Raw genomic sequence first — 57,671 nt, 5'->3', positions numbered from 1 at the left:
CTATTACCCACCAATTGATGCGATAGAACTGAATCGCCAAACCACCTTGCAGCTTGAAGGTATTGGTGTATCGATTCGTCCAGAACGTGGTAATGAAGATTACACCAAGATTGAAACCATTGTAGAAGGTGGTCCTGCAAGTAAGTCTGGCCAAGTGAAATCAGGAGATCGAATCGTTGGTGTCGCCCAAGAAGGCGAGAAAATGATTGATGTGGTTGGTTGGACAAGTTCTGAAATTGTTGGACTCATTCGTGGTAAACGCGGAACCAAAGTTACGTTAAAACTTCTTGGTGCTGGCGCATCAATGAGTCAAGCACGTAATGTGACCTTAGTGCGTGATGTGATTCAAGAAGAAGATGCTGGTGTTCGTTCGCGTACAGTTGAAGTTAACCGCGATGGTAAAAAGCATCTGTTAGGCGTGATTGAAATTCCATCATTCTATTTTGACTATCGTTCACGTCGTGCGGGTCAACAATACCGTTCAGTTTCTGAAGATACTGCCAATGCCTTTGAAGCGTTAAAAGCGAAGAAAGTAGAAGGGATTATTATCGACTTGCGTAATGACCCAGGTGGTTCATTAGAAGAAGTTGCACGTATGCTGGGTCAAGTGATTAAGTCTGGTCCAGTGGTTCAAATTCGTGATGGTAATGGCAACGTAAGTGTTTTTGAAGATAACGATGGTGGTCAGCAAGTTTACACTGGTCCGCTTGCTGTAATGGTGAACTTGGCATCTGCATCTGCGAGTGAAATTTACTCTGCTGCAATTCAAGACTATGAGCGCGGTATTATTATTGGTAGCACAACGACTGGTAAGGGTACAGCTCAGGTACAACTTGATACTCTGGCATACGGTCAAGCGACTCTAACTCAGCGTAAGTTCTACCGTATTACGGGTGGTAGTACACAAAATAAAGGTGTAGTGCCAGACATTAAACTCGTCGATATCTATAACGAAGAGTTTGGTGAGCGTAAATCGAAGAATGCGTTGAAGTGGGACACAATTCCTACAGCACCATTTAAACGTGAAGGTTCTGTGCAGCCGTATGTCACAAAGTTGTCTCAGTTCTCTGAACAACGTGTTGCTAATGATGCTCAGTTTAAATATCTAAATAAACGTACTGCGATTGCCAAGGTTACGAGTGATCAAAAACAAGTGGTACTTGATATTGATAAACGCCGTGCTGAATTACTTGGTTTAGAGAAACAAACTTTAGATGCAGAAAATGAACGCCGTGCAGCAAGTGGTCAAAAGCCCTTTGCAAATTGGGAAAGCTATCAAGCTTCATTAGATGCTCTAGCTGAATCTCGCGCTAAAATGAAAGCATCACAACGTCCTGCATTGCCAGAAGAAGAAACTTTTGTGACTGAAGCTGCAAATGTACTTATGGACTATGCAAAATTGCAAAATCGATAAGTATTACTAGGTCTTAAGAAAAAAGCATGCTGTCATCAGTGTGCTTTTTTTATTTTTCATGTCAGTAAACTGTCATGCATTTATCATCAAAATGTCAAAAAAACTGCTTAATCTTTAAGCATGAAAATAAATACATTGATGGATGGCGCTATGCAAAGCTCATACGCGACAGCACTATTAAAACAACAGCAACTTCCTGAAAGCTTCCAATTCTTTTTTAAACAAAAGCAGCAGCTATCAAATGCGCATTCATTGCATGATTTGGTACGCCCACGTTTAAAGATTGCGATTGTTACCGAAACTTGGCCACCCGAAATCAATGGTGTGGCACTTTCATTATTACAACTATGCCAAGGTTTGCAAAAACTGGGACATAAGATTTTACTGATTCGCCCAGAACAAAAAGCAAAATGCCATGACTTTACGCCAGAGCAAGAATGTCTGGTGATGTCGCAAGCTATTCCGAAATATCCGACTTTGCAGTTTGGTTGGCCACAATATTTAAAAGTATCGAAAGCTTTTGAAAAGTTTGTGCCAGATGTAGTTCACATTGTGACTGAAGGGCCATTAGGTTTAACTGCAATGCAAGCTGCCAAGGCAAAAGCTATTCCAGTTTCTAGCGGCTTTCATTCACCGTTTCAAGACCTTAGCCGATTTTTTGATTTGGCTTTTTTAGTCAAACCGATTCAAAAATACCTGTGCTGGTTTCATAACAATACTCAAGTGACCTGTGTGCCAAGTAAAGATACACAAGAAGCATTACGCGGTTTCGGTATTACTTGCCCGTTGGTTGTGGTTGGGCGCGGCGTAGACACAACAAGATTTTCACCAAAGCACCGCTCTGAAAATTTACGCAAGCAATGGGATGCTGATGAGAATACTCGCGTTATGCTCTATGTAGGGCGTTTGTCGCCAGAAAAAGAAGTGCAAGTGCTCATTGAAAGTTATGCCAACTTACAAACTGTTCAGCCACATAAAACTAAATTGGTTATTGTGGGAGATGGCCCAGATTTTGCTCGGTTAAAATCATTGCCTGAAGCGAAGGGTGTTATTTTTACTGGAAGTTTTAGAGGTCAAGATTTGGCAGCTGCCTATGCGAGTGCCGATGTATTCGTATTTGCGAGTCAAGTTGAAACGTTTGGTAACGTAGTTTTAGAGGCGATGGCAAGCGGTTTGCCAGTTATCGCGTATGATTATGCATGTGCACATCAATATTTAACCCATGGTGTGAATGGCTGGTTAAGCCCACTCGGACAAAAAAGCCACTTTATACAACAAATGTATCAGCTTCCTTCATTACAACAACTTAGAGAAATGGGCGTACAAGCCTGTCATAAAGTACAGCAAAGCGGTTGGCAACTTCCGGTTCAGCAATTGGAGCAGGCATTTTATCAGGTAGTGAAGGAGCCCTCGGTGGACTTCACCTAAGTATCCTAAAATAGGAGAATGACCATGAAATTTAAGAATGCAAAAATAAAAATACTCGATTTAGATTTAAGAGGCTGTTTATATCTTAACAATTTCTCCCACTCACAGCGTGTTGCCCTTTTTTTCAAAATCATTAGTCGTGTGGGTGACGGTCCATTTTGGTATCTAATGCTGGCAATCGTGTGGGGGATGCAAGGCATCACCTATAGCCTGCAAATCATCTACTTGTTATTAGGTGGTTCTATTGGCACGGCAATCTATAAATTCTTAAAACATAAAACAACACGACCTCGTCCTTATCAAGTGCATCAGGTGATTGTGCTCGGTGAAAGACCACTCGATCATTTCAGCTTTCCATCGGGTCACACGCTTCATGCCGTGATGGTGACAATTGTTTTAGGTTATATCCAGCCCGCTTTGCTTGCGGCGATGTTTCCTTTCATGGTGCTTGTAGCATTGTCTCGTATGGTACTTGGTCTTCACTACCCAAGTGATGTGATTGTCGGTGCGCTTATTGGTGCGGCGGTCGCGAGTATGATTATTTTTATGGCTCCGCTCTTGAACATCGCTTTATAAGTATCGGTAATTTTTATCAGCTTAAGCTATCGATTAGGTTTGTGGATTTGCTAAAGTACACAGTTCGTGATTTAGCAGATTAAACAGATAGGAGCCGCTATGGGCTTACGTTGGACAGATACGATTGATATTGCCATTGAATTGTCAGAAGCACATCCAGAAGTTGATCCGCAATGGATTCGTTTTACCGATTTACATGCATGGGTATGTGCTTTGCCAGACTTCAGTGATGACCCAAATAAATCGACAGAAGGATTGCTAGAAGGGATTCAAATGGCCTGGATAGACGAAGTTCGCTAAAAACAGTAGAAAAAATCGCAACTTTTACACATTCAAAGCTGATTATTGCCTATGACATCGGTATAATGCGGCAAATTTTTTAATGTTTAAATCTTAAAATAAAGGAGCCACTCATGGCTATTGAACGTACTTTGTCTATCGTAAAACCTGATGCAGTGTCTAAAAACCACATCGGTGATATTTTTGCTCGTTTTGAAAAAGCGGGTTTAAAAATTGTTGCGACTAAAATGAAACACCTTTCTCAAGCTGATGCTGAAGGTTTCTATGCTGAGCATAAAGAACGTGGTTTCTTTGGTGACTTAGTTGCATTCATGACTTCTGGTCCAGTTGTAGTATCTGTTCTTGAAGGCGAAAATGCAGTTCTTGCACACCGTGAAATCTTAGGCGCTACAAACCCTAAAGAAGCTGCTCCTGGCACTATCCGTGCTGACTTTGCTGTAAGCATCGACGAAAATGCTGCTCACGGTTCTGACTCAGTTGCTTCTGCAGAGCGTGAAATTGCTTACTTCTTTGCTGACAACGAGATCTGCCCACGCACTCGTTAATCGAAAGCATTCAAACCAGATAAGTGGTATACTACTTATCTGGTTTTTTTATTCTCTCAAGAGAATATTGTTTGATTCTTGAACAATATCTTCAGTTTTTTGACATGGTTTAGGTAAATACACATGAGTTCTGCAGAGGTCGTTTCATCTGAAAATCTTGATGGACAGCAGCAATCTTCGTCCACGCTGGTAATCCCTGCTGCCGAAAATAAAGTGAATTTACTCGGCATGTCTCGTACTGAATTAGAAAAATTCTTTGAAGATATTGGCGAGAAGAAGTTTCGTGCCGGACAGGTCATGAAATGGATACATCAATACTTCATTACTGATTTTGCTGAAATGACCAATATTTCAGGTAAATTGCGTGCGAAGCTTGAACAGATTTGTGAAGTTAAGGCTCCTGAAGTGGTTCACCGTCATTATTCAAAAGATGGTACACGTAAGTGGGTTTTTCGTGTTGGCGATGGTGCAGGTTCTTTGGTTGAAACTGTATTAATTCCTGCTGAAGATAAAACAGGCTTGCGCAAAACTTTGTGTATTTCGTCACAAGTAGGTTGTGCATTGGACTGTTCATTTTGTTCAACAGGCAAACAAGGTTTCCAACGTGATTTAACTCCAGATGAAATCATTGGACAACTTTGGATGGCAAACTATTCTTATATGGAAGAAGTGCCAGTTGCTGAGCGTGAGCGTTCAGTGACCAATGTCGTGATGATGGGTATGGGTGAACCATTGCTCAACTATGATGCCGTATTAAGCTCAATGCAGATCATGCTTGATGACTTTGCTTATGGCATGTCTAAGCGCCGTGTGACTCTATCAACGTCAGGTGTTGTACCTAAAATTGATCAACTTGCAAAAGACATTGATGTTGCTTTAGCAATTTCTTTACATGCGCCAAATGATGAATTACGTAACGAATTAGTGCCAATTAATAAGAAATATCCATTGGCTCAGTTGATTGCAGCATGTCAGCGTTATATTGCTAAAGATGGTAATGAAAGTTCGCGTAAACATGTGACTATTGAATATGTAATGTTAGAGGGCGTAAATGATCAGCCTGAACATGCACAGCAAATGATTAAATTATTAAAAAACTTACCAAGTAAAATTAATTTAATTCCATTTAACCCGTTCCCGCATGCACCATATGGTCGCTCAAGCCGAAATCGAATTATCTCGTTCCAAAAAACTTTGTCTGATGCTGGATTTGTGTGTACGATTCGTCAAACACGTGGCGATGATATTGATGCTGCATGTGGACAGTTAGTCGGTCAAGTGGCCGATAGAACTCGTCGTGCTGAACAGTGGCAGAAGAAAGTCACACAGCGTCAAGAGATTTTGCGTACACAAGGATAAATTGAGGGCAGGCTTTGAGTACTCCAAAGTTGAAAACGGTATTATGTATGGGGGTTGCAGCTGCACTTCTGGTAAGTGGTTGCCAGACAACGCATATGCAAAAAAAAGACCCAGAAAAAGCGGTAAAGGTACGTACACAACTTGCTGCTGAACATATCCGTTCTGGTGACTTGGATTCGGCAAAGCGAGCTCTTGATCAAGCTTTAAGTGTAGATAGCCGTGATGCAACGGCAAATATGATGATGGGTATTTTACTACAGCAAGAGGGTAGTAAACCTAACTTAGAAAAAGCAGAACATTATTTTAAACGGGCAATTTCATCTGAACCAGATAATGCTCAAGCACATAATAATTATGGTACTTATTTATACCAAATGGAACGCTATAATGATGCGGTCGAGCAATTTCGCATTGCTGGCACAACATTAGGTTATGACCAACGCTATCAGGCATTAGAGAATCTGGGGCGTATTTATTTAAAATTGGGTGATGTTGCGAATGCTGAAAAAACATTCAAACAATCACTCCTTGCTAACCGCGACTCTTGTATTTCAATGTTAGAGTTAGCGGAAATTTTTTATTTGCAGCAGCAGATTCCGGCTGCTACACAAATGTATGAGCAATATGTTCATACAGTGGGGCAGAAAAATCAGGGTGCAAGAGCACTTTGGATTGGTGTAAGAGTGGCTCGAGCCAATGCGGATAAAATGGGAATGCAAGTCTTAGTAAACCAGTTACGTGCTTTGTTCCCGGAAAGTCCAGAATATCAACGTTATTTGCAATTACAGTATAGTATTGAGGCCGTATGGAAATAAATCCTAATTCACAGCAGCCAACTGGCTCAAGCTTACCGACTTCTGCTTTAGGAAATATTCAACGTCCTGGTGAGTATTTACGTCAAATTCGAGTGGCTCAGAATAAAGAGTTAGGGCAAGTTTCTTCAGATTTAAACATGCCAGTCAAAACTCTAACAGCTTTAGAGCAAGATGATTATAAGTCATTGCCAGAAGCGACTTTTATCAAGGGTTATTACCGTTCATATGCAAAATATCTAAAAACAGATGCGACGGCAATTATTCAGCGCTTCGATGAGATTTATGCAAATGATACTGGGCTTTTACCAAACCACGCCTTAAATAACTCACCGATTAAAATCATGGGTAAACTCCCTGGTTCTAATAGTGATCGTAATAAGAAATGGTTGAAGCGCGCACTTCTTGCAATTGTTGTTATTGCTGTTGTGTCATTGATTGTCATGGGTATTCAAAAATGGACTTCAAAGAAAGAAGATGCTGATTTACCTAAAGTAAATCAATCTAATGTTGAAGTTTTACCTATGAAAGGAAATGCCACCTCAACAGTGGGTGATCAATTGGTGTTAAGCTTTAACCGTCCAACGTCTGTTCATATTGTTGATGCAACAGGTAAAGTTTTGGCGACAGGTCGTCAGTCATCAACTTTAAACCTAAATGGTGAGTCTCCATTCCAGATTCGTCTTGATGATGCAACTGCTGTGTCATTAAGTTTAAACCAAGAACAGATTTCATTGTCTCCATATACGGTAAACGGTAAGGCTGAATTCCGTTTATCCCGCTAATACCATGAGTTGAGCGATACAATGATAGAGAACCCAATTAAACGTCGACCAACACGCAAAATTCGTGTTGGGTCGGTGTATGTCGGTGGCGATGCACCTATTAGTGTGCAAAGTATGACAAACACTGAAACTTGCGATGTTGATGCAACTGTTGCTCAGATTGAGCGTTGCGTTGATGCAGGTGCTGATATTATGCGTGTTTCGGTCCCATCTATGGAAGCTGCTGAGGCATTTGGCGCCATTCGTAAGCGCGTTTCAGTACCATTAGTTGCCGATATTCATTTTGACCATAGAATTGCCTTGGCAGTTGCAGATTATGGTGCAGACTGTTTACGTATTAATCCGGGGAATATCGGGTCAGACCAGAAAGTTCGTGAAGTGGTTGCTGCGGCACGTCATCACGGTATTTCAATGCGTATTGGTGTGAATGCGGGTTCTCTAGAAAAAGATTTACAGAAAAAATATGGTGAGCCTACTGGGCAAGCACTTCTTGAATCAGCTTTACGTCACATTGATATTTTAGACCGCCTTGATTTCCATGAATTTAAAGTCAGTGTAAAAGCATCTAATGTGTTTTTAACGATGGATGCTTATCGTTTACTTTCAAAACAAATCGATAATCCATTGCATCTTGGTGTAACTGAAGCGGGTATTTACCGTACTGGTACTGTGAAATCAGCGATCGCCCTTGGCGGATTATTGATGGAAGGTATTGGCGATACAATGCGTATTTCGCTTGCGGCCGAACCAGAAGATGAAATCAAGATTGGTTTTGATATCTTAAAATCGCTTGGTCTGCGTTCTAACGGGATTAACTTTATTGCTTGTCCGAGTTGTTCGCGCCAAGAATTTAACGTTATTCAAGTGATGCAAGCTTTGGAAGAACGTTTAGAAGATATTCGTACTCCAATGGATGTGTCAGTGATTGGTTGTAAGGTAAATGGCCCGGGTGAAGCGAAAGAAGCTGATATCGGGGTTGTAGGGGCCGCGCCTCGCTCATTGGTTTATCGGAATGGTGAGAAAAGCCATTTAATCGATACCGATCAATTGGTTGATGAAATCGAAACAATGGTTCGTCAACGTGTCCAAGAGCTTGAAGAAGCTAAATCTAAAGAAATTATTCGTAGTTCATCATGAGTTCAATTGTCGCAATCAAAGGTTTTAATGACGTCTTGCCAACGCAAACAGTAGCGTGGAGACGTCTTGAGCAACATTTAGCATCTTTAATGGATGCTTATGGGTATCAACAAATTCGTTTACCGATCGTTGAGCAAACGGGCTTGTTTAAACGTGCTATTGGTGATGCTACCGATATTGTTGAAAAAGAAATGTATACCTTTTTTGACAAAGGAAACCCACCAGAGTCATTAACCTTACGTCCAGAAGGTACAGCAGGTTGTGTTCGCGCCTTGGTTGAACATAACTTGTTACGCGGTGCTACACCGCGTGTGTGGTATATGGGACCTATGTTCCGTTATGAAAAACCACAAAAAGGACGTTACCGTCAATTCCATCAGTTTGGTGTGGAAACTTTCGGCGTTGCGACTCCTGACATCGATGCTGAATTGATTATGTTGACAGCTCGCTTATGGAAACGTATGGGCGTTGCTGATAAGGTTCAGCTCGAGTTGAATACTTTAGGCGAAACTGATGAGCGTACAGAGTATCGCAATGCATTAGTTGCTTTCTTAAATGAGCATAAAGATGCGTTGGATGAAGATTCTCAGCGTCGCTTAACAACAAACCCATTACGTATTTTAGATTCTAAAATTGAATCTACCCAGAAAATTCTGGAAAATGCACCGAAATTGCATGATTTCTTAAAAGAAGATAGTTTGGATCATTTTAAGCAGTTACAAGACTATTTGACTGCTGCGGGTATCCAGTTTGTAATTAACCAGAAGTTGGTACGTGGCCTGGACTATTACAACAAGACTGTTTTTGAATGGACAACTACGGCACTTGGTTCACAAGGTACAGTCTGTGCTGGTGGACGTTATGATGGTTTAGTTGGCCAGTTAAAAGGTAAGCCAGATCAATCAGTACCAGCTGTTGGTTTTGCGATGGGTATGGAGCGTTTATTGCTTCTGCTCGAGCAAGTTGAACAGGCCGAAGTTATTCGTGATTGTGAAGTCTTTTTGGTTGCAGAACCTGCTTATCAAACGAATGCTTTGATTTTAGCGGAACAACTACGTGACCAGTTAGAAGCTGCTAATAGTAGTATTCGAATCAAAACAGGTTCGCAAGGCAGCATGAAAAGCCAGATGAAGAAAGCTGATCAGGCTGGAGCAATCTTTGCTTTGATTTTAGGGGAACGAGAGTGGGATGCACAGCAGCTTGCCTTAAAAGAGCTGGCAACAGCTGAACAGTCACAAGTCGCAATTGCTGACCTCGTACCATTTTTAATCCAAAAATTTACAAAATAAACTGAAACATCTGGAAAAGGACAATCACATGAGCGTAAGTGATGAAGAACAATTCGACAGCTTAAAGTCGTTCGCCAAAAAATATGGTTCTGCCATGATTAGCGGAATTCTCATTGCGTTGATTGCCTTTTTTGGGTGGACATACTGGCAAAAAAAGAATTTGGCAACTAGCCAAGTCGAAACTGCAAAAGTACAGCAATTAATGGATGAGGCAAATGCGAGTGCCGATAATCCTAATGCCTTAAGTTCAGTAACTGCATCGGCAGATAAAATTGTAAAAGATGATATTGATTCTGTTCAGGCCATACAGACTCAGTTTGTATTAGCAAAATTAGCCTATGAAAAACAGGATTATGCTGCTGCTGAAAAAGCATTAAAAAAAGTTGAAAATTCAAAAGTAAAAGATGAAGGCTTGATTCAGGTTGTAAAATTGCGTTTAGCAGATGCACAATTGGCACAAAACAAATATGATGAAGCACTAAAAACTCTGTCTGGTAATGTCGATCCTGCATTTAAAGCAACGGTAGAAGAGTTGCGTGGAGATATCTTTGTTGCTAAGAAAGATGTTGATTCTGCTAAAAAAGCGTATCAGGCAGCTTGGAATTCGTTACTAGAACGTAAACAAGAGCGACAAATTTTACAAATTAAACTCGAAAGTGTTGGCGTTTTAGTTGAAGATCCACAGATTGAGCGCCCAATTTTGGAAACACAGGTGGAAGAGTCTTAATGAATCAGAAATTCAAACTGCCTTTGGCAATTGCAATCGCATCGGCTGTACTGGTGGGATGTTCGAGTAATAAAGTAAAAGAAGTTAAACCTAATCCGCTACCGAAATTGACCGAGTCGAAAAAGACCTTAACGCCAGTATTTTCGCGTAGTGTTTCTTCTACTGATAAGGCTGATCCATTACGTTTACAACTTGATGCAACCGACGGTGTGGTTTTCACTCTCGATCCAAAAGGTGAAGTCGCTGCATATCGTGGTAAACAACGCATTTGGGAAAAGAAAGTCAGCAAATTAGGCTTGAGCTCTGGTGTTGAAGCTGCTGAAGGAATTGTTGTTGTTGGTAACAGTAAAGGTCAACTCTTTGCACTAGATCAGGCAACAGGCGAACAGAAGTGGACTGCACAGTTATCGGGCGCATTGTTAAGCCCGTCATTGGTTCAATCTGGACGCGTTATTACCATTGCGAATGATGGTACTGTATTTGCGCATGATGCTACTTCGGGCCAACAAGTTTGGGCTTATAAATTACCAAATGTCCAATTTAGTTTGCGTGGTCAGGCATCACCGGTGAGTCTTGATCCTCGTACTGTATTAATTGCATCTGCGAATGCGTATGTTTATGCAATTGATACGATTAGTGGTATTCCACGTTTCCAACGTCGTGTTGCGGTAAGTGAAGGTCGTTCAGATATTCAACGTTTAATTGATATCGATGGTGATCCTACTGTAGCTGGACAGTTTATGGTAACGACCAGTTTTCAAGGTCAAGTGACTGTGACCGATCTTGCTTCTCAACGTGTAGTTTGGAGTGAAGATTCGAGCAGTACTAAACGCCCGGAAGTTTATGACAACAAAGTATTTGTCTCTTCAACAGATGGGAAGTTAACAGCTTACGATTTAGCATCTGGTGAAAAAATCTGGGAAAATGATAGTCTGTTAAATCGTCATTTAAGTAACCCAGTTGTGCTAGGACAAGATCTTGTTGTAGGTGATTTAGATGGCGTATTACATCTTGTTGAACCAGCAACAGGTAAGTTAATCGGTCGTTCAAAAACAAGTGGTGAAGTTAATACATTACGTGTTATCGAGAATCAACTTTATGTTTCGACCAGAAAAGGCGATTTAAGTATTTGGCAGAATCGTTAATTTCGTTCGCTTGTGCTAAAATAAGCGCTTAACAAATTATGCTGTTAAAATATCGGGGTGTTTGAATTAAATCAGTTCAAAGCCCCGTCTTTTATTATGGTCATCTCTGACCTTAAAATATATCTCCTGTACTGTTTTTAATGCTCATGCCATGAGATATGGCAGGTCTTGAATTAAGGTTATTGTATGAAACCCGTTATTGCGCTCATTGGTCGTCCGAATGTCGGAAAATCAACGTTATTTAACCAGATTACCAAGAGTCGTGATGCACTTGTAGCCGACTTCGCGGGCCTGACTCGTGACCGTAAATATGGTGATGCAACTTATCAGAATAAGTCTTTCATTGTTGTTGATACTGGCGGTATTGGTGAAAATGAAGGCGGTATTGATAACTACATGGCCGAGCAGTCAAAAACGGCGATCAATGAAGCAGATATCATTATTTTTGTAGTTGATGCGCGTGCTGGCTTATTGGCTTCAGACGAACAAATTGCACGTGAACTGCGTACTTTGGGTAAAAAAGTTTACTTGGTTGCCAATAAAGTTGATGGTGTTCATGCAGAAGCTGCGTTGGTTGAGTTCTACAAACTTGGTATGGGTGAACCCTTACAAGTTGCTGCCAGCCATGGTCGTGGTGTACAGCAAATGCTTGAGGATGTTCTTGAGAATGTTCCTGAAGATGAAAACCCAGAAGAACATGACAAAGCAACAGGCTTACGTTTAGCGATTATTGGTCGTCCAAATGTGGGCAAATCGACTTTAGTCAATCGTCTACTGGGCGAAGACCGTGTGGTTGCATTTGACCAACCAGGAACAACGCGTGACTCGATTTACATCCCATTTGAACGTGATGGTCGTCAATACACATTAATTGATACAGCGGGTGTGCGTCGTAAAGGTAAAGTTGATGAAATGATTGAGAAATTCTCAATCGTGAAAACTTTACAAGCAATTAAAGATGCACATGTGATTGTGGTAGTGTTGGATGCTCGTGAAGGTGTAGTTGAACAAGATTTACATTTGATTGGTTATGCACTTGAAGCTGGTCGTGCCATGGTGATCGCCATTAACAAATGGGACAACATGACTGAATACGATCGTAAACAGTGTAAGTTGGATGTTGATCGTCGTTTTGACTTTATTCCTTGGGCAAAAGTCCATTTAATCTCGGCATTGCATGGCACTGGCGTAGGGGATATGTATCCAACTATTCATCGTGCTTATGATTCATCACATTTAAAAGTTTCACCTGCGAAATTAACTCAAATTTTGAATGATGCTACAGATGCACATCAGCCGCCAATGGTGGGTGGTAAACGTATTAAAATGCGTTATGCGCATATGGGTGGACAAAATCCACCAACGATCGTAATTCATGGTAATAAGGTCGACAAAACCCCAGCGGATTATCGTCGTTACCTTGAGAATGTGTTCCGTAAAGTTTACAAACTGGAAGGAACGCCAGTGCGTGTTGATTTTAAAACATCGGAAAATCCATTTGAAGGACGTAAGTCGCAAGTGGATGAACGCGTTGCAGCACGTAAACGTCGTTATGTACAGAAATTCAAAAAAGCTGAGAAAAAGTTTAAACGTTAAGCTTTTTAAAGTTCAAAAACCCAAAGTTTTCTTTGGGTTTTTTATTGCAAATAAATGAGCATGTGCCAAGAGTTATGAAAAAATGTGAGTGATAAACGTAATTTTTTGTAAATTTTATAACGAATGCTATAATCAGCATCTTTATAAAATAATTTATATTCCGACAGAATAACGCTGCTTAGGGTTCACTTTTAGCATGGTAACATTACATCTTGCTCAGCTTACATTTGCACATGCTCAGCCCTCATATACAGCCCTTGACTGTATTCCAGCTATGCAGCGTAGACGGTTATCGCCATTAGCTAAACTTGCTTTGAACAGTGCGCTTGGTGCATTAAATGGTAGTAAAGCCGATTATATTATTTGGGTGTCGCGATATGGTGACGAGTTTAAAACGTTGAATATATTGAAAGACGTTTTAAGTGAGCAAACACCATCACCCACACAATTTTCAACGTCTGTCCATAATGCAATTTCTGGGCTTTATTCTATTTTATGTCAGGATGATACCCCATCTACCAGCTTAAGCTGTTCATGGTCTGAAAGTTTGATTGAAGCTTATGCTCTTTTAAAGTCAATGAAAGATATCCAGCGGGTATTGGTCGTTGCTTATGATGAACCTTTACCCCCAATTTATGCTGAGGCAGTCGATTTCCCTGCTTATGCTATGGCTGCTGTCGTTACTCTAGAGCAACCTAATTTACAAATTACTGCGTGGACGCATACAGATGAAGCAGATGTTCCTACTTTTGCTCATTTTTGGCAGGATGCTGACCAGTTAATATCTGCATTTGGGTGGAACAAATGCTAAATCTTAAAAATCTGAAACAAAAAGGTAATTATTGCTGGCGTGTAGCTGCAACTGGTTTTAGTTTTGCCAGTTTCGGTTTGGGTGGTATGGCAATTGCCACCGTCATTGCACCAGTACTGAATGCCACCACCTCTGACTCTGAAAAGCGTCAGCAGCGTGCACAGAATGTGATTAAGTATAGCTTTAAAGGCTTTACTGAAATGATGGTCAAACTTGGCATCATGACTTATTCGGTAGAAGGCTTGGAAAAGCTACAGAATAGTCGTCAAGAGCTAGTCATCGCCAATCATCCGAGTTTGATTGATGTTGTAGTACTAATTGGTATGATGCAGCAGGCTAATTGTGTAGTGAAGCAGTCTCTTTGGTCGAACCCTTTTACCAAAGGACCTGTACAAAGTGCGGGTTATATTTTGAATGCAGGCTCTCAGCAATTTGTTGAAGACTGTGTGACGCGTCTGAAAGAAAATAATTCGGCTTCTCTTTTAATTTTTCCGGAAGGAACGCGCACTGAAAAAGGGATGACCCTAAACGAATTTCAGCGTGGTGCAGCCAACATTGCCATTCGTGCAAATGTACCAATTCGCCCAGTAATTATTACCTGTACACCATCGACATTAACCAAGAATGAAAAATGGTACCACGTGCCATCTCAACCTTTTCATATCGAAGTGAAAGTACTGGATGCTGTACAGGTATCAGATTTGTTAGATGATTTAACAGTAGGACCTAAACAAGTTCGTCAGTTAAGTCGTAGTTTTTATAAAATTTTTGATGAAGAGTTATCTTGAAATGAGCAATCTTGCTGATGAACTAAAGCAAATGATTATTGATGTTTTGGCACTAGAAGATATCACTATTGCGGATATTGATACAGAAGCTCCATTATTTGGAGAAGGCTTAGGATTAGACTCGATTGATGCACTTGAGTTGGGACTGGCTTTAAAAAAGCGTTACAACATTCATTTAAATGCAGAGTCGGATGAAACCAAACAGCATTTTAAATCAATCCAGAGTTTGGTTGCTTTAGTTGAAGCACAACAGAAGTCATAAGGAGCGTGATGATGTTATCTCAAGAGCAAGTATTAACTAAACTCCGTGAATGGATGGAAGATTTGTTTGAAATTGAACCAGAGTCTGTTCAACTCGATTCGAACCTTTATTCAGACCTTGATGTCGACAGTATTGATGCAGTTGATTTAGTTGTAAAAATTAAAGAGTTAACGGGCAAACAAGTAAAGCCTGAAGACTTTAAAAATGTGAGAACCGTACTGGATGTTGTAACGGTAATCCAGAACATGACTGCTGAATGAAATTTATTCTTAAAGGGATAGTTGCAGCACTTTTTGTGCTGTATCCCTTTATTGTGGGTTGGAGTCTGACACACGGACAATTCATTTGGGTGAGCTTATTACTCATCGGGTTGGGTATCGTCAGACTTTTTGGTAAAGGCAACTCGTTATTATGGCCTTTAACTGGTTTTGCCATTGTTTGTGGCAGTCTAAGTTTATTGTCACATAATCATGCGTGGTTAAAGTTATATCCAGTCGGTATGAGTTTAGGTGCATTAATTATTTTTTCACTGACACTCATCAAACCACCCTCTATGATTGAGCGCTTTGCCCGAATCGTTGAGCCCGATTTACCTGCTTCTGGCGTGCAGTGGACCAGACAGGTGACTAAAGTATGGTGTGTTTTCTTTTTGTGTAATGCATTAATTGCTTTGACCACTGTTCTTTTTACTTCAATGCAGGTTTGGGTCATTTATAATGGCTTTATTTCTTATGTGCTGATGGGCATTTTGTTCCTTGGTGAATTTATTTTGCGTAAGCGACATCAGCGTTTATATTCTTCAAATCATTAATTAAAAACTATGTATTGCCATTTTCAGAAATTCATCGATTCAGCTCAGCCACTTTGTATAGACGGTGCTCTGCACTCGACCAGTTTTACTCAATTTTGGCAGGACGTGGCCATACAAGCTGCTGCAATTGCTCAAATGGAAAATTTAACTTGGGCTTTATGGGAAGCAGATAGCTATGAATTTCTGGTTTTATTCTTTGCTGCGTTGCTCGCGAAAAAGCAAATACTTTTACCACCCAATCGAGTGCGTGAACTAGAGCAGCAATTTGCAGCACAGCAAATTTATTTTTTAAAACGTCAAGAAATTGGAGAGGTTGTTCCTTTATCTCTAATGTTAGACGATGCTTTTTTAGAGCAGGCGCAACTCTATTTTTATACATCAGGTTCAACAGGGGAACCTAAAAAAATTCCAAGAACACTCAAGCAATTGCTCAACGAAGTCCAAGGGTTAAGTCAAAGCTTTAGTTTCGATGAACATGCAATTGCGATTGCAACGGTCAGTCATCAACATATTTATGGATTATTGTTTAAGTTACTGCTACCACTTGCGACAGGTCGAAGTTTTTATGTGCCTCAAATGGCATTTCCTGAAGATGTTGTGCAAGCTCAAAGACAACTACAGACACTAGATTTAAGCAATTATTTGATCTCAAGTCCTGCATTATTAAAACGTTGGACAACCGATGTCGTTTTACAACACTGTCAAATGGTCTTTAGTTCTGGTGGCAAGCTAGAAAGTGGTGTTCGCCCTTTCTTAAATCGTCCGATTATTGAAGTTTTAGGAAGTTCTGAAACTGGTGGTATTGCCCATCGCGCTAAAGATGAAGACGCTTGGACTGCGTTTAGTAATGTGGCTATTCGGATTGAAGACCAACAGCTTATGGTCAAGAGTAATCATGCCTATGAGGATGACTGGATTAGCACAGGTGATGGCGCAGTATGGGCAGATGAAACGTGGCAGACCTTTAAGCTGATGGGGCGTACAGATCGAATTGTAAAACTTGAAGAAAAGCGCTTGAGTCTAGACGCGATTGAGCAAAGTATTCGAGCTTTGGATGTGGTCCAACAATGTCATGTATTGATACTTGAACATGAGCAACGTCAAATATTGGGTTGTATTGTTGTTCTGACAGAACAAGCTCGTGAGCAGTTACAACAGCAAGGTAAGTCCACTTTTGTCAGCCATTTAAAACAACAACTAAAAGACAGCTTGGAAACGATCGCGATTCCTCGTCAATGGCGTTTCCTCAGCCAGTTACCACAAAATACTCAGTCCAAACTCAATAAAAACTATTTGAAAACTCTATTTAAGCCTATGTTACAACCCGTGGTGCTGTCACAGTCTCAAAATTCAGATGATCACATTTGGGAGTTAGAATTTCCACTTGAGTTGGCTTGTTTTAAAGGGCATTTTCCGACACAACCGATTTATCCTGGGGTTGGGCAAATAGGTTTTTTACAACATTTTGCTAAATCAATTTGGTCTGATTTGAGCTGGTGTCAGGGGTATGAGCAGTTAAAATTTCAAAACCTGATTCGTCCGTATGCCGTGGTACAACTCAAGTTTGCTCGAAAAGAGCACAAAGTGAGTTTTGAGCTACGCGATTCAGAGCAGATTCTGGCTTCAGGGCGACTATTATTTGCTTTGCAAACGGAAGTAGAGGATTAAAAATGCAGTCCAATTACGGCTTTGTTGTTCCGGTTTATAATCATCCACATTATTTAGCAGATTTGATTTCTTATCTGGACAGTTTTCATCTACCGATTGTGTTGGTTAATGATGGCAGTGATGATGCTTGTAGCCAAATTTTAAAAGCATTGGCAGAGCAATATTCCCAAACTCATTTAATTGAACATGAGGTGAATAAGGGTAAGGGGCAAGCGGTAATAACGGGTTTACGTGCGGCTCACCAGCTTGGTTTAAGTCATGCATTACAACTCGATTCAGATGGTCAACACTGCTGGGATGATATTCCAAAATTTATTGAGCAGTCTCGACAATATTCAGATGCAATGGTGATTGGTCAGCCGTACTTCGATGCCTCTATTCCCAAAAAGCGCTTATATGGCCGTTACATTACTCATTTTTGGGTCTGGTTAAACAGTTTGTCTTTTGAAATTAAAGACAGTATGTGTGGGTTTCGCGTGTATCCGCTCGAGAGCACGATAAAGGTGTTAAATAGTGCTAAATTTCAGCCGCGTATGGGCTTTGATAGTGAAATTTTAGTGCGTTTAAAATGGGAAAATACCCCTTTTATTAATGTCCCGACACCTGTGGTTTATCCAGAGCAGGGTATCTCCCATTTTCATGCTTGGCGAGATAATTTAGGCCTGAGTAAAGCACATGCAACTTTGTTTATGGGCATGCTGATTCGCCTACCGAAGCTGTTAAAGCAAAAGCTACAAGGTTAATTATGATAGATTCAACTTCACCAAAATGGAACGACATTAAAGAGCGAGGCGGTATGTTGCCTCTTATGCTCGTGTTGTGGTTTTACCGTTTTGGTGGACGTTGGTTATGCAAGTTGGTGATGTATTTTGTCATTATGTGGTATTGGTTATTTGCAGCCACAGCAAGACAGGCTTCCTTGCTTTATTTACAAAAACTGCATCATTTTGCTGGATCACAGTCGCCGTTTAATCACCAACCAAATTGGACAAATAGCTACGCGCATTTCATGCAATTTGGCGAATGTATTTTAGATAAGATTGAGGGCTGGTTAGGTAATATTCCTGAGCAGGAATTACAAGTTTTTGGACATGAAAACTTCTCTCAGCATTATCAAAAAGGTGCTCTGATTATTGTCTCTCACTTTGGCAATATTGAGTTGCTTCGAGCCATTAAGTCAGAGCATCCGCAGAAAATTAATGTGCTGGTTTACCAAAAGCACGCGACAAAATTTAATGAGTTTTTGAAAAAAATAAATGATAAGGCAGATGTTTGTCTTTTATCAGTTGATGAGCTGGGTATTGAAACCGTGATGTTGTTGCAAGACAAAATGCAGCAAGGTGAATGGGTCATTGTGGCGGCAGATCGAGTGCCAGTGCAGTCAGATCGTGTACAGCATATTGATTTTTTAGGAGAGTCAGCAGCTTTCCCGCAAGGTGCATGGATTTTAGCAAATTTACTCAAAGTGCCTGTTATTGCGGTGTTTTGCTATCGGGTGCAACAGCAGTTTCAAGTGCATATTCATTCAATTGCTGAGCAGGTGAGTTTACCCCGTGCTAACCGTATTGAAAGTATGCAAACCATCACTAAAACATACGTTGCCGTATTAGAACAGCATTGTCTACGTGCTCCTTATCAATGGTTTAATTTTTATAATTTTTGGACGAAATAACATGCGTGTGTTAACCGTAGGTGAACAACCACTGAGTATTGAAGATGTCGTTTCTGTAGCAAGAGGCGAATGTCAGGTTGCTTTACCAGAAACGTCTGAGTGGCGTGAACTGATTCAAAAAGGTGCTGATTTTCTCGATCAACTCCTTGAAGAAGAAGGGGTTATCTACGGTGTGACCACAGGTTATGGTGATTCATGTTTGGTTGAAGTGCCATTACATCAGGTTAATGAACTACCGCTACATCTTTCACGCTTTCATGGTTGTGGTTTAGGTGAAAATTTAGATGTCATCACTGCACGTGCAGTAGTTGTGACACGTTTATGTTCATTGGCTCGCGGTTATTCAGGCGTGTCGATAGCACTACTTGAGCGCTTGGTTTGGTTGCTGAATGAAAATGTAATTCCAGTCATTCCATCTGAAGGTTCAGTCGGGGCAAGTGGTGACTTAACACCGTTGTCTTATATTGCGGGAACTTTAGTTGGTGAGCGTGATGTCTATGTTAATGGACAAACTGTTCCAGTTGCTCAAGTCTATGCTGGAAAGAATATGCAACCTTTAACGCTTAGACCTAAAGAAGGTTTAGCGCTCATGAACGGCACAGCAGTAATGACGGCGATTGCTTGTTTAAATTATAAAAAAGCAGAGCAAATTGCACTTGCAAGTACTCTAATTACTGCTCTAAATGTGTTGGCCTTAGAAGGTAATCCTAGTCATTTTGATGAAGTGCTGTTTGCACAAAAACCTCATCCAGGGCAGCAACGGATTGCTAAGCAATTACGTGACTGGCTGAACAGTGAAGTACAAACGGCACATCAAAGTCCACGTTTGCAAGACCGTTATTCGCTTCGCTGTGCACCACACATTATTGGTGTGTTTGAAGACTCAAAAGTATGGTTACGTCAGTTTATTGAAAATGAACTGAATTCAAGTAACGACAATCCACTAATTGATCCTGTAGGAATGCGTGTATTACATGGCGGTCATTTTTACGGTGGACACATTGCACAAGCAATGGATAGCTTAAAAATTATGATTGCCAATATTGCTGATCTGATGGACAGACAGATTGCACAGCTAGTCGACCATAAAATGAATCATGGTTTACCACGTAATTTAACTGGTGCAACGGCTGAACGTTTGCCGTTGAATCATGGTTTTAAAGCGGTACAGATTGGGGTATCAGCGTGGACGGCTGAAGCCTTGAAAAACACTTTGGCAGCTTCAATTTTTTCACGTTCAACCGAATGTCATAACCAAGACAAAGTCAGCATGGGTACCATTGCTGCACGTGATGCGAGCCGTGTAATTACCTTAACGCAGCAAGTCATTGCAGCGCTGTGCTGTGCAAGTGTGCAGGCAATTCATCTGAAAGGTCTAACCACACAGTTAAGTCCAACATTGCAGGCATTTATGCAATGGACCTTACAAAGCTTTGCATTTGTCGAAGAAGACCGACCATTACAAACCGAATTACAACAGATTGTTGATCGTTTAGACCAACTTGAATTGTTTAATCAACCAGAATTTATGGGATAAGGTGAGCCAATGCATGCAGATGTAATCATTGAAATTCCATTTCATGATGTCGATACCATGAATGTGGTTTGGCATGGACACTATTTAAAATATTTTGAGATTGCGCGCTGCAAATTGCTCGATCAATTTCATTACAACTATATGCAGATGAAAGAATCAGGCTATGCATGGCCTGTGATTGAAAGCCATGTTCGCTATGCATACGGTATTGAGTTTGAACAAAAGATTCGGGTTCGGGCCATTTTAAAAGAATGGGAAAACCGTTTGAAAATTGATTATTTGATTTTTGATGCTGAGTCAGGAAAACGTTTAACCAAGGGTTATACCACACAGGTTGCGGTGAATATTGAAGCCCGTGAAATGTGTTTTCAATCGCCACAGGTTTTGTTTGATCGCTTGAATGCATGGTCTGAGTTTCAACCGAAGAGGAATGTATGATGTCTCAATTCATCAAAACTTTAGGTTTAGGTGCTGCTGTTTGGATGAGCAGTTTAAGTGCGGTCTATGCAGCGCCAACACAGATCACTCAAATTTTTCAGCAACTATCACAGTCTCCTACGGTTCGTGCTGATTTCGAACAGCAAAAAAAATTGCCATCGTTGAATAAAACTTTTGTATCGAACGGCTCTTTGTTGTTCTCAAAATCTTATGGTGTAGCGTGGCAAATCAAACGACCTGTGCAAGCAGATTTGATTGTTACCCCAACCAAATTGGTACAGAAAACTCAGCGTACATTTAGCCAAATACAAGTTGATCAATCGCCATATAGTTCGGTCGCGACTTTATTCTTACAACTCATGTCTGGTAATGAACAGGCTTTGGCAAAGAATTTTAATGTAGTAAGTGCGAATTATAGTCCAGCGGGTTGGAGCATGAGCTTAACTCCGAAAAGTAGCTTGTTTAAAAAGTTATTTGTGCGTGTTGATGCTCAAGGTCAACAGTACGTCAACCAAATCGTGATTACCGAGAAAGCGAATAATTTAACGACCATTCGCTTTAGTCACCAGACTTCTCAACCGACGACTCTAACGGCTGCTGAGCATGCGATTTTCCAACTGGCAAAATAAGTTCACCGCGCTTTGGTTAATTGCTCTGCTATTGGTTGCTGTGGGGCTTGGCGTGACGTGGTTGAATAAAGATATTCATATTCAAACTAATATTTTTGCGTTATTGCCTAAAGTTCAGCAGGACCCAGAACTTGCACGTACTCAGCAGTACATGAATGAGCAACTCAACAATAAAGTATTTGTGGTGGTCGATGCCAAAGATGAAGCTGCGATACAACAAGCGACTCATTTCTTAACAGCACAGGCCAAGCAAAGCCAGTTGTGGCAACCGCTGAAGCCACAACTTGATTTTGATCAATTTGCAAAACAGTTGTATCAACATCGAGCAGGTTTGTTGAGTGCTCAAGATCAAACCTTATTGCAAAAAAAGGATTATGCTGCGCTGACTGAACAAAGTCTGATGCAGATGATGAGTCCAGGCATGCCTGTCACTGCTGAGTCACTGAAGCAAGACCCGCTATTATTGTTCCCTCGTTATGCTATGCAGTTGGCAACCCCGTCGCAACAAGATATTGAAATGGAGCAGGGCTTTGCCACTATTCATCATGAGGAAGGTATCTCTCGGCTTTTCGTATTACAGTTGACGCAAAGCCCATACAATATTGATTACCAAGAACAGACCTCTACTTGGATTGAGCAAACTAAGCAAAAGTTAGCTGCAATGGGATTAAAATCTCATTGGACTGGAACTATTTTATTTTCAAATTTTGGGACGCAATCGGCCAAACAGGAAATATCAACCATTGGTGTTGGCTCGACATTGGGCTTAATTTTTCTGGTTTGGTTCGGCTTTCGCTCACTACGACCTTTGGCGACCGAGTTTATTGCAGTTTCGACTGGAAGCTTTGTAGCATTTGCGGTCACACATTGGGTATTTGGTGAAATTCACCTGATGACGTTGGTGTTCGGTGCGAGTCTGATTGGTGTCTGTGTCGACTTTTCATTTTATTTTATGGCGATGCAATCGCAGCATAGAAAGCTTGGTGGTTTTCAAATTTTAAAACCGCTATTACCAAGTTTGTTTATGGGCTTAATGACCACATTAGTTGCTTACATCTTTTTGAGTTTTACTCCGTTTCCTGGGTTCAAGCAGATTGCAGTCTTTTCAATTGTAGGATTAACTGCTGCGTGGATCAGTAGTGTACTGCTATTACCAAGATTACCTGCACTCAATGCCCAGCCAGCTATACGAGCATTATCTTGGATTGGACAAGCACGGTTATGGTTTCAGCAACGAACCAAAGTCCGTTATGGCTTGATTGCAACCATTTTAGCAGTAGGTACGGCGAGTCTTTTCTATCTTAAAAGTAACGATGATATTCGTAATTTACAAGGTATGGATGCGAGCTTAAAACAGCAGGATCAAGCGGTTCGTGAGCAATTTGGCCAGCAACAAAGCAGTGATTATTTTGTGGTGCGTGCAACCTCTGCAAATGAAATGCAGCAACAAGAGCAGCAACTGATTGGACACTTGCAACAGTTACAGTCACAAGGGAAAATCAGTGCATTTCAAGCTTTGGGACAATGGATTCCACCATTGGCAGAGCAGCAACACAATGTACAACTTTTAAAAAATATTCCAAAAGAGACTTTGCAGCGATATGCCCAAAGCATGGGACTAAATGTTAATGATGTTTTACAGTGGCAACAGCAACTGGCAACACAACCGTTATTAGATTTTTCTGTATTTAAAGATCACCCTTTAGCTTTTTTACAGCCTCAAGCCAATGAACGATTAGTGATGGTGACAGGAGTGAAACAACCTGACGTGTTAAAGCAGCTTCAGAATGATCATATACATTTCCAACAACCGATTAGCGAAATGTCGCAAATGTTTGCTGAACATCGAGTGCAGGCTCAACATCTTCTGATTTATGCTTTAATTGGTCTGGCGGTTGGCTTAGCGCTTATTTATGGACTAAGTTCGATTGTGCCATTGGTTCTGCCAGTCAGTTTGGCTTTACTGAGCACTTTTGCTGTTCAGGCATGGTTAGGCGTTGAAATAAATTTGTTTAGTATTATGGCCACTTTTCTGATTATTGGGATTGGTGTCGACTATGCCATTTTCTACAGACATGGACATGATCATCCACAAGTGGTTGGAATGGCGTTGTTTTTATGTATGATGTCGACCTTACTCGGCTTTGGATTACTTTCATTTAGCCATACTTATGCAATTCATTGTTTTGGCTTAACTGTTTTATTTGGGGTTATCTTCTCATTTATCTATGCGACTTTGTTAACCCCCGCAGATGAAAAACATATTGTAAATTTACAAGACCATTCATAATTTGAATAAATTAAAAAGGAAATTGTGCTATGAGCACTATAGAAAAAATTGACGTCGTGATTATTGGGGCTGGGCCATCAGGTAGTTCCGCTGCTGCACTTCTTCGAAAAAAAGGCTATACCGTTACAGTCATTGAAAAACAGCATTTTCCTCGTTTTTCGATTGGTGAATCATTGCTACCACAGTCTATGGCGTTTTTAGAAGAAGCTGGTTTATTAGAAACAGTCCGTGAGCATGTCGATCAATATGCTTTTCAATTTAAAAATGGTGCGGCTTTTCTACGGGGCAAACAGCGTAGCTTTTATGACTTTACAGAAAAATTTACTGATGGTCCGGGAACAACTTGGCAAGTTCGCCGTGCCGATTTTGACAATTTATTAGCAAAACAGGCTCAAGTGTATGGCGCAGACATACGCTTTGGACATGAGGTTTTAGATGTTGATGTTGCATCTGAACAGCCTGTACTTACAGTAATTGATGAAGAACAACAACGTTATCAGATTCAAACTAAATTCTTGTTAGATGCGAGTGGCTTTGGGCGAATTTTGCCAAAGTTATTAGATTTAGAGAGTCCATCAAATTTTCCAGTACGACGTGCGCTATTTACTCATATTGAAGATGGAATTACAGATGATCCAGAGTTTGATCGCAATAAAATTTTAATTACGGTGCATGAAAAAGATCACCGTGCATGGTATTGGTTAATTCCATTTGCTGATGGGCGTGCTTCTTTCGGTATCGTTGCAGAACAAGACTTTTTTGATAAATACACAGTTGAAAATGCTGAAGATAATGAGCCTGAGGCAATGTTCAAACGCATTTTAGCCGATGAGCCAAGTTTGTCACATGTATTGCGCCGTGCAAAGTTTGATACACCAGTGCGGACCTTGGTGGGCTACTCAGCGAATGTAAAACATTTGGCAAACCGCAACTATGCGCTATTAGGTAATGCGGGTGAGTTTCTTGATCCAGTCTTTTCATCAGGTGTGACGATTGCTCTTAAATCTTCAAGTTTGGCGGTTCCTTTAGTTGAACGAGTTTTACAAGGTGAGCAAGTCGACTGGTTAGAAGAATATGAAAAACCATTACGCCGCGGCATTCAGGTGTTTCGTGCCTATGTTGAGTCATGGTACGAAGGTGAGTTCCAAGATGTGGTGTTCTCGCAAAATCAGAATGAAGGCATTCGCCGTATGATTTCTTCATTATTGGCTGGTTATGCGTGGGATGAAAAAAATCCAATCCATAAAAATGCCAAACGTAGACTCAGCACCTTGGCAGAATATTGTCGTGAAGGCTTGGCGCAAGAACAGGTACTTGAGGGATAACCATGCAACGCAAATGGGCAACGATATTACTCAGTAGCTTTATATTTTTAAATGGTTGTCAGGTTATGCCACATGCTAAAGGGCTGCAAAGTCCTCTATGGCAGGCTCACACTTATCAAAGGCAAGATCAAGTTGAAGTTCAGTGGAAGCAGCAAAGTTTTAGCTTCTTGTTATATCAACAGCAAAAGGGTGCTGTCCTAGATATGGTCGCTTTAAGCCTGACAGGCCAGCAATTATTTAAGTTACAGTTTGATGGGCATCGGGTTCATGTTGAACAGCGTATTGATCAAATGCGTTTATTGCCTTTTGAGTTTGTAGTGCGTGACCTTTTGTTTGCGACATACCCTCAGTTTTCGCATTTAGGGCAGCAAGCTGTAGAGATGAAACAACAAGCAGATAAGCAAATTGTTTATATTGAAAAGCAACCTGTATTGCAGCTTAAACAGGGACAAGGAAGCATTGAATTGATTAATGAACAAGTCCCTTATACCATGACGCTGAGTTCGATTGAGAACACCTTGCAGACAGAAGAAAGTTCTACGCCATGAAACATTTACCTTCAGCAAATGCAGCTCCAATGGCAGTAGGCATACAATTTAGTGTTGGTTTATCTGCATTAGGCTGCGAGCTTAATCAAATTAAACAGGCATTACAACAGCCGCAGCAAACCTTGAGTTTGCGTGATGATTTAATCGCTGATCGTGATGTTTGGGTCGGACAATATACGTATCCATTATGTTCGAGCGTACCTGATGCTTTACAGTCTGTAGATTCACGTAATCTACGTTTTGCATTAACCGCATTATCTGAAATTGAAACAGAGTTAAAAGCCTATACGGCATCCTTTGAGAATAAACGTTTGGCGATTGTGGTGGGCACATCGACTTCTGGTATTGCAGATAATGAATTATTGCTTAAGCAATATTTTCAAGGGCAAACCGATCTATCGATATCACACTATCCCCAAGAAATGAGCTGTTTAGCGAAAGCTTTGCAGCAGTACTTAGGATGGGAAGGGCCAGCCTATACGATTTCAACAGCTTGTTCTTCAAGCGCTAAAGCATTAGCCGCAGGGCAGAGATTACTTCACACAGATTTAGCCGATGTTGTGCTGGTGGGTGGCGTCGATACCTTGTGTAAGTTGACTCTAAATGGATTTAATAGCCTAGAAAGTTTATCAGAACATATTTGCCAACCCTGCGGTCTAAACCGTGATGGTATTAATATTGGTGAAGCTGCTGCGTTTTTTGTACTAAGTAAAGAACAAGCACCTGTCATGTTAATGGGAGCGGGTGAATCTATGGATGCATGGCACATTTCAGCCCCGCACCCTGAAGGTAAAGGTGCCGCTTTAGCTATGCAACGTGCATTAGATATGGCACGTATTTCAGCTCAAGAGGTGGGTTATATCAATTTGCATGGAACAGCAACTCCACAAAATGATGCAATGGAAATTAAGGCTGTAAGACAAATTTTTGGTGATTACCCAGTGGCTTTAAGTAGTACAAAACATAAAACTGGACATTGTCTCGGTGCTGCTGGTGCCATAGAAGCTTTTATTTGTGAGCAAGTTTTAAAAGATCAAAATTGGTTGCCTTTACATCAAAGTGTTGAGGTTGATCCAGATTTGGCTGACCAAAACTATGTGAAAGAAGCGGAACTAAAACAGCCCATCCGCTATGTCATGAGTAATTCTTTCGCTTTTGGTGGAAGTAATATTAGTCTTGTTTTTGGAGTGAAGCCCTAGTGAAACTAGATGCAATTCAATATATTCCTCATGAGCAACCGATGGTATTTATTGACCATTTAACCGAGGTTGCAGAAGGGCGGGCGCAAGCAGAACTCACGATTACGCCAGAGCTGATGTTTTGTGAAGCAGAAGGTTTGCCGACATGGGCAAGCATTGAAATTATGGCACAAACGATTAGTGCTTATTCTGGCTGGCAAGGTCAGCAGTCAAAACAAGCGCCAAAAGTCGGTTTTTTATTGGGAACACGTAAGTTAAATTTACCGATCCCTTATTTCGCCTTGGGTTCTCGATTGATCATTCAAATAGAACAACAATATTTTCATGAAGGACTTGGGCAATTTTCCTGTGAAATTCAATATGCTGAGCACTGCATTCAGGCAACGTTAAGTGTATTTGAGCCAACAGAATCACCATTTGGATAACCACAAAGAATTAGGAATACATTGTGACAAGACGAATTTTAGTAACGGGTTCAAGTCGAGGAATTGGGAAAGCGATTGCATTACAACTTGCAAAGGCTGGTTTTGATGTGACTGTGCATGCACGTTCGCGTCAGGCAAAGGCTGAGCAAGTCGTACAAGAGATACAGGCTCTAGGTCAAAATAGCCATTATCTAATGTTTGATGTAAATGAACGCCAAACCGTTCAACAGATTTTAGAACAAGATGTAGAACAGCATGGCGGATTCTATGGCGTTGTATTGAATGCAGGTCTTACTCATGATGGTGCTTTTCCAGCACTCACCGATCAAGATTGGGATGAAGTTATTTCGACTTCCCTAGATGGTTTTTATAACGTATTAAAACCATTAGTTATGCCAATGATTCATTTGCGTAAAGGTGGTCGTATTGTCACCTTATCTTCGGTTTCGGGAATTATGGGTAACCGGGGGCAGGTTAACTATAGTGCTGCAAAAGCAGGATTAATTGGTGCAACCAAGGCTTTGGCACTCGAATTGGCGAAGCGAAAAATTACCGTGAACTGTGTAGCACCTGGACTGATTGAAACTGAAATGGTGACAGATGAAGTCAAAGAACATGCGCTTAAAATGATCCCGTTGCAGCGCATGGGACAGGTCGATGAAGTGGCTAGCGTAGTAAAATTCTTGTGTTCAGATGAAGCCTCTTATATAACCCGACAGGTTATCTCTGTGAATGGGGGACTCATCTAATGAAACGTGTGGTTGTAACAGGAATGGCAGGAATTACCTCTTTAGGTGAAACCTCCGATGAGATCTTTGCTCGATTTGACGCTGCCAAAAGCGGTATACGCTACATGCCAGAGTGGGAGCAATATGTTGATCTTCGGACTAAGCTTGCTGGGCCTGTTGAAACATTCCATGTTTCAAAACATTTTAACCGTAAGGTTACCCGCGGGATGGGGCGTGTAGCTCTTATGTCTGTGGTTTGTGCGGAAACGGCTTTACAAAATGCAGGTTTGCTTGAGCATGAAATTTTGTCTAGTGGCGAAGCTGGTGTTGCTTTTGGTTCTTCTGCGGGTAGTGTAGAGGCCGTGGGTGAGTTTGCCAGCATGCTGCTTCATCAGAGTATGAGTAAGATCAATGCAACCACTTATATTCGCATGATGGCCCACACAAGCGCGGTGAACATGACCGTATATTTTGGTCTAAAAGGGTTAACTTTACCGACCTCAAGTGCATGTACCTCTGGCTCTATGGCCATTGGGCAAGCCTATGAAGCAATTAAATATGGCAAACAACAGGTCATGATTGCAGGTGGTGCTGAGGAACTTAGTGCAGCAGGTGCAGCGGTTTTTGATGTATTGTTCGCGACCAGTGGCATGAATGACCAACCAGAAAAAACACCACGTCCATTTGATGCTAAGCGAGATGGGTTGGTGATTGGTGAAGGGGCAGGTTGTTTAATTTTAGAAGAATATGAACATGCCAAAGCTCGAGGTGCTCATATCTATGCAGAGGTGATTGGCTACGGTAGCAATACCGATGGTCAACATGTAACTAAACCAGACGCCGAGATGATGGGGCGCTGTATGCAATTGGCACTTAAAGATGCATCTGTAGATGCTAAAGACATCGCTTATGTGAATGCGCACGGCACCTCAACGGATCAGGGTGATGTGGCTGAAAGTCAGGCGACAGCAACAGTTTTGGGACGTAAACCAATCAGCTCTTTAAAAAGCTACTTTGGACATACGCTGGGGGCATGTGGGGCTATTGAAGCTTGGCTGAGCATTGAAATGATGAATCGTGGCCGCTTCATTCCAACTTTAAACCTAGATGAAATTGATCCACTGTGCGGTGATCTGGATTATATCGTTCAGCAGCCGAGAAGTTTGGATGCTGACATTATTATGAGCAATAACTTTGCTTTTGGCGGAATAAATACTTCGCTTATTTTTAAACGTGTTAAACAATAAGGAACACAACAATGTTAAATAAAAAACTTTTACTTGTAGCAATGCTAAGTGCGGGTTTTACTGCCACTGTTCAGGCTGGAGATGAAGTACATCAGTTAAATTTTAAAGAAGCTGTAGACCGTGCAGTTGCAGATGGAACTTTAGATGGTTCAGTAAAGTTTTATTTAAAGGGTACAAAGTCTGGCGGTAAAGTGATTCAAAAAGATGCAGTGACTAATAAAAAGACCAATGGTTTTGGTAAGTCAGCAGCTACGTCTTGTGACTGGGTTTTGCGTTCAGCACTGATCCAAATGCAAAACAATGCTAAAGCACAAGGTGCAAACGCTGTTACCAATATTGTGAGCTATTTTAAAGCCAATGAAACTACAAGTACGACAACTTACGATTGCTATAAAGGTGCCATGATGGCGGGTGTTACCTTAAAAGGCGACGTGGTTAAATTCTAATTAATTTTAAATAAGGTCGGGATAATGTCTAAACGTAATATTGAAGTCTACACACAGACATTGTCCCAGCTTCTTTTAAAATCTAAACAAGATTTTCCAGACTTTCGTACATTTAATCATTATAAAAAACAGCAAATACATAATATTAGAAACGAACTCATAGCACAGAAATTACAAATTAAAATAACGGATTTAGAGTTTGCAAAGCATGAGCATGGCAAACCATATTTATTGAATCAAGACTTAGATTTTAATCACTCTCATAGCCAACAATATTATGCTTTGGCAATGAGTCAGCATGTTAAAGATATCGGTATAGACGTTGAAGAGCTAGATCGTAAAGTACGTTTGCAAGCTCTAGCTCAGCACGCATTTCATCCAGATGAATATGAAACTTGGCTAAGCTTGGAACAAGACAGAGAATACTGGTTTAAAGTCTGGACGATTAAAGAGGCTGTCCTAAAAGCTTCGGGTCTTGGTATACGTTTAGATTTAAATACTTTAAACACTCAAGCACATCCTACAGATCGTGGCGGAATATGTTCGCACGCACTTATCGGGACATTTGCTTATCAAAACTTCGTTGTAGGCAATATGATGCTAACGGTGGCATGGCGCTCAGAATTATCTTGTCGTGGTTTTCAGTTTCCTACAATTCAGCTTCATTCACTTAATGGTGAATTCACCAAATAGCACACAAAAAAAAACCGCGAATTACGCGGTTTTTTTGTTTAAAGCAAGCTATAAAATTAAGCTTGGCCTTCAACAGCTTGAGCACGTTGCATATTCGCTTCGAACTCTGCATCAAAGTTGATAGGAGTAAGAAGTAACTGTGGGAAGCTACCTTTAGTCACTAAATCATTTACAGCTTCACGTAAGAACGGGAACAAAATATTTGGGCAATACGCGCCTAAAATATACGGTAAGCGATCTTCTTCAACGTTATCAATCAAGAAAATACCTGATTGAGTAATATCTACAATGAACGCTGTTTCTTTGTCGTTATCAGCTTGTACCACAACTTTTAAAGAAACTTCAAAATGAGTTGGATCAATTTTTTCTGCAGCAGAAGAAAGATTGATATTGAGTTCAGGTTGCCATTGTTTAGTAAAAACCTGCGCCCCAGGAACCTCAAAAGAAATATCTTTTGTATAAATACGCTCTAAAGCTAATTGTGGTTGAACTTGTTGTTCTTCGCTCATTGTTTTTTCCTTAATATGGATGCGATGTTAAGCCAATAATTCGTCGAGTTTACCTTCACGCTCTAAAGCATAAAGTTGGTCAAAACCGCCAATAAACTGATCGTTAATAAAAATTTGTGGGACAGTACGATGATTAGTGCGTTGCATTAATTCAACACGTACTTCTGGTGCTTCGACAGAAAGATTTACTTCTTTGTAAGCAACACCTTTACGCTCAAGTAACTGTTTAGCACGAACGCAATACGGACATACAGAAGTTGAGTAAACAATGACATTTGCAGCCATAATAATTCTCCTTAAGCTTTTGGTTTGCTTTTAACAAGAGGTAAGCCTTGTGCTTTCCAGTTACTAATACCACCATCAAGACGATAGCTGTCATGGTGAGCAACTTTTTGCAAAGCACTACCAGCAACTTGCCCGAGGTTGCAAATAAATACTAATGGACGCTCACTTGCTTTTAATTCATCAGCATGACTTGCAATTTGGCTGAAAGGAATATTGCGGCTGCCACTAATATGACCTTCACGGAAGTCTTTACTATCGCGCAAGTCGATGAGTATGGCATTTTTTGCTTTCACTAAAATACCAAGCGACTGTGGTGAAATTTTACGACCGTTACGTTGACCTTCAAAAATGAAGAACAACACGACCAAGACTCCGAGCGTACCAAACAAAATGGGGTGATTCCCCATAAACTCTAACCAGCGTTCCACAAGTCACCTAAAAAAAATTAAAAACAAAATTGACCTAGAGTATAGCGTATATAGATGGTGATCAAAATCACCACTTCAAGGGCAAAGCGGACAGAAAATTAGTTTTTTTGCTGTGCTTCTTGAATCTCATCATTTAAACGCAAAAAGCTATCTAGGCGCCGTGGTAAAATTTCACCAGATTCTACAGCGTGTTTTAACCCACAGTTCTTTTCATGAGTATGGGTACAATTACGGAATTGGCAAGAACCCAAATGTGCTTCAATTTCTGGAAAGCCCATACGAATTTTTTCTAAATCAAGATGCCAAAGCCCAAATTCACGAATTCCTGGTGAGTCGATTAACGCGCCATTTTTACCGAAATTCATTAAACGTGTAGAGGTTGTTGTGTGCTGACCAAGTGCAGAGTTTTCAGAAATAATATTTGTTTTTTGCTCTGCATCTGGAATGAGCACGTTAATTAAAGAACTTTTTCCTACACCCGATTGGCCAACGAAAGCCACTGTTTCACCATCTAAACGTTCAGATAAAGCAGTGATATCCCCCTTTTTAGACTGGCAAATCATCACTTCATAACCCAAAGTTTTATATTCTTCTAATAGTGTGAGAATCGGGTCATTTTCGGTTAAAAGATCAGACTTATTTAAGACTAAAAGTGCAGGAATGTTAGCGTCTGCGCAAGCAACTAAATAACGGTCGATTAATGTCGGAGCTGGCTCAGGAAGGGGAGAAAATACAATTACAATCAAACTGATATTTGCTGCAACTGGTTTAACCTTGTGATAACGGTCGGGACGAGTAAGTAAAGAGGTACGAGGGTGAATGGCTGTAATAATACCTAAACCTGTGTTTGGGTCAGCTTGCCATTTAACTCGGTCACCAGTCACAAGTAATTCTAAGTTTGTTCGAGTATGGCAGCGCCATACACTTTTGAGCTCGATAGGTTTCCAGAAAGGTTCTGGCTCTCCTTCGGCAACTTGAGGTTTTTCTGGGTGATGCTCAGGTACAGAGAGTGCCTGTACTTCAAGTTGACGGCCATAATGTTGTACAACGAGTCCGTCCAGATCTTGTGACGTATCGGCCTCTTCTTGGCGAGTTTTGTGCTGTTTTTCAATACGACGTTGCTGTTGTTCAGTTAAACGACGCTTACGAATTAAAGCCATTCATATCCCAAAAAAACCACTGTTTGAAGATGGCAAAAATAGCATGAAGCGGCTATAGAATTACAGCGCAGATGCAAGAAATTTGCTACTATTGATGTTTTTACGGCATTTAGAACGTACATACATGAGCAGTACTTTAAATACACGATTAATTTGGATTGATCTGGAAATGACCGGTTTAGATACCGATAATGACCAAATTATTGAAATTGCAACAATTATTACAGATGATCATTTAAATGTACTTGCCGAAGGTCCGGTTTTAGCCGTTCATCAGCCTGACCGTATTTTAAATGCAATGGATGAGTGGAATACTCGCCAACATGGGCAATCTGGGTTGGTTGAACGAGTTCGTCGCAGCAAATTAACAGCTCGTGATGCTGAGTTACAGACTTTAGAATTCCTAAAAAAATGGGTCAATCCAAAAGTTTCACCGATGTGCGGTAACTCGATCTGTCAGGATCGCCGTTTCTTGCACCGTCTTATGCCAGAACTAGAGCAGTATTTCCACTATCGTAATCTTGATGTCTCTACGGTAAAAGAACTCTCAAAACGCTGGCGCCCTGAAATTATGAGCGGTCTGAAAAAGAATGCATCGCATTTGGCAATGGATGATATTCGTGACTCGATTTCTGAGTTGAAATACTACCGTGAATATTTCTTTATTATGAATACTGATGGTAAAGATTAATGACTTTGCCCGAGTGATATGAAAGGGAGGCTATTGCCTCCTTTTTTATTGTTTAAAGGGGATTGTTACAATAATGCCGATCGCCTGATTTGGCTTTCATATTCATTTTGCTTAAAATGATGTTTTAAATTTTTATTATAAAAAGAGAGCATTTATGCAAAGTAATAACCCGATACTGACCCGTGTTGAAACGGTCAGTGACTATAGTCAACCGATGACTGTGCAAGGTGCAATTCAAAAATCTGTAATGTTGACAGTTATTGCTGCTGCGATGGGTGTCGCTTTATTTTTCTATGCAGCCTTTACTGCAAATGTTGGTATTGCTTACGCGGCTTCAATTGTGGGTGCAATTGGTGGTTTGGTTTTAGCTTTAATTACAACGTTTAAACCAACGACCGCGCCAACATTGGCAATTCCGTATGCCTTATTTGAAGGGGCTTTTTTAGGTGGTATTTCTTTTACTTTTCAAATGAAATACCCAGGTGTTCCTCTTCAAGCTTTATTAGCAACTTTCGTCACCACTTTGGTGATGTTTGGTCTATATAAATTCCAAATTATTCGCGCAACTGAAAAGTTCAAGTCAGTTGTAATTTCTGCATCTTTAGCGATCTTTATTGTATTTATTGTACAGATGGTCATGCGTTTAGCATTTGGTTCAAGTGTTCCTTATATTTTTGAAAGTAACTGGTTAGGCATTGGCTTTGCTGCATTTGTTGCAGTGATTGCTTCACTTAACCTGATTTTAGATTTTGATTTAATCGAAACTAATGCAGCATATCGTGCACCAAAATTCATGGAATGGTTGTGTGGTATCGCATTACTTGCAACTTTAGTGTGGATGTATATTTCTTTCTTACGCTTACTTGGCTTATTGTCTGACGACTAAGATTGAATTCATCGAGAAGTCGCTCCTTATCAGGAGCGATTTTTTTTCGTGCGATTTTTGAAAAAAGATGCATTATGCAATTTCGAAAACCGCTGAATATTGGCATTATGCTTGAAATTGTTTTGAGTGAGATCGGCATGACACAAGGACTTTTAGCAGGTAAGCGCTTTTTGATTGCAGGCGTTGCTAGTAAATTATCAATTGCTTTTGGTATTGCTCAAGCATTACACCGTGAAGGTGCAGAGCTTGCGTTTACTTATCCAAACGAAAAATTAAAAAAACGTGTGGATGACTTTGCTGAGCAATTCGGTTCTAAGCTTGTGTTTCCATGTGATGTAGCAGTTGATAGTGAAATTGACAATGCATTTGCAGAACTTGCAAAACATTGGGACGGTCTTGATGGCGTAGTTCATTCTATTGGCTTTGCTCCTGCACATACGCTTGATGGTGACTTTACTGACGTGACTGACCGTGACGGTTTTAAAGTTGCTCATGACATCAGTGCATACAGCTTTATTGCAATGGCTCGTGCTGCAAAACCTTTATTACAAGCTCGCCAAGGTTGTTTATTGACTTTGACTTATCAAGGTTCTGAGCGTGTTATGCCTAACTACAACGTAATGGGTATGGCAAAAGCTTCTTTAGAAGCGGGTGTTCGCTACTTAGCATCAAGCTTGGGTGTTGATGGTATCCGTGTAAACGCGATTTCTGCGGGTCCAATCCGTACTTTAGCTGCTTCTGGTATTAAATCTTTCCGTAAAATGTTAGATGCTAATGAAAAAGTTGCGCCGTTAAAACGTAATGTGACCATTGACGAAGTGGGTAATGCAGCATTATTCCTTTGTTCACCATGGGCTTCAGGTATTACTGGTGAAATTCTATATGTAGATGCTGGTTTCAATACTGTAGGTATGAGCCAATCTATGATGGATGATGAATAATTAGATTTATCTAATTTATAGAATAAAGCCGCTTTTATAGCGGCTTTATTCTTATTATCATTAAGTTTTTGAATAGGAGTACATTTCGAAAAGGATTTTTACAGCACTAAGCCCAGCATCACTAGAGAGTATATCTAGTAATTTTGGTTGGATGAAAAACTCTATATTAATCAATTTTGTATAAATTTATCCTGATATTTATAATTCGATCATATCTGCGATTTGATAACCAAGGTTAGTGATTCTAAATATTTCACCTTTATAGCCGCGATCTTCAATTAAATTTTCATATTTTAGTTCTTGAATAGCTGATTTCCAACGGGCAACCTCTCTTGGTTGTTGTGATGAAATCAAATTTTTACCATTAGTTTGAATGTCTTCACCCCCTATATAGCTTAGAGACATAATAGTACCGTTGCTATCGAGACTTGCTTCTTTAAGTAATATACGAGCCTCGTTTGATAAAGTCGGAAGTGAAGTTTTAGATTTTACCACTTCAGTTTGATGTAGTAATGAGTCGCTTATTTCGAATTTAAATAAAGAGTGTTCATTAATTTTAAGTTGGAGATGGCGATAAAATTTGTCTTTGAAGTCTGATTGGCTATCATAACTTTGATATAAGCCACGAGTTTGGCAACTTTTTTTAAACTTACTTAATTCAGCATATTGATTTGGGTCAACTGTGTCCATTACAACAGGCTGACTGGAAAAATAAAGCATCGCTGGTTTATCAGTGGCTATATGTTTTTCGATTTCCTCAACAGTACCGCTAGCATATTCTGTGGTAGGTGTTCCAATGCGCGTCCAAAAAACACCAATAAGGAAGTCACATTTATCTAAAACTTGGTTATTTATGATTTCTTGAGGAGAGGCCCCCATTTCAGGAGATGAATGAGATTCCCATCCAACAGGTAATAAAACAATATTTCGTGTTTTTGAATGAACAGCATTCCACTCATATATTACGTCACGAATGATAGTCCTTTCAGATGCAACATCTCCAGGAGAGGCTATCATTACATTGAATACTTTAGCTTCATAACTCATAGTTTGAACTCTTTTTGTAAATATAACTAATCGGATTTTCTATCTTATTTAGATTTATTCTATTCAGCATATAAAACAGCGATATTTACGTTAATATATAAAATTTGATTAGTAAAATCAAAAAACTATCAGTTCATCGAAAATGAACTGATAGTTTTAAGTAAGTAAAAGAATTGCATCTAGAGTGCTATTAATTTGGCAGTTCTTTTACAGGTGAACCACCTAAAGCTTGCATAAGGGTAACATAAGCATTGTATTGGCTTTGCTTGGTTTCAACGAGGCTTAACCGTGCAGTACGTGTAGTTTGCTGAGCATCAAGAAGTGTTTTTAATGCAACAGCGCCATAGCGGTAACGGACTTCAGTTAAACGTTCAGTTTTTTCTGCAAGTTCAACATTACGTTCTTGTAGTGCTACTTGTTTGTCTAGTTCGGTTCGACTCGATAAAGCATTTTCTACGTCAGCAAAAGCCTGATAAAGCGTTTGACGATATTGAATAATCGCTTTTTCATAATCCAGATTGCTAATCGCGATATCCTTCTTCATATCGTTATATTGCAAAAATGGTAAGCTTAAACTTGCACCAAGCGTCAGGGCAGGGTTACGTAACAGTTCTGTCAACGATGTGCTGCTTGAACCTAAACTGCTGGTTAAGCTAATCGATGGATAGTAGCTCGCCTTAGTAGCATCTTTAGTCGCAAGTGCTTTTTTCAAACGAAGCTCAGAGGCTTGTAGATCTGGACGGCGCGATAAAATATCGGCAGGTAAGCCCGCACCAATTGCCGGCAGTGCATTACGTGGTAAACGCTTTGGCTCTTGAATGTTTAATTGTTGCAGCGGCTCATGTAATAGCACCGCAATAGCTGTGCGAGTTTCAACCCGTTGTTGTTCAATCTGGCTTAAACTCGCTTTTTGGCTTTGTACCGATTGTTCTGCTTGAGTCAGATCTACACCTGACACAGCACCAGCTTTATATTGAATTTGTACCAAGTCATAAAGCTTTTGAGAGGTTGCGAGACTTTGCTGGGCAGTTGTGTAGCGCTCATTTAAATAACCGAGTTGCCAATAGAGTTTGGCAGTGGTTGCAATTAAACTTTGCCCAGTGGCTTGTAAGTCTTGTTCAGTTGCTAAGGCTTCCCATTTACTTGCTTCAGTTTGGCGTGCAAGCTTGCCAAACAAGTCAAGCTCATAGCTTACACCCGCACTCATTGATAGGCCTTTAGAGCTGTCATCTCCCGAATTTAAATCGAAAGAATGACCAGTTGAAACACTAGAGTTGGTACGTAAACCTTGTTTGTTTGCAGTTAGATCAGCTTGTAGACGAGCTTGTTTTAATGCAATTCCAGCAACTGCTAAATCACTGTTACGCTCTAATACATTGCTTACGAGCTGATTAAGCTGCGCATCGCCAAAAAGTGTCCACCACCGATCAGAGTATTGATCGGCAGACATGTTTTTTGCTTTGGTAGCATCATACTGAAAACTACCCGGAACTTGTACCGTAGGTGTTTCATAAGGGGTTTTTACTACAGCTGCACATCCTACAAGAGAACCTGTGAGAAGAAGTGCTGTGCTGAGTTTAGTCATAGAGAAAGACATGCAATTTTCCTTATTCTCGAGATAGTGCGGCAACAGGGTCAAGTTTCGCGGCATTCTTGGCAGGTAAGAAACCAAAAACGACACCAATCAGTGTTGAACAGACAAATGCTGCAATAATAGAAGTGCTTGAATAAGCCACGCTAAAGTTACCGCCAGCAAATTTATTAATAAGTTGTCCAAGACCAAGCGACAGTAAGACGCCAAGTACACCACCAATTAGACACACCAAAATTGCTTCAATCAGGAATTGCTGCAAAATATCACTTTGACGAGCACCTACGGCCATACGTACGCCAATTTCTTGAGTACGTTCAGTCACAGAAACCAGCATAATATTCATTACCCCGATACCACCAACCACCAGTGAAATTACGGCAATTGCTGAAACCAAAAGCGTCATTGTGCTGGTTGTTTTCTCAATGGTTTGACGGATACTGTCACTGTTCATAGTGAAAATATCTTGTGCACCGTGGCGCTGAGTTAATAAGTTTACAATCGCATTTTCTGCGGCAGCAGTTGAATATTTGTCATTAATACGAACCACGATATTACGCACATTAGATTGACCCAACATACGGCTCATTACGGTTGTATAAGGCATATAGACATTTAAAGTATCATCTGAGCCCATTCCACTGGTTTGAGGTTCTACAATTCCGATAATTCGAGCTGGAACACTACCAAGTAGCACCACTTGTCCAATTGGGTTAGTGCCATCACTAAAGAATTGTTTTTGTGTATTAGTATCAATGACTACATCTTGTGAACGATCACGCACACTACGTTGGTCAAAAGTTTGCCCATCTTTAAAAACCAAACCTTTTACATCGAAATAATCGTTACTCACACCATTAATGGTCGCGTTTGCTTCATTTTGTTGATAACGAATGGTTTTAGATGTGCTGACGATTGGGCTGACTGCACTGACATAAGGTTGAGTCATTAACGCATCAGCGTCGGCAGGAACCAATGTTTTAAAGTTTGCAGTTTTGGAGTTGTCACCAAAACCACGGCCCTGAAACACCGTAATCGTATTTGTTCCCAGACTACTAATATTGCTTAAAATTTGTTGCTGAGAACCTTTACCTAGGGCGACCACTGTAACAACAGATGCAATACCAATAATGATCCCAAGCATGGTTAAAAAAGTACGCATGCGGTGGGCATTCATCGACAGTAAAGCCATTTGAAAAGCTTCGGATAGGCGGTCTAAAGTAGAACGCCATGCAGAAATACTTTTGCCTTTCTTCTGTTTGCCTTGCAAAGCTGGAGCGGCATCTGGATCAGAGTTGCCTGGTTCGGCTGCTTGATCAGGAATATTAGGACGGTCACTAATAATTTCTCCGTCACTAATTTCGATAATACGCGTCGCATTTTTTGCAACTTGCATATCATGAGTGACTAAAATAATAGTGTGACCTGCGGCATTGAGTTCACGCAAAATACGCATCACCTCAACACCACTATGAGAGTCGAGTGCCCCTGTCGGTTCATCTGCCAGAATAACGTCACCGCCATTCATAAGTGCACGGGCAATCGAAACACGCTGCTGCTGACCACCAGAGAGCTGGCTTGGTCTATTGAGTGTTTTAGTGCCTAAACCTAATTCGGTCAGCAAAGCCGTTGCACGTTGTTTTCGTTCAGAAGGGGTAACACCTGCATAAACAGCCGGAACTTCAACGTTACCCTCAGCAGATAAATCACCCAGTAAATGGTAGCGCTGGAAAATAAAACCAAAATATTCACGGCGTAGTCGAGCGAGTTGATCTGGTTCGAGTTTGCCGGTCTCTTGGCCACTAACTTTGTAACTACCACTCGTAGGGCGGTCTAAACAACCCAAAATATTCATGAGCGTTGACTTACCAGAACCAGACTGACCGACAATAGCAACCAGTTCGCCTTCGTAAATGGTAAGGTCAATGCCTTTTAAAATTTGTATCGTGCTTTCGCCAGCAGGGAATTCCCGGACTAGATTGCTGACTTCAAGCAAAGCTTGTTTTGTCATGCTTACATTCCCATTGGGCCACTACGGCGACGGTTATTACTACTATTAGCTGATGCAGCAGAAGTATCTGCACTATCGGCAATGACAACTTGATCACCTTGTTTTAAGCCCGCAAGAACTTGCGCATTTACACGGTTGTTAATGCCAACCAAAATTTGAGTTGGTTTAGTTGTGCCATCAGCTTGTAATACACGTACAACACTTAACGTTAATTTACCTTGTTCAATTAACTGTTTTTGCTCAGCAGTCAGGTTAAGACGCTCCAAACGAGCTCCATTTCCTTGAGATTTTTTAGTAGCTTCAGGTGTAGAGCTAGCTTTATCAGATGATTGGCCTGATTTTCTTTGACCTGAAAATTGTTTAGAGCTAAGTGCTGATGATGGAACGAGCAGGGCATTTTTAGCTGAGTTTAATACGATATAAACTTGTGCAGTCATATCAATACGCAATTTACCATCAGTATTTGGCACATCGAATAGGGCATTATAGTAAACAGCTGAGCTCGTTGTTGAGCTTGTCGTACTTGTTGATTCGCTAGAAATAGAATCTGGAGCAGGTTCAATCTGGCGTAAAGTTGCATAACGCTTAGTGTCTTCACCTAAAGTAGTGAAATAAACCTGTTGTCCTTTCTCAACTTTCATAATGTCAGCTTCACTGACTTGAGCCTTGATCGTCATGTTTTGTAGTTTTGCAATTTTGACAATTGTTGGCGCACTTTGATTGGCGTTTACGGTTTGACCTTCTTCAGTCACAATTGCGACAACCGTACCATCTGTTGGAGCAACAATACGCGTATAACCAATATTGGTTTGCGCCGTAGATTTTGTGACTTTTGCCGATTCAATTTGTGCATCTAACGCTTTGATTTGTGCCTGAGCTGTTTTATAGCTTGCCTCAGCCGATTCTAAATCCGCACGTGGTGTTGCATCTTGTGCATACATTTGTTGTTGACGGCGGTATTCAAGTTGTTTTTCATTCAAAGAAGCAACTTGCTGAAGGCGCTGTGCTTCTAAATTTTTAATATTCGCATCAGAGGTTTTTAAACTATTTTCTTGGGTCGTTGAATCAATCTGCGCAATAAGTTGACCTTGCTTAACTTGATCGCCAAGTTGCACATACATTTTTTTAACCTGACCAGATACCTGTGCACCGACACTAATCAGTTTGGTTGCATCAAGTGTACCCGTTGCAAGTACATTATTTTCAATATCCCCGCGTGTTACCTCGGCAGTAATATATTGTGGCTGTTGCTGTTTTGGCTTGAAAAACTTCCAAGCTAAAAGAGCAATAATGACTATACAGACGATGATAATAACAAGTTTGATTGGCTTTATTTTTGGCATGGCAACAGGTCGAAAAGTTTAAAATTTAATTTAGTATAAAAGCGAAATGAGGATAAAACGTGAATTTTTATGATATTTCAAGAATGAAAAAAAATGATTCAGGCGAATTAGTGTATAAATAATGTTTTTCCACATAATTCAGCAATCGCTTGCTGCATTAAATGTTCTGTATTTTCGTTCGACATTCCTTTAATTGCTGCATCGATTTGTAATAGAAGGGTAGACCAACCTAGGAACTGTTGTGGATTTAGTCTTCTTAATGCTTGTTGATATAACCCTACTTTTGTTTTCCATATGCCAAGCTGTAAGGCATTATGAGGCTGTTCAAACAATTGCATTAACAAGCGCATTTCTTTACTTAAAGTCCATAAGATCAGACTATCTGGTTCGCCTGCTGCAATTAAATATTGAAAAATCTTAATAGATTGGCCAAGGTTACCTTCTAATAACGCATCACTTAAATCATAGGTGGTATAGCGTGATTGATCTTGTAGGCACGCATATAATTGTTCAATTTGAATGAGTTGTTGGTCTGGAAATGTATCTCTTACACGCATCAAGCTATTTTTAGCTGCAAGCAAATTGTGCTCATGATGTTGCATTAACCACTGCCAAGCATCATTGTCGAGCTGGATCTCAAGCTTTTCTGCTTCTACGTTTAAAATACGTTGACGGTCTTGTGGGTAATTTGCCGTTAGGGCAACTACAACTCCATTTGCTTCAACAACTTGGAAGAAAGCAGACTTTAAACTATTACTATCTTGTTTGGGTAAAACAATTAAAAGCAGGTTATGTTCATTATGTTGTATATAGCTTTTGAGTTGTTTTAAGCCATTCGCATCAGGTTTTATATTGCCGTGTACTTCAATAGCAAGCTGTTGAGAAAATAAAGATAAGCTATTAAGTGCGTTAAAGACATTTTTCCAGTCGCTTACGCTACTAATATCATAGCGCTGTCTTTCAACTTCTTGTTGCTGCCAGCTTTTGCGAAAGGCATCTAATAAATTTTGTTCTAATAAAGGCTCTTGCCCATGTAAAATCCACGCACCCCGAGCTTCCGGAGTACGTTTTAAGGCTTGTAAATAGTCAATTTTCATTGCTGGCAAAAATACAGGTTAAGGCTGAGCTTTTGGTAAGCGATTTGCTGAAATCTGACGAGTAATCTGCTGCGCAATATCATCAATTACAATACGTTGTAAGTAACTTTCTTGCTGATTTTCAGTGTTGACTGTTGCCAAGTCATATTGATAACTACGAGATGCAGTTAATGAGCGTGGCTCAGTAATCTTATTACCCTGACGATCTTCAATCTGGAAGGTTACAGTCAAACGTAATAATACTTCAGTTAGTTTTCCATTTAAAAGCTGACGACGTGGTGTGTACTCTAAAACACGAAGTACATAGGCATCATTATCATTGCTGAGTTGAACACCATTTGCAGCTAAATACACTTTTAACTGCGTTTCCAAATCATCAGTTTTACCTGGTAACTCAAGGCTTAACTTTTTATAAACAAGCGGAGTCGCAGTCGGGTTGGTTCCTTTTAAATGAAATCCACACCCGACTAAGCCTGCACTAAGGCCTAAGGTTAAAACAACAGCGGCTAAACGTTTGGCTAAGTGCATGCTTGATCCTCTCATTAATAACTTTAATTAAACCACGAGGTTAACTAATTTATTTGGAACCACAATTTCTTTTTTTGTTGGTCCGGTTAAGAATTGTTGAACTTCTGGTAGAGCTTTAGCTTGAGCTAATAGATCTTCCTTCGAAATATCAACAGAAACTTCAAGTTTACCGCGAAGTTTACCGTTAACCTGTACAACAATCGTTTGCGTATTACGTGTTAACGCAGCAGCATCAACTTCAGGGAAAGTTGCTGCCGTAACATCTGTACCAAATTGAGCCAATAAAGTTTGGCTTAAATGTGGTGCAAACGGTTCGAGTAACGTTAACAGTGTTGTGATTGCTTCACGTTCTACAGCAATGTCATTGTCGTCTTTTGCTTCAAACTTGTTGCTTGCATTTAACAACTCCATTAAAGCAGCAATCGCAGTATTGAATGCATGACGACGTTCAATATCATCACTTACTTTTTGAATGGTTTCGTGTGTTTTACGACGTAAGTCTTGAGCGTCTTTAGACAAATTAGCTGCATCGATTGTAGAAGCTGAGTTTCCTTTTTCAAGGAAGCCAGCAACAAGGCGCCATACACGTTTCAAGAAACGGTTTGCACCTTCAACACCTGCATCAGACCATTCTAAAGATTGATCTGGTGGTGCAGCAAACATCATGAATACACGAGCAGTATCTGCACCGTATTGGTCAATAATCGCTTGTGGGTCGATACCGTTGTTTTTCGACTTAGACATTTTTTCTTGTCCGCCGATCACAACTTCTTGGCCGTCACCTGAATATTTTGCAGAAAGAATACGACCTTTTTCATCGCGCTCTAGCTCAATATCAGCTGGGTTAAACCAAGTTTTCTTACCATTTTCTGCTTCACGGTAGAACGTATCTGCAAGCACCATGCCTTGAGTTAACAAGTTGGTAAATGGCTCGTTACCTTGTACAACGCCTTCGTCACGCATTAATTTGTGGAAGAAACGTGCATAAAGTAAGTGAAGAATTGCGTGCTCAACACCACCAATGTATTGGTTCACTGGAAGCCAATTTTGAGCAGCTTCAGGTTTAACCAAACCGCCAGTAAAGTCTGGAGATGCATAGCGTGCATAGTACCAAGATGACTCTACGAAAGTATCTAAAGTATCTGTTTCACGGCGTGCATCGCCACCACAACAAGGACATTTAGTTTCATAGAATTCAGGCATTTTGTTAAGCGGGTTACCTGAACCATCTGGAACAACATCTGTTGGTAATACAACTGGAAGCTGGTCTTCTGGAACTGTGACTTGACCACAAGTATCACAGTTAATCATTGGAATTGGACAACCCCAGTAACGTTGACGAGAAACACCCCAGTCACGTAAGCGGAATTGAACTTTAGAATTTGCTAAATTGTGTGGTTCTAATTTCGCAAGGAATGCGTCAAACGCAGCTTGGAATTCTAAACCGTCAAACTCACCAGAGTTAACAAGTTTACCTTCTTTAGAACCGTACCATTCTTGCCATTCAGTTGCAGAATAGTCTGCATCATCAGCGCCTTTGGCATCAATCACTTGCTTAATTGACAAGTTAAACTTGTTAGCAAATTCAAAATCACGTTCGTCATGTGCCGGTACAGCCATTACTGCGCCAGAACCATAAGACATTAATACGTAGTTTGCGATCCAGACAGGAAGCTCTTCACCAGTTACAGGATGTTTTACAAACAAGCCTGTTGCCATACCTTTTTTCTCGGCTGTTGCCAAGTCAGCTTCTGCAACTGAACCCATGCGGCATTCTTCGATAAATGCAGCCAGTTCAGGGTTGTTTTCAGCAGCTTTAAGCGCGAGAGGGTGTTCTGCTGCAACGGCAACGTATGTCACACCCATTAAAGTGTCAGCACGCGTGGTATAAACAGTTAAGCCATCAGCATAAATTTCGGTATTGGCAGATGGGAAAGTAATTTCCATGCCTGTAGAGCGACCAATCCAGTTACGTTGCATGGTCAACACTTGTTGAGGCCAGCCATCTTGTAAAGTGTCAAGATCGTCTAATAATTCTTGTGCATAGTCCGTAATACGGAAGTAGTACATTGGAATATCGCGTTTTTCTACCAATGCACCTGAGCGCCAGCCACGACCATTTTCAACTTGCTCGTTTGCTAAAACTGTTTGGTCAACTGGATCCCAGTTTACTGTTGAAAGTTTACGGTAGATCAGGCCTTTTTTATAAAGCTGAACGAATAACCATTGTTCCCAGTGATAGTACTCTGGTGTGCAAGTTGCGAACTCGCGGTCCCAGTCTACAGATAGACCTAATTTTTTTAATTGGTCACGCATGTAGGCAATGTTTTCAAATGTCCATTTTGCCGGAGCAACTTTATGGGCAATTGCTGCGTTTTCCGCAGGTAGACCGAATGCATCCCAACCCATAGGTTGTAATACAGTTTCACCTTTTAAACGGTAAAAACGGCTAATTACATCGCCAATTGTATAGTTACGCACATGCCCCATATGCAGCTTGCCACTTGGGTAAGGAAACATTGACAGGATGTAGCGATGTTTACCTTCGACAGTGTCGGCAACTTTAAAGACTTTACGATTTTCCCAATCTTGTTGAACTGATGGTTCAATCGTGTTTGCTTGATATTCGGGGTCAATGTGAGAAATAGTCATAGACGTAAGCTATACAACGAAAATTGAAATGAAAGATTGCTGCACAGCATAGCGCAAAATAAAAGGAAATGTCAGTTTTTAGATCAGGATTTTATCTTTTAATATGAGCAATAAACATTTCTCAATCTATTCTTCTTTATTTTAAATAATAGAAGAGTGATGAAAATATTCACCACTCTCATTTTACTTATCGTGGTGTTGTAGCGGATGGGGCTGATGTAGCAGGTAGAACTGCGGCGGCGGGTGCATTTTTTTCTTGTGCGACGTTAGTTGCCTCTCGTACTACTTTATCTGTTTTATCTTGAGGTTGTTGTTCTGAGGTGGGGGTCAAATTTTTTACGGATGATTGGCTGCCATAAGTTGAAACTTTGTTCAAATGTTTTGCACTCTTAGGTGGTGGAGTCGTGGTGTAATGGGTGGAACCATTTTTATCCATCCATTTGTAATATTGCTGTGCCTGACTTTGGCTTGAGTAAATTAAAATTGCTGTTGTAACTGCTGTATATAAGCTTGTTTTTAAATAAGATAAATTCATATCAGATATTCCCCAAAGAAAGCTGGCTATATTTAAATAAAGTTCATAAATAAGCAATTTACAATGCATGGTTTTATATAAAGAAGAATAATTATTTTAATAAATAGAGATTAGAGCTACCCAATTTACGATTCAATTTTAGATTAAAAAAGAAGCAGCTAAAATTTTTTATGGAAAAACCTTTTCTTTAATCTTGACTTTAGTGAATTAAACAACAAAAATGCTCCTTTAGTTTTATATGCGATTATTTGATCACCCTTCGAATAACCGTCATGTTTTGTAATAGACATTCTCTCTAGCCGAGAGATTGATTTTACTTAAAGTATGTATATCCAGACATGCTTTATTAATGTTAAAAAAGCTTATACGGCTGAAAAACAGAAATTTTTCTATTGCAACGAAAACTAGACAATATGTGTGCTATAACAGTGCAGACAATTCAATGAATGAAACACTATTTGTGCCTTCCATAAATAGTGATAAAGATTTTAGGGTGAATCACGTTGGAACTTTTATCTGGTGGTGAAATGCTCGTTCGTGCTCTTGCGGACGAAGGCGTTGAACATGTTTTTGGTTATCCAGGCGGCGCTGTATTACATATTTATGATGCGCTATTTCAACAAGACAAAATTAATCATTACCTCGTACGTCATGAACAAGCTGCTGGTCATATGGCAGATGCTTATTCACGTGCTACAGGTAAGACAGGCGTAGTACTGGTCACTTCTGGACCTGGCGCAACTAATACTGTGACTCCAATTGCAACAGCTTATATGGACTCAATCCCAATGGTGATTTTGTCTGGCCAGGTTGCATCACATCTTATTGGTGAAGACGCTTTCCAAGAAACTGATATGGTCGGTATTTCACGTCCTATCGTGAAGCACAGCTTCCAAGTTCGTCACGCAAGTGAAATTCCTGCAATTATCAAAAAAGCATTTTATATTGCATCAAGTGGTCGTCCTGGCCCAGTTGTAGTCGATATTCCTAAAGATGCTACAAATCCTGCAGAAAAATTTGCATACGAATATCCTGAAAAAGTGAAGATGCGTTCTTATCAGCCTCCTTCACGTGGTCATTCTGGTCAAATTCGCAAAGCGATTGATGAACTTTTAAGTGCAAAGCGCCCTGTAATTTATACAGGTGGTGGTGTTGTTCAAGGTAATGCATCAGCATTATTGACTGAGCTAGCTCATTTGTTGGGTTACCCAGTAACAAATACACTTATGGGTCTTGGTGGTTTCCCAGGTGATGATCCACAGTTTGTGGGCATGCTGGGAATGCACGGTACTTATGAAGCAAACATGGCGATGCATAATGCTGACGTCATTCTTGCAATTGGTGCTCGTTTTGATGACCGAGTAACCAATAACCCTGCAAAATTCTGTGTGAATGCAAAAGTTATTCATGTTGATATTGATCCGGCGAGCATTTCAAAAACGATCATGGCGCACATTCCGATTGTAGGGGCAGTTGAGCCTGTACTTCAGGAAATGTTGACGCAATTGAAACAATTGGATGTGTCTAAGCCAAATCCTGAAGCAATTTCTGCATGGTGGGATCAAATTAATGAATGGCGTAAAGTTCATGGTTTGAAGTATGAAACACCTGCTGATGGCACAATGAAGCCACAACAAGTTGTTGAGGCTTTATATAAAGCGACCAATGGTGATGCCATCATTACTTCTGATGTAGGTCAACACCAAATGTTTGGTGCGTTGTATTACAAGTACAAGCGTCCACGTCAATGGATTAACTCTGGCGGATTGGGCACCATGGGCGTAGGTTTACCTTATGCAATGGCTGCTAAGTTGGCTTTCCCAGATCAACAGGTAGTTTGTATTACCGGTGAAGCTTCAATTCAGATGTGTATTCAGGAGCTTTCAACTTGTAAGCAATACGGTATGAATGTGAAGATCTTATGCTTGAATAACCGTGCTTTAGGTATGGTTAAACAATGGCAAGATATGAACTATGAAGGCCGTCACTCAAGCTCATATGTTGAATCGTTACCTGACTTTGGTAAGTTAATGGAAGCTTACGGTCATGTGGGTATTCAAATTGATCATGCTGATGAACTAGAGTCGAAGCTTGCTGAAGCAATGGCAATTAATGATAAATGTGTATTCATTAATGTCATGGTGGATCGTACAGAACATGTTTATCCAATGCTGATCGCAGGTCAGTCCATGAAGGATATGTGGTTAGGTAAAGGGGAGCGTACATAATGAGACATATTATTTCTGTACTCGTTGAAAACGAAGCTGGTGCGCTTTCTCGTTTGGTGGGTTTATTCAGTCAACGTAACTATAACATTGAGACGTTGAATGTAGCCCCGACCGAAGACCCAACGTTGTCACGTTTGACGTTAACCACTTATGGTGATGACCATAAGATTGAACAGATTACAAAGCAGCTCAACAAGCTTGTTGAAGTTGTAAAAGTAGTAGATTTATCAGAAGGTTCACACATTGAGCGTGAACTGATGTTGATTAAAGTAAAAGCGTTAGGTGCTTCACGTGCTGAAATTAAGCGTACTGCGGATATTTTCCGTGCGCAAATTGTCGACGTGACACCAACTACCTATACCATTCAAATAGCAGGGACAACTGAAAAATTAGATGGTTTTATCGATGCGCTTGCAGAAAACACTATTCTAGAAGTCGTTCGTTCAGGTGTATCTGGTATCGCCCGTGGCGAAAAAGTATTAGCCATTTAATTTTTTAAAAGTATTTTAGCGGAGAACACAAATGCAAATTTTTTACGATAAAGACTGTGACTTATCAATCATCCAAGGCAAGAAAGTAGCGATTGTTGGTTACGGTTCTCAAGGTCATGCTCATGCACTTAACCTTAAAGACTCAGGCGTAGACGTAACTGTAGGTTTACGTGCTGGTTCAGCTTCTTGGAAGAAAGCTGAAAATGCTGGTCTTAAAGTTGCAGAAGTGCCTGCTGCTGTTAAGCAAGCTGACCTCGTAATGATTTTGACTCCAGATGAATTCCAATCACAACTTTACCGTGACGTGATTGAGCCAAACATCAAAGAAGGTGCAACTCTTGCATTTGCTCATGGTTTCTCAATTCTTTATAACCAAGTTGTTCCACGTAAGGACTTAGATGTAATCATGGTTGCTCCTAAAGCACCAGGTCACACAGTTCGTTCTGAATACCAACGTGGTTCAGGTGTTCCTGATCTAATCGCAATTCACCAAGATGCTTCTGGTAATGCACGTAACGTTGCTCTTTCTTATGCTTCTGGCGTAGGTGGCGGCCGTACTGGTATTATCGAAACTTCATTCCGTGAAGAAACTGAAACTGACTTATTCGGTGAGCAAGCAGTTCTTTGTGGTGGTGCAGTTGAACTCGTGAAAATGGGCTTCGAAACTTTAGTTGAAGCTGGTTATGCTCCAGAAATGGCTTACTTCGAATGTTTACACGAACTTAAATTGATCGTTGACTTGATGTTTGAAGGCGGTATCGCTGACATGAACTATTCAGTATCTAACAATGCTGAGTACGGTGAATATGTAACTGGTACAGAAGTAATTAACGAACAGTCTCGTGAAGCAATGCGTAATGCGTTGAAACGTATTCAATCTGGCGAATACGCGAAGATGTTCATTCAAGAGGGTGCTTTAAACTACCCATCTATGACTGCTCGTCGTCGTCAAAATGCTGCACATGGTATTGAAGTAACTGGTAATAAGTTACGCGCGATGATGCCTTGGATTCAAGCGAACAAAATCGTAGATAAAGAGAAAAACTAAGTTTTTTCTTTAGCTTGAAACGCGCGTTAGCGAAGTAAAACTTCGCTCTTGCGCTCGGGCAGAGCAATGCTCTACTAGTCCTCGCTCATACCTTGGATTCAAGCAAACAAAATCGTAGACAAAGAAAAGAACTAATTTTCTTTTTCTAAAGCTTCTAAAGAACCCTGCTACTGAGCAGGGTTCTTTTTTTATACTGTTTTTATTTGAATATGAAAAGAGCCACTGGGTGAACTTGACTAGATTAAGAAAATTCTATATTTTTCATATAATTGGCTGCTTAATTTTTGGTTACTCTATTGATTTATAAAGTAAAAAATACTTGACCAAAAGATAGATAGTGTTATTGTTGATAACTGACTAAAAACGTCAAATTTACTAAAATTTTTTTAACGTGTTTAATTTTTAATTGTATTTTGGGCAATGAGTTGAACAAAATAAAAAAAAGTATTGAATAATCATGGAAGTCCACTATGGGTCATGTTGATTACGATAGCACATTGATCGTCGGCTCTTTTATTGCAGCTGGCTTCATTTGTTATCTCGTGATTTCCATGGAGCAATTAATATTCAAAAAAGCCTATAAAAAATTTGAGCCATTCATTTTATTTATCAATGGTTTATTGCTCGCGTCTGCAATTAGTATTGTTCATATTATCGGTATACAAGCGTATCATCTGTTTGAAACAGTCGACTCTAATATTCCTTTGATTACTGTTTCATTTGCTATTAGTGCTTTGCTATCGGGCATCGCCATGTGGCTGACCTCACGCTTTACCCTTCCTTTATTCCGGCTCATTTTGAGCTCTATTATTATGGGAATCGGAATTTCAGCTTCATATTACATTAGTATGTTGGGCTGGAATATTAATATCTTTAAAAAAGACTACACCTCTTTCTTATTATTATTTTCTATATTAATTGCGATGAGTGGTTCAGGGCTGGCATTTTTATTAGCTTATAAATTAAAAGACACCGAACGTCATCGTCTAACTTTAAAAATCGCATTTTCGGTTATGATGACCTTAAGTATTATGGGTATGCACTATACGGCGCTCATTGCGACGAATATTACTGATAAATTTATTAGTCAATATCAGGCAGAGCATGACTTATTATTATTTACGATTATTTTAGTCACGTGTCTGGTACTCGTAGCAAGTTTTATTGTCGCGATGTTAGAGCAGCGGCTCACACAACAAAATTTAGAGTTACGTAAGGCAAATAAAGAATTAGCTAATCTCTCTATACAAGATAACTTAACTAAACTACCAAACCGTCTTTATTTAGTTGATTATGCTGAAGTATTACTCTCAGATCATCGATATAAAGATCAGAAAATTGCATTTTTATATATTGATTTAGACCGTTTTAAATCGGTGAATGATGCATTTGGGCATCATGTGGGTGATCAATTACTTATTCAAATGGCAAACCGTTTACATTGGCAACTCAATGAAAAATGTAAATTGCTTAGAATCGGTGGCGATGAATTTCTGCTTATTGCAGAAAATACAAATGCAGATGAAGCGGTGGTTTTGGCTGAGAAAGTTTTACAACTGATTCAGGAAAGCTATCAAATTTCTGGCAAGGAAATTAATATTTCTGCAAGTCTGGGCGTAGCACTCTTTCCTGAGCATGGACAGAATGTTCAGGACTTACTCATGAATGCTGATGCCGCCATGCTCATGTCTAAAGAACAAGGTCGAAATACTTATACAATCTTTAGTTACTCAACCCATCAACAAGAAACTAGAAGTCAGTCAAAACTGATCAATGATCTTTATAAAGCCGTAGAAGAAAAACAGTTCATCTTATATTACCAACCAAAATTTAATACGAATCTTGAAGTCTGTGGAGTTGAAGCCTTAATCCGTTGGAATCACCCGGCCTTAGGAATACTTACTCCGCATATGTTCATTGAAGGTGCGGAAAAAACGGGGTTAATCATTCCAATGGGATATTGGGCGCTTGAGCAAGCTTGCCTGCAAATTCAGGAATGGGAACGCAGTAATACGCCATTTTATCCAGTTGCAGTGAACCTGTCGGCACTACAATTTGAAAATAAAAAGTTATTTAGTACACTCGAAGCATTGTTAAAAAAATATCAAATTCAACCTCATCACTTAATTGTTGAAATTACTGAATCTACGGCAATGCGTCATATCGACTTGAGTATCCGAGCCTGTGAGCGGTTACGTGACATGGGAATTCGTGTTGCCATTGATGATTTTGGAACTGGACATTCGAGTTTTTTATATTTAAAAGATTTGCCTGTAGATGAGTTGAAAATTGATCGTGGCTTTATTGTTGATTTGAAACCCGGTTCGAAAGAAGAAGTTATTCTAGAAAGTATTATTCATTTAGCTAAAAAGCTAGGTTTAACCGTAACGGCAGAAGGGGTGGAAACTCAACAGCAGGTTGAGATTTTGACTCGTCTAGGCTGTCAGCAATTTCAGGGTTATTTATTGGGAATGCCTGTTCAGGTGGATCAACTCATTGAGTCTCAAGGTGCTCATTTCGTTTAACCTTTTATAATCTCATCTAATTCATTTTGTTAATTTTCAAACTTTCGTGCTAAATAGAGATTGATCAACATAACTCTAACCTTAAAAAATACTCTCAAATAAGATACGTGCATGTTTAGTTTCAAATGAAAGGTTAAGTTTAAGTATTCAGCTTAAGAGAGTTGTCGTCTTACACGCCCATTTTGGTGGAGTTACATGCTTATACTTTTTGAAATTGAAAAGCTTTAACCAAAAGCCCAGTAAGTTATAGTGAGCTATATAGAGAATAAAATAGTTTAGATATAAGAAGTTATTGGGATATTCGAAGAAAAATATATCCTGATTGTAAAGTGGTTTTAATGAGTAAATAGTTTAAGCTAAAAAATAGATTATAAAATTTTCTTATTGATTTTATTAAGTTTATAGAATAATTGGACTTAATTTAGAGGTTGTTAATTAAGGTTGAAGTGAAATATTTGTTATTAAAAAATAAGACCTTTAAATTTATAGGCTTATAAAAATGGGTGGATCAAGTTTAACTTGGTGGAGTTGGAATTTATACTCCACCATAATCAGCATTATTGTTTATTTTTATTAAAGTATAAAGAGTTAATTAATTTGTATATTAAATAGTTGCACACTCTTGGACTTTCTCAAAGTTAATGATTTTGTTTATATAAGACCATGTTTTTTCTGAATTGATTTTTGATTTATTTATCGTGCCATCAATAATAATGCCATCGACAATATTAAGGAAGAGACCTGTAAGAATTTGTTTATTCTCAACTTCTAGTTCTGAAAAGGTTGAAAAAACTAATTTGTAAATCCAATCTCGATATTTATTAATTTGATATTTGATAGATGGATAAAGTTGCATGACTTCAATCGTTGCTTTCTTAAATAAACAGCCATTAAAATCATCTGTATTGATCCAGTCAACATACCAGTTGAAAATACTTTTAAGTTTAATTAATGGATCATCAATATCATTAACTTTATTAAATAAAGAAGTTTGGACTTCTAAATTTCTCCGATGAAGACATTCTTCAATTAAGACTTCTTTAGAGGAAAAATATTTATAAAAAGTCATTTTTGCCACATTTGCTTCAGCAATAATACGATCAACCCCAATAGAGGTATAGCTTTTTTGGTTAAAGAGGGCGGTGGCTGTTGTTATAATTGTTTCTCTTTTTGACATCGGTTTTCCCGTCATAAAATATTTTTGATTAACTTTGCTATTGTAAAGTATGAAAGCTTAAATAAATCTTATTTAATGATATTTAAAAAATTATATTTATTCAATAGCTTGATTTGTTATTGAAAATAATAAAAATTACTTCTAATTGGCAGTAATTTACTTTTTTTAAATATTATTAATTAATTCGTTGATTTGTTGAGTTAATAAACATAATATAAAATTGTTAAGTTTTGGTTTGTGGAATTTATTTTAGCAATTGAATGCAAAATTGAAATAAAAATAAGGCCCTATAACTTAACTATAAGAAAAACTTTTTACTGAGAATGATTATGTCAAAAAAATTTGAAGACTTTAATAATCCAAGACAAAAAGCATTGCAAGGGATGAGAAATAGCATTCCTGCAAAACAGTGGGAAGAGAATTTACAATTTCTTAAAGAGTTAAGAAATAAAATTGCAAAATTACCAGTTTCTAGACATCCTGCAATTGAAGTATTAAATAATGGATATCTCGATAAGCAGAGTTTGACTCATATTCATTTAGAATATCGTCATGCAATTGTACAAATTTTTACAGATGCTTTATTAAAGGCTCAGTTTCTTACAAAACAACTGGAACCTAAACTCCATTCTGGAGCTAAAATGTTTCCAAGAGTATTATTAAGTTTAAATATACTTGATGAGTTTGGTTTTCGTCCTGGTTTAGGTAAAGATAATTATTATTTGGGCAATCCTGAATATGCTCATTATCCATTATATGAAGATTTACTTAATGATTATGGTTTAACAGAGCTTGATCGTCATAACTTTAAGCCATCAAAAATTTCAGATCAGGTTAGATCATTTTTAGAATCTTCTTATGATAGTTATATCAATGTAGTCGCATTACTAGCTGTTGCAGAGGAAGAGGTTATTCTTTTTAGTCCTCCATTGCGTCAAGCGACCAAATTTGTGAATATCGATGTTGAAGGTGGTGGGTATTACCATGTGCATGGTGTATCTACTGATGAAACGTCAGAAGCTGCTGATGATGACCATCAAGATGATCTTTGGTTCACGTTAGCTCAAGCAATTACCAAAGATGATTATGAAGGCTTAACTAAGCTATGTATTGAATATTGTGCATTATGGAATGAGTTCTGGGATGCACAAATTGCCGATGTTCAGTTTATTGAAGAAAAGAAACTGGCATAAAATATTCTGCTAAGCCTGAAGAAAGCCCATCTACGATTAGATGGGCTTTTTTTAGTTATAAAATTTCTAAGATGCTAAGCTATATTTTCAAAAAATATCTAAAAAGCTTATGAGTAGCTCATGGCTTATCAACAATCATTAAACACTTCTATAAATCTGCTACAATTACGCCAATTTTTATTTTGATCGACTTTAGGTCTTTGGCACTGCAATCTCAGCAGTAGGTGTATTTCATGAGTTTTAAAGATGAGTTAGCGGCACAGGTTGCTCAACGCCGCACATTTGCCATCATTTCCCACCCCGATGCCGGTAAAACCACCATGACAGAAAAATTACTGTTATGGGGTAAAGCAATTCAGGTTGCAGGGATGGTAAAAAGCCGTAAATCTGATCGCGCAGCTACATCTGACTGGATGGAAATGGAAAAAGAGCGTGGTATTTCGATTACCACATCTGTTATGCAGTTTCCTTATAAAGGTCATACCATTAACTTACTCGATACACCGGGACATGAAGATTTCTCGGAAGATACTTATCGTACCCTAACCGCAGTTGACTCTGCGTTAATGGTAATTGATGGTGCAAAAGGTGTCGAAGAACGTACCATCAAATTGATGGAAGTTTGTCGTATGCGCGACACTCCTATCATTTCATTTGTAAACAAGATGGACCGTGAAATTCGTGAGCCACTTGAGTTGCTTGATGAAATTGAAAATGTTCTTAATATTCGCTGTGTGCCGATTACATGGCCATTAGGAATGGGACGTGATTTTGCTGGTGTATACAACATTATTGAAAATAAATTGTATATCTACAAAGCAGGCTTTGGTTCAACTATTACAGATATTGAAGTGCGTGATGGATATGATCATGCTGATATTCGTGAAAAAGTAGGTGATTTGGCTTGGGCATCTTTTGAAGAGTCGCTTGAGCTTGTGCAAATGGCAAATGAGCCATTAGACCGTGACTTATTCTTACAAGGTAAACAAACGCCAGTTCTATTTGGTACGGCATTAGGTAATTTCGGTGTTGACCACGTATTAGATGCTTTCATGGGGTGGGCACCTGAACCTAAAGCACACCCTACACAAGAGCGTGTAGTTGAAGCGAAAGAAGAAGGTTTCTCTGGTTTTGTATTTAAAATTCAAGCCAACATGGACCCGAAACACCGTGACCGTATTGCCTTCATGCGTATTTGCTCTGGTAAATATGAAAAAGGTTTAAAGATGAACCACGTGCGTCTTGGTAAAGATGTCCGCATTAGCGATGCTTTGACATTCCTTGCTGGTGAGCGTGAACATTTAGAAGAAGCATGGCCAGGCGATATTATTGGTTTACATAACCATGGCACAATTCAAATTGGTGATACTTTTACTAGTGGTGAAAATTTACATTTCACAGGTATTCCTCACTTTGCGCCAGAGATGTTCCGTCGTGTGCGTTTAAGAGATCCATTGAAGTCAAAACAATTGCAAAAAGGTTTGAAAGAGTTGTCAGAAGAAGGGGCGACTCAGGTATTTATGCCACAAATTAGCAATGACCTGATTGTAGGTGCGGTAGGTGTGCTTCAGTTTGACGTGGTTGCTTATCGTTTGAAAGAAGAATATAAGGTTGACTGTGTTTATGAGCCTGTAAGCGTTAACACAGTTCGCTGGATTCACTGTGATGATGAAAAAACTCTGAATGAGTTTAAGAAGAAAGCACACGATCAACTTTCTATCGATGGCGGCGGACACTTAACCTATCTTGCGCCAAGCCGAGTGAACTTGCAGATTATGCAAGAGCGTTGGCCTGATATTCAGTTCCGTAACACACGTGAACACTGATCATTTTAATGTGACAAACAGCTTCGAATAGAAGCTGTTTTGTTTTGAAAAATAAGAAAGGATGATGAAATGAATTTGAATAAAAAGACAGTTATTGCGCTTTTAGTTGCAGTAATCATATTAATTTTGGCGATTTGTCTTTTTGTCTGGAAAAGAACTCAGCCTTCATCATCTTCTCAAACAAAATTAGCATCTACCCAAACTCAACATATAGAAAAGGCTGAAGTACTGCCATTCCTTAACTTACAACAAGTAAAAGCTGATTATGCTTTGCCATTTTGTGAGAAGAAAAATTGTATTGATGTCGATATTCAAACGATAAAGACCCAAGATGCATGGCTAAATGAATGGATCGCCAAAAGTCAGGCTAAAGTGATCCAAGACCAAATTGATTTGAAAAAAGACTTAAGCTTGCAACAAGCTATTAATGCCTATGTAAAAAAGTCTGATGAATGGCAAGATAAATATTCAAAGAATCAGGCTTACGAATTGCAGCTTCATACGCGTATTGCATCACAGCGTAACCAATATGTTTTATTGCAATTGGGGCTTGATACTAAGCAAGAAGAGCTCACGATTAAAGATCGTTATTACTTTTTCGTGGCTGACAGAAAACTGCATAAAAGCTTAGCTTTATTAGATGTTTTACAAAAAGATCAGCAAACTACTGTGCATCAAATGGTGCAGGTGGCCTATCAAGATTGGTTAAAAAAGCAGACTGCTGACATAAAGAAAGAAGCACCAAAAACTTTATATTGGGGACAAGCAGATTGGTTCTTTGATGGTGAAGGTGTTGGCTTACATTATCAGGCAAACCAGATTACTAAAGAAGCTCCACAGCTCGATATT

General features: G+C 39.7%; 56 protein-coding genes (2 of these 56 running past the window's edge). 43 read left to right on the top strand and 13 right to left on the bottom strand.

Annotated elements, in window-relative coordinates; all coding sequences use genetic code 11:
• The 33 genes from MMY79_RS16835 to MMY79_RS16675 form a co-directional block, all read left to right on the top strand.
• A protein-coding gene (locus tag MMY79_RS16835; protein ID WP_252610412.1) for a carboxy terminal-processing peptidase crosses the window boundary here: on the top strand, window positions 1-1,414 show its 3' portion. 770 nt of this gene lie to the left of the window's left edge; 1,414 of the gene's 2,184 nt are visible here — the last part of the coding sequence; the start codon falls outside the window, past its left edge; the stop codon is at window positions 1,412-1,414.
• A 138-nt stretch (window positions 1,415-1,552) separates the two neighbouring features.
• The gene (locus MMY79_RS16830) at window positions 1,553-2,842 is read left to right on the top strand and encodes a glycosyltransferase family 1 protein (protein ID WP_252613555.1); all 1,290 of its coding nucleotides are present in this window, start codon (window positions 1,553-1,555) and stop codon (window positions 2,840-2,842) included.
• Between the two features lie 24 nt (window positions 2,843-2,866).
• Window positions 2,867-3,418 carry a phosphatase PAP2 family protein gene (locus MMY79_RS16825; protein WP_289781517.1) on the top strand — a complete coding sequence of 184 codons (552 nt, stop codon included), beginning with the start codon at window positions 2,867-2,869 and terminating at the stop codon, window positions 3,416-3,418.
• 99 nt (window positions 3,419-3,517) lie between these two features.
• Entirely contained in the window at window positions 3,518-3,718 is a 201-nt protein-coding gene (iscX, locus tag MMY79_RS16820; protein ID WP_004698764.1) for a Fe-S cluster assembly protein IscX, read from the top strand.
• 113 nt (window positions 3,719-3,831) lie between these two features.
• A complete protein-coding gene (gene ndk / locus MMY79_RS16815) occupies window positions 3,832-4,263 on the top strand; it encodes a nucleoside-diphosphate kinase (RefSeq protein WP_003654870.1) in 432 nt (143 codons plus the stop codon).
• Window positions 4,264-4,386: 123 nt separating this feature from the next.
• Window positions 4,387-5,622 carry a 23S rRNA (adenine(2503)-C(2))-methyltransferase RlmN gene (gene rlmN / locus MMY79_RS16810; protein WP_252610408.1) on the top strand — a complete coding sequence of 412 codons (1,236 nt, stop codon included), beginning with the start codon at window positions 4,387-4,389 and terminating at the stop codon, window positions 5,620-5,622.
• A 14-nt stretch (window positions 5,623-5,636) separates the two neighbouring features.
• Window positions 5,637-6,437, top strand: coding sequence for a type IV pilus biogenesis/stability protein PilW (gene pilW / locus MMY79_RS16805; RefSeq protein WP_252610406.1), 801 nt, complete (start codon window positions 5,637-5,639; stop codon window positions 6,435-6,437).
• A complete protein-coding gene (locus MMY79_RS16800) occupies window positions 6,428-7,219 on the top strand; it encodes a helix-turn-helix domain-containing protein (protein ID WP_252610404.1) in 792 nt (263 codons plus the stop codon). The genes pilW and MMY79_RS16800 overlap by 10 nt, the downstream gene beginning before the upstream one ends.
• 21 nt (window positions 7,220-7,240) lie before the next feature.
• Window positions 7,241-8,356 carry a flavodoxin-dependent (E)-4-hydroxy-3-methylbut-2-enyl-diphosphate synthase gene (ispG, locus tag MMY79_RS16795; protein ID WP_206236569.1) on the top strand — a complete coding sequence of 372 codons (1,116 nt, stop codon included), beginning with the start codon at window positions 7,241-7,243 and terminating at the stop codon, window positions 8,354-8,356.
• Window positions 8,353-9,645, top strand: coding sequence for a histidine--tRNA ligase (hisS, locus tag MMY79_RS16790; protein WP_252610402.1), 1,293 nt, complete (start codon window positions 8,353-8,355; stop codon window positions 9,643-9,645). Before ispG ends, hisS begins: the two co-directional genes overlap by 4 nt.
• A 28-nt stretch (window positions 9,646-9,673) precedes the next feature.
• Window positions 9,674-10,372 (top strand): tetratricopeptide repeat protein, encoded by a 699-nt coding sequence (locus MMY79_RS16785; RefSeq protein WP_004641116.1) that lies wholly within the window; start codon window positions 9,674-9,676, stop codon window positions 10,370-10,372.
• Window positions 10,372-11,517, top strand: coding sequence for an outer membrane protein assembly factor BamB (gene bamB, locus MMY79_RS16780; protein ID WP_252610400.1), 1,146 nt, complete (start codon window positions 10,372-10,374; stop codon window positions 11,515-11,517). The genes MMY79_RS16785 and bamB overlap by 1 nt, the downstream gene beginning before the upstream one ends.
• Before the next feature lie 186 nt (window positions 11,518-11,703).
• Window positions 11,704-13,113 carry a ribosome biogenesis GTPase Der gene (gene der, locus MMY79_RS16775; RefSeq protein WP_252610398.1) on the top strand — a complete coding sequence of 470 codons (1,410 nt, stop codon included), beginning with the start codon at window positions 11,704-11,706 and terminating at the stop codon, window positions 13,111-13,113.
• A gap of 196 nt (window positions 13,114-13,309) precedes the next feature.
• Entirely contained in the window at window positions 13,310-13,924 is a 615-nt protein-coding gene (locus MMY79_RS16770) for a beta-ketoacyl synthase chain length factor (protein WP_252610396.1), read from the top strand.
• The gene (locus tag MMY79_RS16765) at window positions 13,909-14,712 is read left to right on the top strand and encodes a lysophospholipid acyltransferase family protein (protein ID WP_252610394.1); all 804 of its coding nucleotides are present in this window, start codon (window positions 13,909-13,911) and stop codon (window positions 14,710-14,712) included. Before MMY79_RS16770 ends, MMY79_RS16765 begins: the two co-directional genes overlap by 16 nt.
• Window position 14,713: 1 nt before the next feature.
• Complete coding sequence (locus tag MMY79_RS16760; RefSeq protein WP_000067033.1) at window positions 14,714-14,974, top strand: phosphopantetheine-binding protein; 261 nt, start codon at window positions 14,714-14,716, stop codon at window positions 14,972-14,974.
• Between the two features lie 5 nt (window positions 14,975-14,979).
• Window positions 14,980-15,234 carry an acyl carrier protein gene (locus tag MMY79_RS16755; RefSeq protein ID WP_080649511.1) on the top strand — a complete coding sequence of 85 codons (255 nt, stop codon included), beginning with the start codon at window positions 14,980-14,982 and terminating at the stop codon, window positions 15,232-15,234.
• The gene (locus tag MMY79_RS16750) at window positions 15,231-15,785 is read left to right on the top strand and encodes a septation protein IspZ (protein ID WP_252610392.1); all 555 of its coding nucleotides are present in this window, start codon (window positions 15,231-15,233) and stop codon (window positions 15,783-15,785) included. Before MMY79_RS16755 ends, MMY79_RS16750 begins: the two co-directional genes overlap by 4 nt.
• Before the next feature lie 9 nt (window positions 15,786-15,794).
• Window positions 15,795-17,453, top strand: a complete 1,659-nt coding sequence (locus MMY79_RS16745; RefSeq protein ID WP_252610390.1) for an AMP-binding protein — start codon at window positions 15,795-15,797, stop codon at window positions 17,451-17,453.
• A gap of 2 nt (window positions 17,454-17,455) precedes the next feature.
• Window positions 17,456-18,196, top strand: a complete 741-nt coding sequence (locus tag MMY79_RS16740; protein WP_252610388.1) for a glycosyltransferase family 2 protein — start codon at window positions 17,456-17,458, stop codon at window positions 18,194-18,196.
• Window positions 18,197-18,198: 2 nt separating this feature from the next.
• Window positions 18,199-19,125, top strand: a complete 927-nt coding sequence (locus MMY79_RS16735) for an acyltransferase (protein WP_252610386.1) — start codon at window positions 18,199-18,201, stop codon at window positions 19,123-19,125.
• A gap of 1 nt (window position 19,126) precedes the next feature.
• On the top strand, window positions 19,127-20,662 hold the full coding sequence (locus tag MMY79_RS16730) for an aromatic amino acid ammonia-lyase (protein ID WP_252610384.1): 1,536 nt from the start codon (window positions 19,127-19,129) through the stop codon (window positions 20,660-20,662).
• A 9-nt stretch (window positions 20,663-20,671) separates the two neighbouring features.
• On the top strand, window positions 20,672-21,100 hold the full coding sequence (locus MMY79_RS16725; protein WP_101664115.1) for an acyl-CoA thioesterase: 429 nt from the start codon (window positions 20,672-20,674) through the stop codon (window positions 21,098-21,100).
• Entirely contained in the window at window positions 21,100-21,729 is a 630-nt protein-coding gene (locus tag MMY79_RS16720; RefSeq protein WP_004794688.1) for an outer membrane lipoprotein carrier protein LolA, read from the top strand. Before MMY79_RS16725 ends, MMY79_RS16720 begins: the two co-directional genes overlap by 1 nt.
• The gene (locus MMY79_RS16715; RefSeq protein ID WP_252610382.1) at window positions 21,704-24,019 is read left to right on the top strand and encodes a hypothetical protein; all 2,316 of its coding nucleotides are present in this window, start codon (window positions 21,704-21,706) and stop codon (window positions 24,017-24,019) included. The genes MMY79_RS16720 and MMY79_RS16715 overlap by 26 nt, the downstream gene beginning before the upstream one ends.
• A 29-nt stretch (window positions 24,020-24,048) precedes the next feature.
• Window positions 24,049-25,344, top strand: coding sequence for an NAD(P)/FAD-dependent oxidoreductase (locus MMY79_RS16710; protein ID WP_252610380.1), 1,296 nt, complete (start codon window positions 24,049-24,051; stop codon window positions 25,342-25,344).
• A gap of 2 nt (window positions 25,345-25,346) precedes the next feature.
• Window positions 25,347-25,892 carry a DUF3261 domain-containing protein gene (locus MMY79_RS16705; RefSeq protein ID WP_252610378.1) on the top strand — a complete coding sequence of 182 codons (546 nt, stop codon included), beginning with the start codon at window positions 25,347-25,349 and terminating at the stop codon, window positions 25,890-25,892.
• Window positions 25,889-27,091 (top strand): beta-ketoacyl-[acyl-carrier-protein] synthase family protein, encoded by a 1,203-nt coding sequence (locus tag MMY79_RS16700; protein WP_252610376.1) that lies wholly within the window; start codon window positions 25,889-25,891, stop codon window positions 27,089-27,091. Before MMY79_RS16705 ends, MMY79_RS16700 begins: the two co-directional genes overlap by 4 nt.
• Entirely contained in the window at window positions 27,091-27,516 is a 426-nt protein-coding gene (locus MMY79_RS16695; protein WP_252610374.1) for a 3-hydroxylacyl-ACP dehydratase, read from the top strand. The genes MMY79_RS16700 and MMY79_RS16695 overlap by 1 nt, the downstream gene beginning before the upstream one ends.
• Window positions 27,517-27,539: 23 nt before the next feature.
• Window positions 27,540-28,265 carry a 3-ketoacyl-ACP reductase FabG2 gene (locus tag MMY79_RS16690; protein ID WP_252610372.1) on the top strand — a complete coding sequence of 242 codons (726 nt, stop codon included), beginning with the start codon at window positions 27,540-27,542 and terminating at the stop codon, window positions 28,263-28,265.
• On the top strand, window positions 28,265-29,491 hold the full coding sequence (locus MMY79_RS16685; RefSeq protein ID WP_252610370.1) for a beta-ketoacyl-ACP synthase: 1,227 nt from the start codon (window positions 28,265-28,267) through the stop codon (window positions 29,489-29,491). Before MMY79_RS16690 ends, MMY79_RS16685 begins: the two co-directional genes overlap by 1 nt.
• 11 nt (window positions 29,492-29,502) lie before the next feature.
• Window positions 29,503-29,937 carry an excinuclease gene (locus MMY79_RS16680; protein WP_252610368.1) on the top strand — a complete coding sequence of 145 codons (435 nt, stop codon included), beginning with the start codon at window positions 29,503-29,505 and terminating at the stop codon, window positions 29,935-29,937.
• Window positions 29,938-29,961: 24 nt separating this feature from the next.
• Window positions 29,962-30,630 carry a 4'-phosphopantetheinyl transferase superfamily protein gene (locus tag MMY79_RS16675; protein ID WP_252610366.1) on the top strand — a complete coding sequence of 223 codons (669 nt, stop codon included), beginning with the start codon at window positions 29,962-29,964 and terminating at the stop codon, window positions 30,628-30,630.
• Window positions 30,631-30,686: 56 nt separating this feature from the next.
• Here MMY79_RS16675 and secB read toward each other — a convergent pair whose 3' ends face one another.
• The 4 genes from secB to rsgA form a co-directional block, all read right to left on the bottom strand.
• On the bottom strand, window positions 30,687-31,139 hold the full coding sequence (gene secB, locus MMY79_RS16670) for a protein-export chaperone SecB (RefSeq protein ID WP_252610364.1): 453 nt from the start codon (window positions 31,137-31,139) through the stop codon (window positions 30,687-30,689).
• 27 nt (window positions 31,140-31,166) lie between these two features.
• Window positions 31,167-31,424, bottom strand: a complete 258-nt coding sequence (gene grxC, locus MMY79_RS16665) for a glutaredoxin 3 (RefSeq protein WP_002114715.1) — start codon at window positions 31,422-31,424, stop codon at window positions 31,167-31,169.
• A gap of 11 nt (window positions 31,425-31,435) precedes the next feature.
• Complete coding sequence (locus MMY79_RS16660; protein WP_003654928.1) at window positions 31,436-31,852, bottom strand: rhodanese-like domain-containing protein; 417 nt, start codon at window positions 31,850-31,852, stop codon at window positions 31,436-31,438.
• A gap of 98 nt (window positions 31,853-31,950) precedes the next feature.
• Window positions 31,951-33,012 carry a small ribosomal subunit biogenesis GTPase RsgA gene (gene rsgA, locus MMY79_RS16655; protein ID WP_252610362.1) on the bottom strand — a complete coding sequence of 354 codons (1,062 nt, stop codon included), beginning with the start codon at window positions 33,010-33,012 and terminating at the stop codon, window positions 31,951-31,953.
• 124 nt (window positions 33,013-33,136) lie between these two features.
• Here rsgA and orn point away from each other — a divergent pair, with 124 nt between their 5' ends.
• From orn to MMY79_RS16640, 3 genes are all read left to right on the top strand, one after another.
• On the top strand, window positions 33,137-33,703 hold the full coding sequence (gene orn, locus MMY79_RS16650) for an oligoribonuclease (RefSeq protein WP_004794671.1): 567 nt from the start codon (window positions 33,137-33,139) through the stop codon (window positions 33,701-33,703).
• 154 nt (window positions 33,704-33,857) lie between these two features.
• Window positions 33,858-34,589 (top strand): Bax inhibitor-1/YccA family protein, encoded by a 732-nt coding sequence (locus MMY79_RS16645; protein ID WP_252610360.1) that lies wholly within the window; start codon window positions 33,858-33,860, stop codon window positions 34,587-34,589.
• Between the two features lie 137 nt (window positions 34,590-34,726).
• Window positions 34,727-35,530 carry an enoyl-ACP reductase gene (locus MMY79_RS16640; RefSeq protein ID WP_035366526.1) on the top strand — a complete coding sequence of 268 codons (804 nt, stop codon included), beginning with the start codon at window positions 34,727-34,729 and terminating at the stop codon, window positions 35,528-35,530.
• A gap of 198 nt (window positions 35,531-35,728) precedes the next feature.
• On the opposite strand, the gene MMY79_RS16635 is transcribed toward MMY79_RS16640, so the two are convergent.
• The 8 genes from MMY79_RS16635 to MMY79_RS16600 all read right to left on the bottom strand — a co-directional run bounded on the left by MMY79_RS16635 (window position 35,729) and on the right by MMY79_RS16600 (window position 46,334).
• Window positions 35,729-36,577, bottom strand: coding sequence for a DUF4062 domain-containing protein (locus MMY79_RS16635; RefSeq protein ID WP_252610358.1), 849 nt, complete (start codon window positions 36,575-36,577; stop codon window positions 35,729-35,731).
• A 190-nt stretch (window positions 36,578-36,767) separates the two neighbouring features.
• Window positions 36,768-38,162, bottom strand: coding sequence for an efflux transporter outer membrane subunit (locus MMY79_RS16630; RefSeq protein WP_252613553.1), 1,395 nt, complete (start codon window positions 38,160-38,162; stop codon window positions 36,768-36,770).
• 22 nt (window positions 38,163-38,184) lie between these two features.
• On the bottom strand, window positions 38,185-40,179 hold the full coding sequence (locus MMY79_RS16625) for a MacB family efflux pump subunit (RefSeq protein WP_252610356.1): 1,995 nt from the start codon (window positions 40,177-40,179) through the stop codon (window positions 38,185-38,187).
• A 2-nt stretch (window positions 40,180-40,181) separates the two neighbouring features.
• Entirely contained in the window at window positions 40,182-41,522 is a 1,341-nt protein-coding gene (locus MMY79_RS16620) for a MacA family efflux pump subunit (protein ID WP_151826850.1), read from the bottom strand.
• A 107-nt stretch (window positions 41,523-41,629) separates the two neighbouring features.
• On the bottom strand, window positions 41,630-42,619 hold the full coding sequence (gene holA, locus MMY79_RS16615; RefSeq protein ID WP_252610354.1) for a DNA polymerase III subunit delta: 990 nt from the start codon (window positions 42,617-42,619) through the stop codon (window positions 41,630-41,632).
• Between the two features lie 18 nt (window positions 42,620-42,637).
• Complete coding sequence (gene lptE, locus MMY79_RS16610) at window positions 42,638-43,147, bottom strand: LPS assembly lipoprotein LptE (protein WP_252610352.1); 510 nt, start codon at window positions 43,145-43,147, stop codon at window positions 42,638-42,640.
• Between the two features lie 27 nt (window positions 43,148-43,174).
• Entirely contained in the window at window positions 43,175-45,799 is a 2,625-nt protein-coding gene (leuS, locus tag MMY79_RS16605; protein WP_252610350.1) for a leucine--tRNA ligase, read from the bottom strand.
• A gap of 187 nt (window positions 45,800-45,986) precedes the next feature.
• A complete protein-coding gene (locus MMY79_RS16600; protein WP_252610348.1) occupies window positions 45,987-46,334 on the bottom strand; it encodes a DUF4124 domain-containing protein in 348 nt (115 codons plus the stop codon).
• Window positions 46,335-46,837: 503 nt separating this feature from the next.
• On the opposite strand from MMY79_RS16600, the gene MMY79_RS16595 reads away from it, so the two are divergent.
• The 4 genes from MMY79_RS16595 to MMY79_RS16580 all read left to right on the top strand — a co-directional run bounded on the left by MMY79_RS16595 (window position 46,838) and on the right by MMY79_RS16580 (window position 52,626).
• On the top strand, window positions 46,838-48,562 hold the full coding sequence (locus MMY79_RS16595) for an acetolactate synthase 3 large subunit (protein WP_252610346.1): 1,725 nt from the start codon (window positions 46,838-46,840) through the stop codon (window positions 48,560-48,562).
• A complete protein-coding gene (ilvN, locus tag MMY79_RS16590; RefSeq protein ID WP_001215920.1) occupies window positions 48,562-49,053 on the top strand; it encodes an acetolactate synthase small subunit in 492 nt (163 codons plus the stop codon). The genes MMY79_RS16595 and ilvN overlap by 1 nt, the downstream gene beginning before the upstream one ends.
• 31 nt (window positions 49,054-49,084) lie before the next feature.
• The gene (gene ilvC, locus MMY79_RS16585; RefSeq protein ID WP_004794656.1) at window positions 49,085-50,101 is read left to right on the top strand and encodes a ketol-acid reductoisomerase; all 1,017 of its coding nucleotides are present in this window, start codon (window positions 49,085-49,087) and stop codon (window positions 50,099-50,101) included.
• Window positions 50,102-50,571: 470 nt separating this feature from the next.
• The gene (locus MMY79_RS16580) at window positions 50,572-52,626 is read left to right on the top strand and encodes an EAL domain-containing protein (protein WP_252610344.1); all 2,055 of its coding nucleotides are present in this window, start codon (window positions 50,572-50,574) and stop codon (window positions 52,624-52,626) included.
• 604 nt (window positions 52,627-53,230) lie between these two features.
• On the opposite strand, the gene MMY79_RS16575 is transcribed toward MMY79_RS16580, so the two are convergent.
• The gene (locus MMY79_RS16575) at window positions 53,231-53,803 is read right to left on the bottom strand and encodes a TetR/AcrR family transcriptional regulator (protein ID WP_252610342.1); all 573 of its coding nucleotides are present in this window, start codon (window positions 53,801-53,803) and stop codon (window positions 53,231-53,233) included.
• Window positions 53,804-54,132: 329 nt separating this feature from the next.
• Between MMY79_RS16575 and MMY79_RS16570 the strand changes: the two genes are divergently transcribed.
• The 3 genes from MMY79_RS16570 to MMY79_RS16560 all read left to right on the top strand — a co-directional run.
• On the top strand, window positions 54,133-54,996 hold the full coding sequence (locus MMY79_RS16570; RefSeq protein ID WP_252610340.1) for a hypothetical protein: 864 nt from the start codon (window positions 54,133-54,135) through the stop codon (window positions 54,994-54,996).
• Between the two features lie 233 nt (window positions 54,997-55,229).
• Window positions 55,230-56,822, top strand: coding sequence for a peptide chain release factor 3 (locus tag MMY79_RS16565; RefSeq protein ID WP_252610338.1), 1,593 nt, complete (start codon window positions 55,230-55,232; stop codon window positions 56,820-56,822).
• A gap of 69 nt (window positions 56,823-56,891) precedes the next feature.
• On the top strand, window positions 56,892-57,671 hold the 5' portion of the coding sequence (locus MMY79_RS16560) for a hypothetical protein (RefSeq protein WP_252610336.1). Its footprint extends 63 nt past the window's final position; 780 of the gene's 843 nt are visible here — the first part of the coding sequence; the start codon lies at window positions 56,892-56,894; its stop codon lies off the right edge, out of view.

The organism is Acinetobacter sp. XS-4 (assembly GCF_023920705.1).
Lineage (GTDB): Bacteria > Pseudomonadota > Gammaproteobacteria > Pseudomonadales > Moraxellaceae > Acinetobacter.
Note: the sequence above shows the minus strand (reverse complement) of the source record. Positions and strands in the feature narration are given on the sequence as shown.

Bases quoted from the DNA above. Each gene is read 5' to 3' on its own strand.
- MMY79_RS16830 (WP_252613555.1), top strand. From the start codon at position 1,553: ATGGATGGCGCTATGCAAAGCTCATACGCGACAGCACTATTAAAACAA.
- MMY79_RS16825 (WP_289781517.1), top strand. From the start codon at position 2,867: ATGAAATTTAAGAATGCAAAAATAAAAATACTCGATTTAGATTTAAGA.
- iscX (WP_004698764.1), top strand. From the start codon at position 3,518: ATGGGCTTACGTTGGACAGATACGATTGATATTGCCATTGAATTGTCA.
- ndk (WP_003654870.1), top strand. From the start codon at position 3,832: ATGGCTATTGAACGTACTTTGTCTATCGTAAAACCTGATGCAGTGTCT.
- rlmN (WP_252610408.1), top strand. From the start codon at position 4,387: ATGAGTTCTGCAGAGGTCGTTTCATCTGAAAATCTTGATGGACAGCAG.
- MMY79_RS16800 (WP_252610404.1), top strand. From the start codon at position 6,428: ATGGAAATAAATCCTAATTCACAGCAGCCAACTGGCTCAAGCTTACCG.
- ispG (WP_206236569.1), top strand. From the start codon at position 7,241: ATGATAGAGAACCCAATTAAACGTCGACCAACACGCAAAATTCGTGTT.
- hisS (WP_252610402.1), top strand. From the start codon at position 8,353: ATGAGTTCAATTGTCGCAATCAAAGGTTTTAATGACGTCTTGCCAACG.
- MMY79_RS16785 (WP_004641116.1), top strand. From the start codon at position 9,674: ATGAGCGTAAGTGATGAAGAACAATTCGACAGCTTAAAGTCGTTCGCC.
- bamB (WP_252610400.1), top strand. From the start codon at position 10,372: ATGAATCAGAAATTCAAACTGCCTTTGGCAATTGCAATCGCATCGGCT.
- der (WP_252610398.1), top strand. From the start codon at position 11,704: ATGAAACCCGTTATTGCGCTCATTGGTCGTCCGAATGTCGGAAAATCA.
- MMY79_RS16770 (WP_252610396.1), top strand. From the start codon at position 13,310: ATGGTAACATTACATCTTGCTCAGCTTACATTTGCACATGCTCAGCCC.
- MMY79_RS16760 (WP_000067033.1), top strand. From the start codon at position 14,714: ATGAGCAATCTTGCTGATGAACTAAAGCAAATGATTATTGATGTTTTG.
- MMY79_RS16750 (WP_252610392.1), top strand. From the start codon at position 15,231: ATGAAATTTATTCTTAAAGGGATAGTTGCAGCACTTTTTGTGCTGTAT.
- MMY79_RS16745 (WP_252610390.1), top strand. From the start codon at position 15,795: ATGTATTGCCATTTTCAGAAATTCATCGATTCAGCTCAGCCACTTTGT.
- MMY79_RS16740 (WP_252610388.1), top strand. From the start codon at position 17,456: ATGCAGTCCAATTACGGCTTTGTTGTTCCGGTTTATAATCATCCACAT.
- MMY79_RS16735 (WP_252610386.1), top strand. From the start codon at position 18,199: ATGATAGATTCAACTTCACCAAAATGGAACGACATTAAAGAGCGAGGC.
- MMY79_RS16730 (WP_252610384.1), top strand. From the start codon at position 19,127: ATGCGTGTGTTAACCGTAGGTGAACAACCACTGAGTATTGAAGATGTC.
- MMY79_RS16725 (WP_101664115.1), top strand. From the start codon at position 20,672: ATGCATGCAGATGTAATCATTGAAATTCCATTTCATGATGTCGATACC.
- MMY79_RS16720 (WP_004794688.1), top strand. From the start codon at position 21,100: ATGTCTCAATTCATCAAAACTTTAGGTTTAGGTGCTGCTGTTTGGATG.
- MMY79_RS16715 (WP_252610382.1), top strand. From the start codon at position 21,704: ATGCGATTTTCCAACTGGCAAAATAAGTTCACCGCGCTTTGGTTAATT.
- MMY79_RS16710 (WP_252610380.1), top strand. From the start codon at position 24,049: ATGAGCACTATAGAAAAAATTGACGTCGTGATTATTGGGGCTGGGCCA.
- MMY79_RS16705 (WP_252610378.1), top strand. From the start codon at position 25,347: ATGCAACGCAAATGGGCAACGATATTACTCAGTAGCTTTATATTTTTA.
- MMY79_RS16700 (WP_252610376.1), top strand. From the start codon at position 25,889: ATGAAACATTTACCTTCAGCAAATGCAGCTCCAATGGCAGTAGGCATA.
- MMY79_RS16685 (WP_252610370.1), top strand. From the start codon at position 28,265: ATGAAACGTGTGGTTGTAACAGGAATGGCAGGAATTACCTCTTTAGGT.
- MMY79_RS16680 (WP_252610368.1), top strand. From the start codon at position 29,503: ATGTTAAATAAAAAACTTTTACTTGTAGCAATGCTAAGTGCGGGTTTT.
- MMY79_RS16675 (WP_252610366.1), top strand. From the start codon at position 29,962: ATGTCTAAACGTAATATTGAAGTCTACACACAGACATTGTCCCAGCTT.
- secB (WP_252610364.1), bottom strand. From the start codon at position 31,139: ATGAGCGAAGAACAACAAGTTCAACCACAATTAGCTTTAGAGCGTATT.
- grxC (WP_002114715.1), bottom strand. From the start codon at position 31,424: ATGGCTGCAAATGTCATTGTTTACTCAACTTCTGTATGTCCGTATTGC.
- rsgA (WP_252610362.1), bottom strand. From the start codon at position 33,012: ATGGCTTTAATTCGTAAGCGTCGTTTAACTGAACAACAGCAACGTCGT.
- orn (WP_004794671.1), top strand. From the start codon at position 33,137: ATGAGCAGTACTTTAAATACACGATTAATTTGGATTGATCTGGAAATG.
- MMY79_RS16645 (WP_252610360.1), top strand. From the start codon at position 33,858: ATGCAAAGTAATAACCCGATACTGACCCGTGTTGAAACGGTCAGTGAC.
- MMY79_RS16640 (WP_035366526.1), top strand. From the start codon at position 34,727: ATGACACAAGGACTTTTAGCAGGTAAGCGCTTTTTGATTGCAGGCGTT.
- MMY79_RS16635 (WP_252610358.1), bottom strand. From the start codon at position 36,577: ATGAGTTATGAAGCTAAAGTATTCAATGTAATGATAGCCTCTCCTGGA.
- MMY79_RS16630 (WP_252613553.1), bottom strand. From the start codon at position 38,162: ATGACTAAACTCAGCACAGCACTTCTTCTCACAGGTTCTCTTGTAGGA.
- MMY79_RS16625 (WP_252610356.1), bottom strand. From the start codon at position 40,179: ATGACAAAACAAGCTTTGCTTGAAGTCAGCAATCTAGTCCGGGAATTC.
- MMY79_RS16620 (WP_151826850.1), bottom strand. From the start codon at position 41,522: ATGCCAAAAATAAAGCCAATCAAACTTGTTATTATCATCGTCTGTATA.
- holA (WP_252610354.1), bottom strand. From the start codon at position 42,619: ATGAAAATTGACTATTTACAAGCCTTAAAACGTACTCCGGAAGCTCGG.
- lptE (WP_252610352.1), bottom strand. From the start codon at position 43,147: ATGCACTTAGCCAAACGTTTAGCCGCTGTTGTTTTAACCTTAGGCCTT.
- leuS (WP_252610350.1), bottom strand. From the start codon at position 45,799: ATGACTATTTCTCACATTGACCCCGAATATCAAGCAAACACGATTGAA.
- MMY79_RS16600 (WP_252610348.1), bottom strand. From the start codon at position 46,334: ATGAATTTATCTTATTTAAAAACAAGCTTATATACAGCAGTTACAACA.
- ilvN (WP_001215920.1), top strand. From the start codon at position 48,562: ATGAGACATATTATTTCTGTACTCGTTGAAAACGAAGCTGGTGCGCTT.
- ilvC (WP_004794656.1), top strand. From the start codon at position 49,085: ATGCAAATTTTTTACGATAAAGACTGTGACTTATCAATCATCCAAGGC.
- MMY79_RS16580 (WP_252610344.1), top strand. From the start codon at position 50,572: ATGGGTCATGTTGATTACGATAGCACATTGATCGTCGGCTCTTTTATT.
- MMY79_RS16575 (WP_252610342.1), bottom strand. From the start codon at position 53,803: ATGTCAAAAAGAGAAACAATTATAACAACAGCCACCGCCCTCTTTAAC.
- MMY79_RS16570 (WP_252610340.1), top strand. From the start codon at position 54,133: ATGTCAAAAAAATTTGAAGACTTTAATAATCCAAGACAAAAAGCATTG.
- MMY79_RS16565 (WP_252610338.1), top strand. From the start codon at position 55,230: ATGAGTTTTAAAGATGAGTTAGCGGCACAGGTTGCTCAACGCCGCACA.